This is a genomic window from Actinomycetes bacterium (assembly GCA_022599915.1).
Classification (GTDB): Bacteria; Actinomycetota; Actinomycetes; order S36-B12.
The window spans coordinates 1-57,671 of the sequence record JAHZLH010000033.1 but is presented as its reverse complement, the minus strand read 5'-3'; the positions used below and the strand labels follow the sequence as shown (position 1 = coordinate 57,671).

General features: G+C 61.3%; 52 protein-coding genes and 4 tRNA genes (1 of these 56 running past the window's edge). 46 read left to right on the top strand and 10 right to left on the bottom strand.

Annotated features, from left to right (window positions below; all coding sequences use genetic code 11):
- Together K0U62_06535 and ccsB are read left to right on the top strand one after the other, a co-directional pair.
- A protein-coding gene (locus K0U62_06535) for a cytochrome c biogenesis protein ResB (protein ID MCH9801176.1) crosses the window boundary here: on the top strand, positions 1-682 show its end. It extends 896 nt beyond the left edge of the window; the window shows 682 of its 1,578 coding nt (coding positions 897-1,578); the start codon falls outside the window, past its left edge; the stop codon is at positions 680-682.
- Between the two features lie 50 nt (positions 683-732).
- Positions 733-1,662, top strand: coding sequence for a c-type cytochrome biogenesis protein CcsB (gene ccsB, locus K0U62_06530; GenBank protein ID MCH9801175.1), 930 nt, complete (start codon positions 733-735; stop codon positions 1,660-1,662).
- 40 nt (positions 1,663-1,702) lie between these two features.
- Here ccsB and K0U62_06525 read toward each other — a convergent pair whose 3' ends face one another.
- Positions 1,703-2,050, bottom strand: coding sequence for a DUF4229 domain-containing protein (locus K0U62_06525; protein MCH9801174.1), 348 nt, complete (start codon positions 2,048-2,050; stop codon positions 1,703-1,705).
- A gap of 153 nt (positions 2,051-2,203) precedes the next feature.
- On the opposite strand from K0U62_06525, the gene K0U62_06520 reads away from it, so the two are divergent.
- Complete coding sequence (locus K0U62_06520; GenBank protein MCH9801173.1) at positions 2,204-2,671, top strand: PLDc N-terminal domain-containing protein; 468 nt, start codon at positions 2,204-2,206, stop codon at positions 2,669-2,671.
- Between the two features lie 73 nt (positions 2,672-2,744).
- Here the strand turns inward: K0U62_06520 and K0U62_06515 are convergent, their stop codons facing one another.
- Together K0U62_06515 and K0U62_06510 are read right to left on the bottom strand one after the other, a co-directional pair.
- A complete protein-coding gene (locus K0U62_06515) occupies positions 2,745-3,620 on the bottom strand; it encodes a 1,4-dihydroxy-2-naphthoate polyprenyltransferase (protein ID MCH9801172.1) in 876 nt (291 codons plus the stop codon).
- Positions 3,620-4,867, bottom strand: a complete 1,248-nt coding sequence (locus K0U62_06510) for an AMP-binding protein (protein MCH9801171.1) — start codon at positions 4,865-4,867, stop codon at positions 3,620-3,622. The genes K0U62_06515 and K0U62_06510 overlap by 1 nt, the downstream gene beginning before the upstream one ends.
- Before the next feature lie 138 nt (positions 4,868-5,005).
- On the opposite strand from K0U62_06510, the gene menB reads away from it, so the two are divergent.
- From menB to K0U62_06490, 4 genes are all read left to right on the top strand, one after another.
- Positions 5,006-5,845, top strand: a complete 840-nt coding sequence (gene menB, locus K0U62_06505; GenBank protein MCH9801170.1) for a 1,4-dihydroxy-2-naphthoyl-CoA synthase — start codon at positions 5,006-5,008, stop codon at positions 5,843-5,845.
- 15 nt (positions 5,846-5,860) lie between these two features.
- Positions 5,861-6,886, top strand: coding sequence for an O-succinylbenzoate synthase (locus K0U62_06500; GenBank protein ID MCH9801169.1), 1,026 nt, complete (start codon positions 5,861-5,863; stop codon positions 6,884-6,886).
- Positions 6,883-8,475, top strand: coding sequence for a 2-succinyl-5-enolpyruvyl-6-hydroxy-3-cyclohexene-1-carboxylic-acid synthase (gene menD, locus K0U62_06495; GenBank protein MCH9801168.1), 1,593 nt, complete (start codon positions 6,883-6,885; stop codon positions 8,473-8,475). Before K0U62_06500 ends, menD begins: the two co-directional genes overlap by 4 nt.
- A gap of 103 nt (positions 8,476-8,578) precedes the next feature.
- Entirely contained in the window at positions 8,579-9,073 is a 495-nt protein-coding gene (locus K0U62_06490) for a glutathione peroxidase (protein MCH9801167.1), read from the top strand.
- Here the strand turns inward: K0U62_06490 and K0U62_06485 are convergent.
- Positions 9,070-10,329, bottom strand: coding sequence for an isochorismate synthase (locus K0U62_06485; GenBank protein ID MCH9801166.1), 1,260 nt, complete (start codon positions 10,327-10,329; stop codon positions 9,070-9,072). The genes K0U62_06490 and K0U62_06485 overlap by 4 nt on opposite strands.
- A gap of 56 nt (positions 10,330-10,385) precedes the next feature.
- Here K0U62_06485 and K0U62_06480 point away from each other — a divergent pair, with 56 nt between their 5' ends.
- The 16 genes from K0U62_06480 (at position 10,386) to K0U62_06405 (ending at position 28,058) form a co-directional block, all read left to right on the top strand.
- A complete protein-coding gene (locus K0U62_06480; protein MCH9801165.1) occupies positions 10,386-11,084 on the top strand; it encodes a demethylmenaquinone methyltransferase in 699 nt (232 codons plus the stop codon).
- Positions 11,085-11,321: 237 nt separating this feature from the next.
- A complete protein-coding gene (locus K0U62_06475; GenBank protein ID MCH9801164.1) occupies positions 11,322-11,681 on the top strand; it encodes an NADH-quinone oxidoreductase subunit A in 360 nt (119 codons plus the stop codon).
- Between the two features lies 1 nt (position 11,682).
- On the top strand, positions 11,683-12,237 hold the full coding sequence (locus K0U62_06470; GenBank protein ID MCH9801163.1) for an NADH-quinone oxidoreductase subunit B: 555 nt from the start codon (positions 11,683-11,685) through the stop codon (positions 12,235-12,237).
- Positions 12,234-12,974 (top strand): NADH-quinone oxidoreductase subunit C, encoded by a 741-nt coding sequence (locus tag K0U62_06465; protein ID MCH9801162.1) that lies wholly within the window; start codon positions 12,234-12,236, stop codon positions 12,972-12,974. Before K0U62_06470 ends, K0U62_06465 begins: the two co-directional genes overlap by 4 nt.
- Positions 12,974-14,290, top strand: a complete 1,317-nt coding sequence (locus K0U62_06460; GenBank protein MCH9801161.1) for an NADH-quinone oxidoreductase subunit D — start codon at positions 12,974-12,976, stop codon at positions 14,288-14,290. The genes K0U62_06465 and K0U62_06460 overlap by 1 nt, the downstream gene beginning before the upstream one ends.
- A complete protein-coding gene (locus K0U62_06455) occupies positions 14,287-14,934 on the top strand; it encodes an NAD(P)H-dependent oxidoreductase subunit E (protein ID MCH9801160.1) in 648 nt (215 codons plus the stop codon). The genes K0U62_06460 and K0U62_06455 overlap by 4 nt, the downstream gene beginning before the upstream one ends.
- Positions 14,934-16,253, top strand: coding sequence for an NADH-quinone oxidoreductase subunit NuoF (gene nuoF / locus K0U62_06450; GenBank protein ID MCH9801159.1), 1,320 nt, complete (start codon positions 14,934-14,936; stop codon positions 16,251-16,253). Before K0U62_06455 ends, nuoF begins: the two co-directional genes overlap by 1 nt.
- Positions 16,250-18,724 (top strand): NADH-quinone oxidoreductase subunit G, encoded by a 2,475-nt coding sequence (locus tag K0U62_06445; GenBank protein MCH9801158.1) that lies wholly within the window; start codon positions 16,250-16,252, stop codon positions 18,722-18,724. Before nuoF ends, K0U62_06445 begins: the two co-directional genes overlap by 4 nt.
- The gene (nuoH, locus tag K0U62_06440; protein ID MCH9801157.1) at positions 18,724-20,052 is read left to right on the top strand and encodes an NADH-quinone oxidoreductase subunit NuoH; all 1,329 of its coding nucleotides are present in this window, start codon (positions 18,724-18,726) and stop codon (positions 20,050-20,052) included. Before K0U62_06445 ends, nuoH begins: the two co-directional genes overlap by 1 nt.
- The gene (gene nuoI / locus K0U62_06435; GenBank protein MCH9801156.1) at positions 20,045-20,641 is read left to right on the top strand and encodes an NADH-quinone oxidoreductase subunit NuoI; all 597 of its coding nucleotides are present in this window, start codon (positions 20,045-20,047) and stop codon (positions 20,639-20,641) included. The genes nuoH and nuoI overlap by 8 nt, the downstream gene beginning before the upstream one ends.
- Entirely contained in the window at positions 20,638-21,597 is a 960-nt protein-coding gene (locus K0U62_06430) for an NADH-quinone oxidoreductase subunit J (protein ID MCH9801155.1), read from the top strand. The genes nuoI and K0U62_06430 overlap by 4 nt, the downstream gene beginning before the upstream one ends.
- A complete protein-coding gene (nuoK, locus tag K0U62_06425; protein MCH9801154.1) occupies positions 21,597-21,896 on the top strand; it encodes an NADH-quinone oxidoreductase subunit NuoK in 300 nt (99 codons plus the stop codon). The genes K0U62_06430 and nuoK overlap by 1 nt, the downstream gene beginning before the upstream one ends.
- A 111-nt stretch (positions 21,897-22,007) precedes the next feature.
- The gene (gene nuoL, locus K0U62_06420; GenBank protein MCH9801153.1) at positions 22,008-23,867 is read left to right on the top strand and encodes an NADH-quinone oxidoreductase subunit L; all 1,860 of its coding nucleotides are present in this window, start codon (positions 22,008-22,010) and stop codon (positions 23,865-23,867) included.
- Positions 23,867-25,429, top strand: coding sequence for an NADH-quinone oxidoreductase subunit M (locus K0U62_06415; protein MCH9801152.1), 1,563 nt, complete (start codon positions 23,867-23,869; stop codon positions 25,427-25,429). The genes nuoL and K0U62_06415 overlap by 1 nt, the downstream gene beginning before the upstream one ends.
- On the top strand, positions 25,426-26,985 hold the full coding sequence (gene nuoN, locus K0U62_06410; protein MCH9801151.1) for an NADH-quinone oxidoreductase subunit NuoN: 1,560 nt from the start codon (positions 25,426-25,428) through the stop codon (positions 26,983-26,985). Before K0U62_06415 ends, nuoN begins: the two co-directional genes overlap by 4 nt.
- Before the next feature lie 71 nt (positions 26,986-27,056).
- On the top strand, positions 27,057-28,058 hold the full coding sequence (locus K0U62_06405; GenBank protein ID MCH9801150.1) for a polyprenyl synthetase family protein: 1,002 nt from the start codon (positions 27,057-27,059) through the stop codon (positions 28,056-28,058).
- A 7-nt stretch (positions 28,059-28,065) separates the two neighbouring features.
- On the opposite strand, the gene K0U62_06400 is transcribed toward K0U62_06405, so the two are convergent.
- On the bottom strand, positions 28,066-29,238 hold the full coding sequence (locus tag K0U62_06400) for an acyl-CoA dehydrogenase family protein (protein MCH9801149.1): 1,173 nt from the start codon (positions 29,236-29,238) through the stop codon (positions 28,066-28,068).
- Between the two features lie 96 nt (positions 29,239-29,334).
- On the opposite strand from K0U62_06400, the gene K0U62_06395 reads away from it, so the two are divergent.
- The gene (locus tag K0U62_06395) at positions 29,335-30,459 is read left to right on the top strand and encodes a hypothetical protein (protein MCH9801148.1); all 1,125 of its coding nucleotides are present in this window, start codon (positions 29,335-29,337) and stop codon (positions 30,457-30,459) included.
- Here the strand turns inward: K0U62_06395 and K0U62_06390 are convergent, their stop codons facing one another.
- The 3 genes from K0U62_06390 to K0U62_06380 form a co-directional block, all read right to left on the bottom strand.
- Entirely contained in the window at positions 30,460-31,509 is a 1,050-nt protein-coding gene (locus K0U62_06390) for a 2-oxoacid:ferredoxin oxidoreductase subunit beta (GenBank protein ID MCH9801147.1), read from the bottom strand.
- The gene (locus K0U62_06385) at positions 31,506-33,407 is read right to left on the bottom strand and encodes a 2-oxoacid:acceptor oxidoreductase subunit alpha (protein MCH9801146.1); all 1,902 of its coding nucleotides are present in this window, start codon (positions 33,405-33,407) and stop codon (positions 31,506-31,508) included. The genes K0U62_06390 and K0U62_06385 overlap by 4 nt, the downstream gene beginning before the upstream one ends.
- Positions 33,408-33,576: 169 nt before the next feature.
- Positions 33,577-34,068, bottom strand: a complete 492-nt coding sequence (locus tag K0U62_06380; protein MCH9801145.1) for a YajQ family cyclic di-GMP-binding protein — start codon at positions 34,066-34,068, stop codon at positions 33,577-33,579.
- 189 nt (positions 34,069-34,257) lie between these two features.
- Between K0U62_06380 and K0U62_06375 the strand changes: the two genes are divergently transcribed.
- The 8 genes from K0U62_06375 to K0U62_06340 all read left to right on the top strand — a co-directional run bounded on the left by K0U62_06375 (position 34,258) and on the right by K0U62_06340 (position 37,732).
- Positions 34,258-34,342 (top strand) — tRNA-Tyr (locus K0U62_06375).
- A gap of 71 nt (positions 34,343-34,413) precedes the next feature.
- Positions 34,414-34,489: transfer RNA gene (locus tag K0U62_06370), tRNA-Thr, on the top strand.
- A gap of 90 nt (positions 34,490-34,579) precedes the next feature.
- Positions 34,580-34,653: transfer RNA gene (locus K0U62_06365), tRNA-Met, on the top strand.
- Positions 34,654-34,684: 31 nt separating this feature from the next.
- Complete coding sequence (gene rpmG, locus K0U62_06360; GenBank protein ID MCH9801144.1) at positions 34,685-34,852, top strand: 50S ribosomal protein L33; 168 nt, start codon at positions 34,685-34,687, stop codon at positions 34,850-34,852.
- A 73-nt stretch (positions 34,853-34,925) separates the two neighbouring features.
- Positions 34,926-35,735: a glucose 1-dehydrogenase gene (locus tag K0U62_06355; GenBank protein MCH9801143.1), complete on the top strand. Its 810-nt coding sequence runs from the start codon at positions 34,926-34,928 to the stop codon at positions 35,733-35,735.
- Complete coding sequence (locus tag K0U62_06350) at positions 35,735-36,184, top strand: MaoC family dehydratase N-terminal domain-containing protein (GenBank protein ID MCH9801142.1); 450 nt, start codon at positions 35,735-35,737, stop codon at positions 36,182-36,184. Before K0U62_06355 ends, K0U62_06350 begins: the two co-directional genes overlap by 1 nt.
- Entirely contained in the window at positions 36,181-36,615 is a 435-nt protein-coding gene (locus K0U62_06345) for a dehydratase (protein MCH9801141.1), read from the top strand. The genes K0U62_06350 and K0U62_06345 overlap by 4 nt, the downstream gene beginning before the upstream one ends.
- 67 nt (positions 36,616-36,682) lie before the next feature.
- Positions 36,683-37,732 (top strand): UDP-N-acetylmuramate dehydrogenase, encoded by a 1,050-nt coding sequence (locus K0U62_06340; GenBank protein MCH9801140.1) that lies wholly within the window; start codon positions 36,683-36,685, stop codon positions 37,730-37,732.
- Between the two features lie 28 nt (positions 37,733-37,760).
- Here the strand turns inward: K0U62_06340 and K0U62_06335 are convergent, their stop codons facing one another.
- Positions 37,761-38,981 carry a pyridoxal phosphate-dependent aminotransferase gene (locus tag K0U62_06335; GenBank protein MCH9801139.1) on the bottom strand — a complete coding sequence of 407 codons (1,221 nt, stop codon included), beginning with the start codon at positions 38,979-38,981 and terminating at the stop codon, positions 37,761-37,763.
- Between the two features lie 204 nt (positions 38,982-39,185).
- On the opposite strand from K0U62_06335, the gene K0U62_06330 reads away from it, so the two are divergent.
- The 9 genes from K0U62_06330 to K0U62_06290 all read left to right on the top strand — a co-directional run bounded on the left by K0U62_06330 (position 39,186) and on the right by K0U62_06290 (position 50,981).
- Positions 39,186-39,258: transfer RNA gene (locus tag K0U62_06330), tRNA-Trp, on the top strand.
- Positions 39,259-39,302: 44 nt separating this feature from the next.
- Complete coding sequence (gene secE / locus K0U62_06325; GenBank protein ID MCH9801138.1) at positions 39,303-39,539, top strand: preprotein translocase subunit SecE; 237 nt, start codon at positions 39,303-39,305, stop codon at positions 39,537-39,539.
- Between the two features lie 154 nt (positions 39,540-39,693).
- A complete protein-coding gene (gene nusG / locus K0U62_06320; GenBank protein ID MCH9801137.1) occupies positions 39,694-40,572 on the top strand; it encodes a transcription termination/antitermination protein NusG in 879 nt (292 codons plus the stop codon).
- A gap of 28 nt (positions 40,573-40,600) precedes the next feature.
- Positions 40,601-41,035 carry a 50S ribosomal protein L11 gene (gene rplK / locus K0U62_06315; protein ID MCH9801136.1) on the top strand — a complete coding sequence of 145 codons (435 nt, stop codon included), beginning with the start codon at positions 40,601-40,603 and terminating at the stop codon, positions 41,033-41,035.
- Between the two features lie 64 nt (positions 41,036-41,099).
- On the top strand, positions 41,100-41,810 hold the full coding sequence (rplA, locus tag K0U62_06310) for a 50S ribosomal protein L1 (protein MCH9801135.1): 711 nt from the start codon (positions 41,100-41,102) through the stop codon (positions 41,808-41,810).
- Between the two features lie 212 nt (positions 41,811-42,022).
- Positions 42,023-42,685 (top strand): 50S ribosomal protein L10, encoded by a 663-nt coding sequence (gene rplJ, locus K0U62_06305; GenBank protein ID MCH9801134.1) that lies wholly within the window; start codon positions 42,023-42,025, stop codon positions 42,683-42,685.
- 83 nt (positions 42,686-42,768) lie between these two features.
- Positions 42,769-43,161: a 50S ribosomal protein L7/L12 gene (rplL, locus tag K0U62_06300; protein ID MCH9801133.1), complete on the top strand. Its 393-nt coding sequence runs from the start codon at positions 42,769-42,771 to the stop codon at positions 43,159-43,161.
- 395 nt (positions 43,162-43,556) lie between these two features.
- Complete coding sequence (gene rpoB, locus K0U62_06295; protein ID MCH9801132.1) at positions 43,557-47,018, top strand: DNA-directed RNA polymerase subunit beta; 3,462 nt, start codon at positions 43,557-43,559, stop codon at positions 47,016-47,018.
- Between the two features lie 72 nt (positions 47,019-47,090).
- Complete coding sequence (locus tag K0U62_06290; GenBank protein ID MCH9801131.1) at positions 47,091-50,981, top strand: DNA-directed RNA polymerase subunit beta'; 3,891 nt, start codon at positions 47,091-47,093, stop codon at positions 50,979-50,981.
- A gap of 159 nt (positions 50,982-51,140) precedes the next feature.
- On the opposite strand, the gene K0U62_06285 is transcribed toward K0U62_06290, so the two are convergent.
- Positions 51,141-51,728 (bottom strand): hypothetical protein, encoded by a 588-nt coding sequence (locus K0U62_06285; GenBank protein ID MCH9801130.1) that lies wholly within the window; start codon positions 51,726-51,728, stop codon positions 51,141-51,143.
- 102 nt (positions 51,729-51,830) lie between these two features.
- On the opposite strand from K0U62_06285, the gene K0U62_06280 reads away from it, so the two are divergent.
- The 5 genes from K0U62_06280 to tuf form a co-directional block, all read left to right on the top strand.
- Positions 51,831-52,865, top strand: a complete 1,035-nt coding sequence (locus tag K0U62_06280) for an NAD(P)H-quinone oxidoreductase (protein MCH9801129.1) — start codon at positions 51,831-51,833, stop codon at positions 52,863-52,865.
- 335 nt (positions 52,866-53,200) lie between these two features.
- Positions 53,201-53,575 (top strand): 30S ribosomal protein S12, encoded by a 375-nt coding sequence (rpsL, locus tag K0U62_06275; GenBank protein ID MCH9801128.1) that lies wholly within the window; start codon positions 53,201-53,203, stop codon positions 53,573-53,575.
- A complete protein-coding gene (rpsG, locus tag K0U62_06270) occupies positions 53,575-54,045 on the top strand; it encodes a 30S ribosomal protein S7 (protein MCH9801127.1) in 471 nt (156 codons plus the stop codon). Before rpsL ends, rpsG begins: the two co-directional genes overlap by 1 nt.
- Positions 54,046-54,108: 63 nt before the next feature.
- The gene (gene fusA, locus K0U62_06265) at positions 54,109-56,160 is read left to right on the top strand and encodes an elongation factor G (protein ID MCH9801126.1); all 2,052 of its coding nucleotides are present in this window, start codon (positions 54,109-54,111) and stop codon (positions 56,158-56,160) included.
- A gap of 205 nt (positions 56,161-56,365) precedes the next feature.
- The coding region (tuf, locus tag K0U62_06260) for an elongation factor Tu (protein ID MCH9801125.1) at positions 56,366-57,671 on the top strand (1,306 nt) is incomplete at its 3' end.

Genomic DNA, 57,671 nt, shown 5'->3' with positions numbered 1-57,671 from the left:
GAAGATCTTCCTCATCGGTCACGGCTACGCGCCCAGCATTGTGGTGCGCGACGGCGATGGCGAAGTCGTGTTCGACGATTCGGTGGTCTTCATTCCGCAAGATGGCAACTTCACCTCCGCCGGAGTGATCAAGGTCCCCGACAGTGAGCCGCAACTGGGCTTCCGCGGGCTGTTCCTCCCCACTGCAGTCATCGATCAAGAGGCGGGGCCGATCTCGGTGTTCCCTGCGCCCGATTCCCCCGGGTTGTTCCTCTCCGCCTTCACCGGTGACCTCGGTTTGGACTCTGGCGAACCGCAAAACGTGTACGAACTAGACGACACTGATTTGGAGCAGATCGGGCTGCAAGGAATGCTGCCCGGCGAAACCTGGCAGCTACCGGATGGTGCCGGTTCGGTGGAGTTCGCGGGCTACGAACGTTGGATTTCGGTGAAGGTAGCGCGAGACCCCGGCGGAGTGTGGGCGCTGCTGTTCGTCGTGACGGCGATCGTGGGGATGTCGTTGTCGCTGTTCGTCCGCCGACGTCGGGTCTGGCTGGTGCGCAGCGAGGATGCCGTTACCGTTGGAGGTGTAGCCCGCGGAGAGGGTTCAGAGGTTGCAGGCGATCTCGCGGCCATTGCTGCCGAGATAGGCACAGACACCCCGGCTGATGATCCGGCCGGACAGGAAGGGGTGAACCGGTAGTGGAATCGGAGAGCTTAGCTGAGTTGTCCAATGCACTGGTCTACTCGTCGATGTTCGTCATGGTGCTGGCAATGTTCGCTTTCGCGGCATCATTTGCCGCTCGTCGTTCCCCTGCCACCGCCGTAACCCAAGAGGTTGCCGAGCAAGTGCCGCAGCAGGTACCTGCTGCTGTCGGTGGCAGCGCGGACGTGACGCAGCCGGAGGCAGCGCCCCCGCCCGAACCGGTAGAAGAGCCAGGCCGCAAGAGCGGCAACATCGGCATGGCGCTTTCTTGGCTTTCTTTCGTGCTCTTGTTCGGTGGCGTACTGGTTCGTGGCTTGTGGGCAGAACGGGTGCCCTGGGGCAACATGTACGAGTTCTCGATCACCTCTGCACTGGCGGTACTCGGAGTGTTCCTGCTGGTTTCGCTGAAGCGGGATGTGCGATGGCTGGGCGTATTCCTGATTCCATTGGTGCTGCTCACTTTGGGTCTAGCGGTCACGGTGCTTTACACCGAGGCAGCGCAACTCGTCCCGGCGCTGCAGTCCACCTGGCTCATCATTCATGTCTCCACCGCCATCGTGTGTGGTGGTGCCTTCACGTATGCCGGAGTCGTCGCGGGGTTGTACCTCGTGGTGAACGGAGCAGGGGAGTCTGGTTGGCGGGCAAGCTGGGCCGCCCGGTTGCCGGACGCGCAGCGACTTGACCGGATGGTCTACCGGACGCTGGCCTTCACCTTCCCGCTGTGGACTTTCGCGGTCGTGGCGGGTGCCATTTGGGCGGAAAGCGCCTGGGGTCGGTACTGGGGTTGGGATCCCAAGGAAACCTGGGCGTTCATTACCTGGGTGGTGTACGCCGCCTATCTACACGCTCGATCCACCGCTGGTTGGAAGGGTAGTCGTGCCGCCTGGTTGGCCATCATCGGCATGGCGGTGTTTTGGTTCAACTACTTCGGTGTCAACCTGCTGTTTTCCGGTCTACATTCCTACGCGGGCGTGTAAGCCCAAGCTGAGCACAAAGCGCGCGATAGCGGCTGGTGCACTATTTACTGCTTGGGTCCCGGTTGGCAGCAGGTGTGTCGTCCGGGGGGTCAGCCGTGGGAGCGGTTGAGTCTGCAGGTGGCGCCGACGCCGTTGGTGTGGCGGCATCCTCGTCGTCGTCCTCGGCCCGGGTCGCGGTGTCGATGCGGTCGTTAATCCGATGGAAGAAGCCACCCAACTGTCGGCCAGCGTTGTTCCGGATTCGATCCAACACGAAGTAACTAATGATGCCGCTGCCTAAGAAGGCAACGATCAGCAGCAGGATTCCGCGCATACCGAGGGCGTAAGCTAACCCACCAACACTGACCAACATCAGAATCCGCAACAGGGTGTAAAACAACAGCGACACACTTTCACCATACGACTTGTCCCTTATGAGCGAAATCGGGGCTGCTCTGGGCTGCGGTTCGGGTTACGCTGACAGAGTTAGTTCAGCGGCGTGCAAACTTAAGTGGCATGCTGGCAGGGCTGGCAACTAGTCGGTGCAAGAGCAGGAGTCGAGATGCCCAGGGCCATTCCTATCCTGGTGATCGTCGGTTTGGCGGTCTACTCGTTCTTTGATGTGCTGCAAACCAAGCCGCAGGACTTTCGGCGGTTCTCTCGCACGACCTGGCTGATGTTGGTGCTGATCCCAATCCTCGGGGCAGCGATGTGGTTCATCAGTGGTCGACCGCGGCGCAGCCGCAATGGCTACGGTCCCCCGCGGATCGTCAACATCAAGGGAAAACAGCGACCGGTCTCTCCTGACGACGACCCGGCGTTCCTGCGGAAATTGGACGAGGAAGCCTGGCGTCGCAAGCGCGAGGAGGTCCGCAAGGCTGAAGAAGCGGAGTCATCGCCGTCAGCGGAACAGACTGAGGCTACTGACCAGGCGGTAGAACGAACCGAGGAACCACGCGCTGAAGGTGAGCAAAAGAAGCCGCCGCGCGAAGGCCCCGCGCCAGGCGATCCTGGGGTTTCTCCGGCCTAGCCGCAACCCTCCCTACCCGGGGACCAAGGTCTCGACCGCTAAGGCGCCAGCAGACGCTGTGGGCGAGGGCAGCTCACCACGGTGATGCGAGCCCCACCGCGAGCAACAACCCGCCAACGAGCAAGATCATGCTGGTCGCGCCCAGGACACCGACAAGTTCCGGGCCGACTGCGCCAGCGTGCACCGCACGAATCGGTGGGATGGCAAGTGGGAGCGCCAATAGCGCCAACGCCGCCCACGGCGTGAACATCATCATCAGCCCAGCAATAGCGAATCCGCCCAACAGCATGACGCTGTACAGCAGGCGGGCTCGACGATCTCCCAGCCGCACCGCCAACGTTCGCTTGCCAGATGCAGTATCGCCGGGGATATCCCGAATGTTGTTGGCCAACAGAATGGCGCTAGACCACAATCCGGGTGGAATCCCGGCGATGATCGCTGCCCAGGTCAGTTCGCCGATTTGAGCCCAGGCGGTACCAGTGGTGGCCACCATCCCAAAGAACACAAAGACCGAGACCTCTCCCAAACCTCGATAACCGTAGGGGCTGCTACCACCGGTGTAGAACCAGGCGGCAGCGACGCTGGCGAGCCCGATCGGCAGCAGCCACCACACTTGCGACCACACCACCAAAGCCAGTCCAGCGACTCCGGCAACAGCGAAAGCCAACAAGGCGGCCCGTTTAACTGCAGCTGGCTCCGCCAGGCCACCTCCTACTAACCGCTGCGGTCCTACCCGATCATCATCGGTGCCGCGGATACCGTCGCTGTAGTCGTTGGCGTAGTTCACCGCGACTTGCAGCGCCAATGCCACCAGTAGGGCAAGCAATGCCAGGCCGACGTGGAATGCCCCCTCGTAGGCAGCCGCACCGCAACCGATCGCAACCGGCGCGATCGCCGCAGACAGGGTCCGCGGCCGAGCGCCAGCGACCCACTGCGCAGTCGAAGCCATCAATCCTGCCAATCCCGGAGCACAGCGGCCCGATCCACTTTTCCACCAGCCAACAATGGTGGATCCGTCATTACCGTGACGCGTCGGTGCGCAGTCGGCAATCTGAACTGGCTCGCCAACAACTCGGTCAGCTCTGCTGCCAACTGATCATCCGACAAGTCACCACCCGGTACGGGAACTGCGATCACCACCGGCAGGGTGCCCCACTCCGGATCCTCGCGGGGGAGCGCAATGACCTCGAGTACCTGCGGATGCTCACCTAACTCGGCAGAAATTTGCAGTAACGAAAGTTTGCGGCCACCAGTTTTGATGATGTCGTCGCTGCGTCCGGACAAGTGCAGTCGGCCATCCTGCCAATACCCCAGATCATCGGTCAGGTACTTACCGTCGTGAAAGGAAGCGGCGGTAGCGCTGGGATTTCCTCGGTAGCCACTGGCCAGCGTGGGCCCACTAATCCTGACCCGGCCAGTTGCAACTGACGGCTGCCCATCGGCGGGGTGGCCACCGTCGACGTTGTGCAGTTCGGTGACGATGTCCACCGTGACGCCAGGAATGGGTAGACCGTCGTACACCACACCGGCGCCCGTCTCGGTACAGCCGTAGGTGTTAACCACGCGAACCTGAGCAGCCAACAGTTGCTCCCGCAGACCTGTTGCCAACACCGCCCCACCAACGAGCACGGTGTCGAAGGTCGCCAGCAGGTCCGCTGCTCCCGCCTGCACCAGTCGCATCACCTGGGTTGGCACCAGTGAGGTGTAGCACGGCAGACCCAGTTGATCGGCGCGGTGGCGAGCAGCATGTACTGCGGTTCGGAATGAGTCATCCGGAAATCGCCGCGCGCCAGCGATGCCGGGCCAAATCTCCGGGTCGGTACCGGCCAGGTGAGAGCGCAGCGCCGTCACAGCCCCGGCAATGCTGGTGACTGGAACGGCAGTCAACCACAGTCCCGGTCCCATCAGCGCGGCCTGACTTGCCTCGGCCGCGGCAGTGAGTGCTTGGCGGGATAGTTCCACCTGGCGCGGGGTGCCTGTCGATCCGGAAGTGGCGATCACCAGCGCGGTATCGGGTGAGTCGGTGACCGTCGATTCTGTGGGTTTCGGCTCATGTGTTGCAGCGGCAGCGTTGCGCTCGTCGAGCAGCAGTACAGCGGAATCGCCGCTCATGGCGGCAGCTAACCGCGCGATCGCGTCACGCGCCGCTGCCGCACCGGGCGGGACAACGAGGCGGGTGAGTTGCTGAGATTCCATCGCGGTCTAGCCTAGAGGGACCGGGTCTCCCGCCCGCCGTCGCCGTTGGAGGACACTGTGGACTCTCGTACTAGGTACCCGCTGACCGAGGTGGTCGCGCCGGATAGTCCTGCCATGAAGGATCCGGGCTTTTCGAGCATCACGCCCGGTGCTGACTGGAAGAAGGTCGGCGACTACAGCGATATCCGCTACGAACTCAGTGACGGCATCGCCAAGATCACCATTAATCGCCCGCACAAGCGCAATGCCTTTCGGCCGCAGACGCTGTTCGAGCTCGAAGATGCCTTCCGTTGTGCGCGCGATGACGACTCCGTCGGCGTCATCATCTTGACCGGACAAGGGGATTGGGCATTCTGCTCCGGTGGTGACCAGCAGATTCGCGGCGACGACGGCTATATCGGCAACGACGAAGTGGCCCGTAAGGGTATCGGCCGGTTGAACGTCCTTGATTTGCAGATTCAGATTCGGCGCACACCCAAGCCGGTCGTGGCGATGGTGGCTGGCTACGCCATCGGTGGCGGCCACGTTCTTCACATTGTCTGCGATCTGACTATCGCTGCCGACAACGCCCGGTTCGGTCAGACCGGTCCCAAGGTGGGCTCCTTCGACGGCGGCTACGGCTCCGGGCTGTTGGCGCGACAGATCGGCCAAAAGCGGGCTCGCGAAGTGTGGTTCCGCTGCCAGCAGTACAGCGCCGAGCAAGCCTACGACTGGGGATTGGTCAACGCGGTGGTACCGCTGGCTGACCTAGAAGAGGAAACCGTCACCTGGTGCCGGGAAATGCTGGAGCACTCACCACTGGCGTTGCGCATGCTGAAGGCATCTCACAACGCTGCCGACGATGGTTTGGCCGGCATACAGCAGTTGGCGGGCGACTCAACGCTGCTGTTCTACATGACCGAGGAAGCCCAAGAAGGCCGCAACGCCTACCAGGAACGTCGTCACCCCGACTTCAGCCAGTTCCCTAAGCGTCCGTAGCGAAATCCCCGACTGATGACGCGGTTCCCGGCGGCGGAGGCACTCCGCTATCGGATTCCCTTCACCGTGTCGTTCCGCGGCACCACAGTGCGAGAGGGGCTGCTGTTGCGTGGCCCGGCGGGTTGGGGTGAGTTTGCGCCGTTCCCCGACTATGGGCGAGAACCTGCTGCACGCTGGCTGGCGGCAGCAGTGGAAATGATGGCTGGTGCGGTGCCGCAGCCCGATTCCCCCGACCTGCTAGTCCCGGTGTCGCAGATCGTCCCAGATCTACCGGAAGCCCAAGCCGTGGCGTGGATAAGGCGCCAACTCCCAGCGACGGGATGTCACACCGTGAAGGTGAAGGTAGGAGAGTTACCCGTCGATCAGGAAGTGGCCCGGGTGGCTGCCATTCGCACCGCGCTCGATGAAATCCTGCCGGACGGTTCGGCGCGTATTCGGCTGGACGTTAATGGTGGCTGGAGCCCGGCTCGGGCGGCCGCGGTGTTGTCGCAGGTGCGGGACTTCGGCATCGAGTATGTGGAGCAGCCCTGCGATACCGCTGCGGAACTGGCGATTTTGCGTAACCACGACGTTGGCGTTCCGATCGCTGTCGATGAACTGCTGCGGCGTGATCGAGATTTCCAGGCAGCTCAGCAGTTGGCCGATGTCGCCATCCTGAAGGTGGCGCCGTTGGGCGGCGGGGCCGAAGTGCTGCGATTGGTGGAGCAGTTGCAGTTGCCAGTAGTGATCTCGTCGGCGGCGGAATCGTCGCTAGCGCTGGCCCGGGACGCCTGCGTGGCAGCTGCCTTGCCGTCACCGGTATTGCCCGCCGGGCTGGCCACCGGAACACTACATGAAGCCGACGTGACGAACCCCAGCGTCGTTCCTGTCGATGGGTTGATCCCGGCGCAACTACGGCAGCCGGATGGCGACGCGCTGGCGCGCGTAACCGATTCCCCGCCGCAAGAGTGGCTGGATCGGCTGGATGCTGCCTGGTCTATGACGCAAGAACTGCAATTGATCCCCGCTGACCAGTTGGATGCGCTAGAGGTAGCCACATGAGCGAGCAATCGGCGCCAGCGGTCGGCGAAGAGATCATCAGTGCGCTAGTAGCTGCCGGCATCGCCGGATTAGTTCTGTCGCCTGGATTTCGGTCGGCCCCGTTGTCAGTGAGCGCCGCGCGACATGCGGCTGCGGGCGACCTAGAGCTGCTGGTGCGGGTGGATGAGCGCAGTGCCGCCTTTACCGCCCTCGGATGGGCCAAAGCGACCGGTCTTCCGACTGCGGTGATGTGTACTTCGGGAACGGCGACCGCGAACTTCTTGCCCGCTATCGTCGAGGCTCGCTACTCCGGCGCGCCGCTGGTGGTGGTCACTGCCGACCGGCCACCCCAGGTCCGGGGCAGTGGGGCTAGCCAAACCATCGACCAGGTGGGAATGTTCGACCAGTTCGTCCTCGGCTCAACAGATCTAGTCGCCACCTCACCTGCAGGAGCGGCGGCTGCGGCAGTTCATGCGAGTGTGGCGTTGGCTGATCGTGCCCGTGGGCCGGTGCATCTGAATGTGCCGTTCACGCCACCGTTGGTGACTGACGCACCGGTTGCAGCACCGGCGCCGGAGTTGGTTGCGGCGCCCGACCCGACACCGGCTATCGAGGCTGCGGTGGCGGATCTGGGCGAACTACCCGCACGCGGGGTGATGGTCGTTGGCGACCTTGATCTGCCCGACTCCCAGACCCGGGAACGCATTGCGGCGACTGCGGCTGAGTGGGGTTGGCCGATCCTGGCGGAACCGACTGCGGGTTTGACGGATGCCAGCACCGCGATCCCCGGTACTGCTGACTTCTTGACTGATCCGGCGGTGCGTGCCGAACTGCGCGCGGACCTGGTCGTCACCGTGGGTCCATTCGGGTTGAGTCGGGCGGTGCTGGAACTCGTGCGGGAGGCCGACCGGCATGTAGCGGTACGACTGCGTCCCCGCACCGATCCACCGGACCCATTGCGCACCGCCGATCAGGTACTCGCGAAGCTGCCCACCGGAACCGGGTCGCCGGACCGCTCCTGGCTAGCGCAGTGGCGAACGGCTGCCCAGCAGCGCCGGCAGCGGGGCGAGCCATTGGCGAACATGATGGCGGTAGCCGAGGAAATCTGGGCGGTTCTGTTGCCAGCGGATCTGCTGGTCGTGGCCCCATCACTGCCGATCCGCGCACTCGACCAATGCAGCGGTCCGGGACCGGCAGTGATGTCGAACCGGGGTGCTAACGGGATTGATGGGGTAGTGAGTACTGCCTGGGGCGCCGCGCACGCCTGGCAGTCCGGCCGCACCGTGGCGCTGCTCGGTGATCTCGCCCTGCTGCACGACCAGAACGGGTTGTTGGTGCCGGGCACTGAGCCGGAACCGAACCTGACGCTAGTTGTGGCAGACAACAACGGTGGTGGCATTTTTAGTCAGGTCGAGGCAAATTCGCCGGCCAATCAGGACGTCTTCGAACGGGTCTTCGGAACTCCACACGACCGCGACCTAGTCGATGTCCTGGCTGCTGCTGGTGTGTCAACTCAGCGGGTGGGCGCTCCCACAGATCTCGGTGCAGCCCTCAGCGCCAGCCAGCGGGACATTGGAATCCGAGCCTTCGTAGTCTCAGTCGATCGCTGACGAATCGGCCGAGCCGGGAACCTTACGACATCTTCTCCAGATGCGGACCCAAGCTATACCGGCCATCATGTTACTCCGGCGCTTTTTTGGGAAAGCAGAGATTATGAACGTATTCGATTTCACCGTAACCGCAGCCGATGGCAGTGCCGTTGACTTGGCGCAGTACCGCGGCAAAGCTCTCCTGATTGTCAACACTGCAAGTAAATGCGGCTTCACCCCACAGTTCGCCGGACTGGAAGAACTCTGGCAGCGTTTTGGTAAGGACGGCCTGGTCGTGCTCGGGTTCCCTTGCAACCAGTTCGCCGCGCAAGATCCGGGGAACAACACCGAGATCGTCGAGTTTTGCCAACTCAACTACGGGGTCTCCTTCCCCATGATGGCCAAGACCGACGTCAACGGTGCCCACGCTGACCCGCTATTCACGTGGCTGGCGGAACAACAGCCAGGATTCCTGGGTTCGAAGCGGATTAAATGGAACTTCACGAAATTCTTGGTGAACCGGGACGGCCGAGTCACAGGTCGTTACGGCCCTAAGGATGAGCCAGCCGCGCTGGCTGGTGACATTCAAGCCGCGCTAGCCCAGCCAATCCCGGTCTAGGGATCCAGGACGCGTCGCATCGCGTCGAGTTTGATTTCTGATTCGGCGTATTCAGCGTTGGCATCAGAATCGGCAACCAAGCCACAGCCCGCCAGTAACCGCGCCTCAGTCCCGCTGTCGCTGATCTGCGCGCAGCGCAATGCGATAGCGAACTCGCCGTCACCGTTGGTGTCGAACCAGCCGACCGGGCCGCTGTAGCGGCCTCGATCAGTTTGTTCCATCTCTTCAATCACACCGCGAGCGCGCTCGGTGGGGGTGCCGCACACCGCGGCAGTGGGGTGCAGGCTCGCTGCCAGCGCCAGGGCACTCGCACCGTCGGCCAAGTATCCGCGGATATCGGTGGCAAGGTGTTGCACGTTGGGAAGCTGCAGCACCCGCGGTGAAGCGGGCACGTGCATGTCGGTGCAGTGAATGGCGAGCGCATGCGCGACGGACCGAACGGCGTAGGTGTGTTCGGCCAAGTCTTTAGCGCTCGCCAGCAAATCATTGGCAGCCTGATCGTTGTCGGTCCGGTTGGCATTTGCCGCAGCGCTACCGGCAAGCACGCGAGAGGCCACGCGATCCCGGCAGCGCTGCACCAGGAGTTCGGGAGTGGCACCGATCAAGCCATCAATGTGAAAGGTCCAACATTCGGGAAACTGTTCGGATAGCCGGGCCAGGACCGGCACCAGCGGCAGCTCAGTGTCAAAAGACACCTCAACATGTCGAGCCAGGACAACTTTGTCGAGCTCGCCAGCGGTGATGCGCTTGACGCTTTCGAAGACTGCGGAGCGCCACTGAGCAGCATCCGCCTCTTGATCGTGCCAACGCGCCACGGGCATCTCGGGAACAGACTCAGTGAGCAGATCCTCATATCCGCTCTCGCCCCCATGCCACTCGTCCTCCTGGTCCCCCGGCAAGATCAGATCAGTACGCCAGGACATGCCGTTGCGCAGACCCAGAACCGTGCGGGGAATGACGACGACCGATCCTTCGGAGTCGTCGTCAAAGGTGAAGGAGGCAAACGCCATCGGTGCGGTGCGGTGCGGGCCCATGCTGTCGTGAATGCGAGCGTCGCCGAGTTGCTCTTGCGCCCAGCGTTGGGCGCGGCTGAACCGCTCTTCGCCGCTGAAGTGCTCCCGAGCCGCGATTCCCCAACCGAGGAATCCTTCACCGCCGCGCAACCACGCGACGGAAGGATTGTTCCGCCAGGAGTGCTCAAGGGTGTGCAGGGCGGGAAGAGCGCGAGTCCGCAGCACAGGATTAACGACAGCCACATCTCAAGGGTAAGGCCGAGTTCGACAGTCGGCATCGTCGATGATTGGATCAGGCTGTGAGCCGAGCCAGTTTGAACAAGGATCCCCGCGAAGTAGCGGCAATGTTTGACGGGGTAGCCCGCCGCTATGACGTAACTAACGATGTTTTATCGCTGGGACAAACGTGGGCGTGGCGACGAGCGGTGGCAGCCGCGATAGCTCCGGAACCCGGCGAGCGAATACTCGACTTGGCGGCGGGAACCGGAACAAGCAGTTCGCCACTAGCCGCTGCTGGTGCTGACGTTATTTGCTGTGACTTCTCCGTCGGCATGTTGCGCGAAGGCCAGCGACGGCAACCTAATCGCGCCTTCGTCGCCGGCGACGCACTTGAGTTGCCCTTCGCCAGCAACACCTTTGATGCCGCCACTATCTCGTTCGGGCTGCGCAACATCGTGGACTCAGCGGCTGGGTTGCGGGAACTCGCCCGGGTAACGCGACCCGGTGGCCGATTGGTGGTGTGCGAGTTTTCTGCCCCCACGGATCCGCGGTTTCGGCGGGTGTACTTGGAGTATCTGATGGCAGCACTGCCGCAGATCGCTCGACAGGTGGCTTCCAATCCGGAGGCGTATGTCTATCTCGCGGAAAGCATCCAGGCATGGCCAGACCAAGCAGCCCTAGCGGAGTTGATCGCGAGCAACGGTTGGCGCGACGTCCAGTTCCGCAATCTCACAGGTGGCATCGTGGCGCTACATCGTGCCTGGCAACCGGGGAACTAGCGAAAACGGCTACCGCAGCTGCCGAAATCACCGCGTAGTGGCCATACCGCAAGCTATTCCGCAGGCAGTTTGCGGGTCGTCGCCCGAAGCCACGCTGCCACTACTAGACTCGGGCCTCGTGAATCGATTCACAAGGGTAGGTGTGCCAAAGACGGCGGCCCAGCGTGCGCTAACACGCCAACCGAGACATGATCGCTCTAGGATGAGCGCGATCGTCCGGAAGAGGAGTTGCGCCGCATGAACGTCTGGATTCCGGTTCTGACGCTCGCAGCGCTCGGACTGCTGTTCGCACTGTTCTCAGTGACAGTGACCTCCTTCACCGGGCCGAAGCGCTACAACCGGGCAAAAGTTGACGCCTATGAGTGCGGCATCGAGCCGACACCACAGCCCATGGGCGGCGGCAAGTTCCCGGTGAAGTACTACCTGACGGCCATGATGTTCATCATCTTCGACTTGGAGATCGTGTTCCTCTACCCGTGGGCGGTCGCTTCGGACCAACTCGGAATGTTCGGGTTGGCGGCGATCCTGCTCTTCCTGTTCAACCTGACGATCCCGTACGTCTACGAATGGCGACGGGGCGGACTAGATTGGGATTGATATGGGACTAGAAGAGAAACTCCCCTCCGGATTCCTGCTCAGCACCGTTGAAGGTGTTGCGGGATACGCCCGCAAGAACTCGATGTGGACGGTCACCTTCGGGTTGGCCTGCTGCGCGATCGAGATGATGGCAACTGGCGCTGGTCGCTACGACTTGGCTCGGTTCGGCATGGAAGTGTTCCGGCCCTCGCCGCGCCAGGCGGACCTGATGATCGTTGCCGGGCGCGTAAGTCAAAAAATGGCGCCGGTAGTGCGACAGGTATACGACCAAATGCCCAACCCCAAGTGGGTTATCTCAATGGGCGCCTGCTCGTCGAGCGGTGGCATGTTCAACAACTACGCCATCGTGCAGGGCGTTGATCACGTGATTCCGGTGGATATCTACTTGCCGGGCTGCCCGCCGCGCCCCGAACAGCTGCTCGACGCCATCTTGAAACTGCACGCTGAGGTGCAGGCCAGCAAACTCGGCACCGATCGAACTCAGGAAGTTCGGGAACTCGAGAAGGAAGCGTTGGTAGCGGTGCCCACCATCGATCAGAAGGGTCTGCTGCGATGAGCGCAGACGACACCCCGACACCCGACGCAACGGAATCCCCGGCCGGCCAGCAGGTCACCGGGTCGCAGCAGGGCGCCCCAGAGGTCGTGGAAGTCCGCCACGGCTCCTTCGGCGTCGCTGGCACGGGTGACACATCTGGTTTCGGCGGTCTGGTGGAAGTTCTCGAGACTGCGCCCGCAGCAACACGTCCGTTTGGCGGCTGGTTCGATGAGGTCACCGACGAACTGGAACTCGCGCTGACAGACGCTGGCGTGCCCGCCACTGAGGCGATTGAACGGATAGTGATCGAACACGGTGAGATCACTTATCACGTGCGTCGCGAACATCTGCTGGCTGTGGCCGCATCGCTACGCAACGAGCCGGCACTGCGCTTTGAGTGGTGTTCGGGGGTCTCCGGAGTGAACTACCCGGACTTCACCGGCAAGGAGCTACACGCCGTCTATCACTTGACCTCGATCACTCACAATCGCTCGCTGCGAGTGGAGGTGTCGTGCCCAGACGATGATCCGCACATCCCGTCGATCGTTCCGCTCTACCCCACGAATGACTGGCATGAGCGAGAAACTTTCGACATGTTCGGCATCATTTTCGACGGCCATCCAGCGCTGACCCGAATCTTGATGCCTGATGATTGGGCGGGTCACCCGCAACGCAAGGATTATCCGCTGAACGGAGTCGGGGTGGAGTACAAAGGAGCCACCGTGCCTCCCCCAGACGAAAGAAGGGGGTACAACTGATGTCCGACAGCACCTTGAACTTCGACGATCCAGTCGATGCTGCCTACACCGTCACCGGCAATGATTGGCAGACGGTATTGCCTGCACCCGAGGGTGAGAAGCAGCGAATCGTGGTCAATATGGGTCCGCAGCATCCCTCCACCCACGGGGTGTTGCGGCTCATTCTGGAGATCGAAGGGGAATCGGTTATCGAGGCCCGTGCAGGTATCGGCTACTTGCATACCGGGATCGAAAAAAACTTGGAGTACCGCAGCTGGGTGCAGGGCTGTACCTTCGTGACGCGAATGGACTACTTGAGTCCCTTCTTCAACGAAACTGCCTACTGCCTCGGCGTGGAGAAGTTACTGGGAATCACCGACGAAATCCCGGAACGAGCCACGGTGCTTCGGGTAATGATGATGGAGTTGAACCGGGTGTCGTCGCACTTGGTTGCGCTGGGCACTGGTGGGCTGGAACTAGGTGCACTCACCGCCATGATCTTCGGCTTCCGTGAGCGCGAAATTGTGTTGGACCTCTTTGAAATCATCACCGGTCTGCGCATGAATCACGCCTACATTCGCCCAGGAGGCCTGGCACAAGATCTCCCCGACGGCACCGAGAAGAAGATCGCGGAAACTCTGGTGGAATTGCGTAAGCGGTTCAAAGACACTTCTGACCTGCTCGTCGACAACGCGATCTGGATGGCACGCACTCAGGGCATCGGTTATCTGGACCTCGAGGGTTGCATGGCTCTCGGGATTTCCGGTCCGACGCTGCGAGCCACCGGCTTGCCGCATGACGTTCGCAAGACTGATCCGTACTGCGGTTATGAGACCTATGATTTCGAGGTGCCGACTCAGACCACATGCGACAGTTACGGTCGATTCCTGATCCGGCTCGCCGAAATGGAGCAATCGCTCAATATTGTCGAGCAGTGCCTCGATCGGCTCCGGCCTGGACCGGTGATGGTGGCCGACAAGAAGATCGCCTGGCCTAGCCAGCTCGCGATTGGTTCCGACGGCATGGGTAATTCTTTGGAGCACATTCGCAAGATCATGGGCGAATCGATGGAAGCGTTGATTCACCACTTCAAGTTGGTGACCGAAGGCTTCCGGGTTCCCGCTGGTCAGGTCTACGCGCGACTGGAGTCCCCCCGGGGTGAACTGGGCGTTCATGTCGTGAGTACCGGCGGTACTCGGCCGCATCGGGTCCACTTCCGCGATCCGTCGTTCGCCAATCTGCAGGCAGTTCCCGCGATGAGCGAAGGTGGCATGGTTTCGGATGTCATCGCGTCCGTTGCCGGGATTGACCCGGTGATGGGAGGGGTGGATCGATGAGCCTCAGTGACCAAATCATGGCGGAAAGTCGAGAGTTGGCCGGTCGCTATCCGCAGGCGAGATCGGCGCTGGTACCGATGCTGCACCTGATGCAGTCGGAGACCGGCATGGTGAACTCTGAAGTAATCGAAGCCTCTGCGGAAATTCTGGAACTTTCCACTGCCGAGGTCACCGCGGTAGCCAGCTTTTACACGATGTACCGACTTCGTAGCCCGGGTGGGGAACACCACATCGGTGTCTGTGTGAACACTGCTTGCGGACTGCTGGGTGGGGACGCCATCTACGACGCGCTCTCAGAGAAGTTGGGCGTCCGGCACAACGAGACCACCGAGGACGGCAAGTTCACGTTGGAGCGGATCGAGTGTCAGGCAGCCTGTACCCACTCGCCGGTGATGACGGTGGATTGGGAGTTCTTCGATCGCACGACGATCGCTGAGGCGATCGATGTCATTGACCGGCTCACTGCCGGCGAAGAGGTGCTTCCCAGTCGCGGACCAGCAGTGCGCGGTTGGCGGGCGGCGGAACGCACGGTGTCGGGCCTAGATGACGGCCTAGCAGATGAAGGCGGCGGAGTCGACGAGTTGATGTTGGCCGGGCTGAAAGCGGCCCGCGCCCAAGACGGCGCGGACGGGATGGTGAAGTGATGGCTAAGACGAAACTCACCCCGGTGATCACTGCTCACTGGGACGATGACAAGCCGTGGGACATCGACAGTTACCGCAGCCACGGCGGCTACTCGGCCCTCGATCAAGTCTTGAAGACCGATCCAGACGAGGTCATCGAGACCGTCAAAGAATCCGGCCTGCGAGGCCGCGGTGGTGCTGGTTTCCCCACCGGGTTGAAGTGGAGTTTTGTTCCACAAAACGACGGTAAACCGCACTACCTGGTGATTAACGCCGACGAATCGGAACCGGGTGCCTGCAAAGACATCCCGATCATGCTGGCGAACCCGCATGCACTCATTGAGGGCATCATCATGACCTGCCATGCGATTCGGGCCAATCACGCCTTTATCTACATCCGTGGCGAGGTACCGCATCCGATCCGGCATGTCCGCAACGCTGTGGAACAGGCACGTGCTGCTGGCTTCGTGGGCAAGAAGATTCTCGGGTCGGATCTAGATCTCGACATCGTGGTTCACAGCGGTGCGGGAGCCTACATTTGCGGCGAGGAAACGGCACTGTTGGATTCGCTGGAGGGCCGTCGTGGCCAACCGCGGTTGAAGCCGCCGTTTCCCGCGGTAGCAGGGCTGTACGCCTCACCCACAGTGGTCAACAACGTGGAGACGATTTCCTCGATTCCCTACATCCTGAAAAACGGGGTGGACTGGTATCGCGGCTTCGGTACCGAGAAGTCACCGGGTTTCAAAGTTTGGGCTGTCTCTGGCCACGTCAATCGGCCGGGAATCTACGAAGCGCCACTGGGTATCACCATGCGAGAGTTGCTCGACTACGCCGGTGGTGTGCGAGACGGCCACAGCCTGAAGTTCTGGGTACCGGGCGGGTCGAGCGTTCCGCTGCTGACCGAAGACCAGCTGGACATTCCGATGACCTACGAGGACATGGTGGAAGCCGGCTCGATGTTGGGCACCGGTACTCCCATGGTCTTTGATGAGACCACCAGCGTGGTGAAGGCAATCACCCGCTGGCTGGAGTTCTACAAGCACGAATCCTGCGGTAAATGCACTCCCTGTCGCGAAGGCACCTACTGGATCACCGGCACGCTGAAGAAGTTCGCGGACGGTCGCGGCAGCGAACCGGAAGTGAAAGAGCTCGTGGAACTTTGTGACCAAATCATGGGTCGATCGTTTTGCGCCCTCGGTGATGCCGCCGCGACACCGTACCCGGCAGCGCTGAAATTCTTCCGTGACGAGTTCACCGCAGCCACCAGTCAAAATCCGGATGAAGTCTTCGACCCAAGCGCGACCATGGTGATTCCCAGTCTGACGGGAGCGAAGGTATGAGCACCACGTCACACGAAGCGACCGGACAAGATGCACCGCCGGTGGAGATGATCACCGCAACCATTGACGGCACTCAGGTCACGGTGCCCAAAGGCACCATGATCATCCGGGCGGCTGAACTCATGGGTGTAGAGGTACCGCGATTTTGTGACCATCCCCTGCTGGATCCCGTTGCCGCTTGCCGGGCCTGCTTGGTGGACGTTGAAGGCATGCCCAAGCCGCAGCCTTCCTGCGCGGTACCGCTTAACGACGGCATGGTGGTCAAGACCCAAGTCACCAGTGAGATTGCTGCTACCGCGCAAAAAGGTGTGATGGAGTTCTTACTCATCAACCATCCACTGGACTGCCCGGTCTGTGACAAGGGCGGCGAATGTCCGCTACAAAATCAGGCGATGAGCGTGGGTCGGTCGGAGTCGCGCTTCACCGGTGCTAAGCGGGAGTTCCCCAAACCAATCAATGTCAGTTCCGAGATTTTGTTGGACCGGGAACGCTGCGTGTCCTGCGCCCGCTGCACCCGGTTTGCCGAACAGATCGCTGGTGACCCATTCATCGCTCTGCTTGAGCGTGGTGCGCAGCAACAGGTGGGTGTCGGCGAAGAGCCGTTTGATTCCTACTTCTCCGGCAACACAATCCAAATCTGTCCCGTGGGTGCGCTGACCTCGGAGGAATACCGCTTCCGTTCACGGCCATTCGATCTGGTGAGTGTTCCTACCACCTGCGAACATTGCGCGTCCGGCTGTGCGATGCGTACCGACTACCGGCACGACAATGTCATGCGGCGGCAGTCCGGTGACGATCCCGAAGTTAATGAGGAGTGGAACTGCGATAAGGGGCGGTTCGCCTTCCCGTACCTGTCCCAAGACCGGATCACGCAACCGCTGATCCGGGAGAACGGCCAGTGGCGCAATGCCTCGTGGCCGGAAGCTCTCCGGGTTGCCGCCGACGGACTTGCGGCTGCGGCAGGCCGAACTGCGGTACTGACCGGTGGTCGGCTAACTATGGAGGACGCCTACGCCTATGCGCGGTTCGCGCGGGTTGCGCTGGGCACCGACGACATCGACATGCGGGCCCGCCCCGCCAGCGACGAGGAAGCAGCCTTCCTAGCCCATCAGGTGGCGGGTAGTTGCGGACCGGTCTACCGCGAGCTGGAAGACGCCCCCGCAGTGCTGCTGGCTGCGCTAGAGCCGGAGGAGGAGTCGCCGATCATCTACTTGCGGCTCCGCAAGGCAGTTCGGACTGGCACCAAAGTATTCGCCGCCGCCCCGTTCCGCACCGAGGGACTGGACAAGATGTCCGGCTCACTCATCGAGAGCGTTCCGGGTGGGCTCGCAGCCACCCTGGACGGTCTGATCGACGACACCGTTTCCCAACTGTCGCAGCCGGGAGCCGTCATCTTGGTCGGTGAGCGTGCAGCCACCGAAGTTGGCGCCTTCGCTGCGCTGCAGCGGTTGGCGGAGCGCACCGGTGCCGAACTGGCTTGGGTGCCTCGCCGGGCGGGGGAGCGCGGTGCACTCGATGCCGGCTGCCTGCCAGGGTTATTGCCCGGTGGCCGCCCACTGACCGATGCCACTGCCCGAGCGGAAGTCGCTGAGTTGTGGGGTATCGATGCCGACGACCTGCCGCAGCAGCCTGGTCGCAGTCTGGCTGGTGTGGTGGCGCAAATCCATGACGACGTGGCCGCGGCCGCAGCCCACGCTGCCGGTACCGATAGCGACGATGCTGCCGATAACGACACCTCGTTCACACCTGGCATTGGGGCGCTACTCGTGGCGGGGGTTGAACCTGCTGATATCGCGGACGCTGACGAACTCTTGACCGCGCTGGAGGCTACACCGTTCCTTGTCTCGCTGGAGACCAGGCACAGCGAAGTCACCTCACGTGCCGACGTCGTTTTGCCGGTTGCGGTGGTTACCGAGAAGGCTGGCGCTTTCGTCAACTGGGAAGGCCGCCGTCGACCGTTCGGCGCGGTTATGCCGCAACCGACGAGTTTCAGCGACGCAGTGGTGTTGTCCATGCTGAGCGATTACCTCGATCTCGAGCCGTCCCCCCGAGAGGTGGATGCGCTACGCACCGAGTTGGGCAACTTGGGTGCCTGGCAGGGCGATCGGGTCCCAGCCGCAGATGTGCCCGCGGGCGCCGCAGCGACTCCCGGTGCCGGTGAAGCGGTTCTGGCGTCCTGGCGGCAGTTGTTGGACTTGGGCGTCATGCAGGAAGGCGAGCCGCATTTGGCGGGTACCCGCAAACCGGTGGTCGCCCGAATCAGCGCTGGTACCGCAGCCACCGCAGGAGTGGGTGAAGGCGACGCGCTACGTATTGCGACCGACAACGGAGCGATCTCGCTGCCCGTCGAATTGACCGAAATGCCCGATGGAGTGGTCTGGGTTCCGACAAATTCGTTGAACTCGCAGGTGATGGTGAGTCTTGCGGCCCTGCCGGGCGCTACGGTGCGGCTTGAAAGGGGTGAAAAGTAATGCCCGAGTTGTCTGCTTTCGGCAACGACCCTTTCTGGTTGGTCTGCATCAAGACTGTCGGTGTCTTCGCCATTTTGGTGCTGCTGGTGCTGTTCACCATTTGGGCAGAACGTCGGGTCGTGGCTCGGATGCAGATGCGGATCGGCCCGAACCGGACTGGACCGTTCGGGCTGCTGCAGTCGCTGATGGACGGCGTGAAACTAGCGCTCAAAGAAGAGATCATTCCCACAACCGTGCATAAGGCGGTCTATTGGATCGCGCCAGCGCTGTCGGCGACCACAGCATTTGCCGCGTTTGCAGTGATTCCGTTTGGCCCAGAAGTCTCCATGTTCGGCGTCATAACCCCACTGCAGTTGACGGACTTCCCCCAGTCGGTGCTGTATGTCTTGGCAGTAGCTTCCATCGGGATTTACGGCATTGTGCTGGCAGGTTGGTCCAGCGGTTCCACCTACCCGCTACTAGGTGGCCTTCGTTCTAGCGCCCAGATGATCTCGTATGAGATTTCGATGAGTTTGTCCTTCGTCGCGGTATTCCTCTACGCCGGGACCATGTCCACCTCGCAGATCACTGCCTCGCAGGCCAACTTGTGGTTTGCGGTACTGCTGGCGCCGTCCTTCGTGATCTATGTGACTTCCATGGTCGGCGAGACCAACCGGGCCCCCTTCGATTTGCCGGAAGCGGAGTCGGAGTTGGTGGGTGGCTTCCACACGGAGTACTCCTCGTTGAAGTTCGCCATGTTCTTCCTCGCGGAGTACATCAACATGGTGACGGTTTCTGCCGTGGCCACGACGCTGTTCCTTGGTGGCTGGCTGGCACCGTGGCCGATCTCGCTGATCCCGGGCGCCAACGAAGGTTGGTGGCCAATGCTGTGGTGGCTCGGCAAGGTGATGCTATTCATCTTCATGTACATCTGGCTGCGGGGAACGTTGCCACGGTTCCGCTACGACCAATTCATGGCGTTCGGCTGGAAGGTACTGATCCCGGTCTCACTGATTTGGATCGTATTGGTGTCTGTCGTTCGGGTGGTGCGCGAAGAGTACAACCTGGATCTGGACGGGGTGGTTGTCGGTGGCGCCATCGCAGTAGTGGTGATGCTGGTGCTGATCGCCTCGATTTGGGTGAAGGGCTCCAAAGTCATCGACGAAAAGGAGCCCATGCCCGAGTCGTTGGCCGACGCGGATGACGGCGCCTTCCCGGTACCGCCACTTCCAGGGCAGACCTTTGACTACACTCCCCGAGTGCGTAAGCCAGTTCCGGCAACCGCAGGAGCTGTGACAGATGGGTCGGCTGAGGACGACGACGACAAACCGGAGGTCTCCGATGCCTGATCTACCCCCCGCCCTGAGTGGGTTCTGGGTGACCTTCTCGACGATGTTCAAGAAGGTCAACACTGAGCAGTACCCCGAGGAGAAGGACAAGTACCCGCCGAAGCCGCGCTTCCACGGTCGGCATCAACTGAATCGGCACGCTGACGGGCTGGAGAAGTGCATCGGCTGTGAACTGTGCGCTTGGGCCTGCCCGGCAGACGCCATCTACGTGCAAGGTGCGGACAACAGCACCGACCAGCGGTTCTCGCCCGGCGAGCGCTACGGCCGGGTGTACCAAATCAATTACCTGCGCTGCATCTTCTGTGGACTATGTATTGAGGCCTGCCCCACTCGTGCGTTGACCATGACCCACGACTACGAGCTGGCTGACAACTCGCGAGAGAAACTGATCTTCGAGAAGCAGGATTTGTTGGCGCCACTGCAAGACGGAATGGCGCAGCCACCGCACGAGATGGTCCCGGGCACCGACGAAAAGGACTACTACGAAGGCACAGTCACGGGTGCTACTGAGCAGCAGTTCGCGGAAGCGGCCGCCAATGAGGCAGCTGATCAAGAAGAAGCAGCAGCGGAAGCGGAGGCCTCGCGGTGAGGCAGTTGCTGCTGGTAGTGGCCGAAACTGGCGAAGCGGAATCCTCGATGGGGGAAGAAGTCACGTTTTGGATTTGCGCCACGCTATGCGTCCTTGGGGCGTTCGGGCTGGTGTTTTCTCGCAAAACGGTTCACAGTGCACTTTCTGTTGCCGTCACGATGATCAGCTTGGCAGTCCTCTTCATACTCAATGATGCCCCCTTCCTGGGACTTGTGCAGATCATCGTTTACACGGGAGCGGTGATGATGCTGTTCCTGTTCGTCTTGATGCTGGTGGGTGTCGACTCCTCGGACTCCCTGGTCGAAACCCTCAAGGGACAACGTTGGGCAGCGGTACTGCTGATCGTGGGCTTTGGCATCTTGCTGATTGGCGCTATCGGTGCGGCCATGGTCGGCTTCACCTCCGTCGGGTTGGCAGAAGCTAACGCGGAATACGGCGGCAACGTCGAGGGACTGGCCCGACAGATGTTCACCACCTACCTGCTTGCCCTGGAGGTAGTCGCCACCCTGATCATCACCGCTGGGGTCGGTGCGGTGGTGCTTGCCCATCGAGAGCGCTGGTCACCCAAGTTGGGCCAGCCGGAACAATCCGTGTTGCGTATGAAGCGATACAAGGACACTGGGGAACATCCGGGTGTCCTACCCAATCCGGGAGTCTTGGCCTCCAGCAACGCCATCGGTACGCCAGCTCTGCTGCCAGATGGCAGTCCCAGCGACCTGTCTATTCCCACCCCACTGCGCGGCACTGTCCACTCTCGGATCGCCGATCAACCGGAAGAAATCGAAGCCGATGTGGACGAGGTACGCTCGATCGCTGCGGGTGAAGAGACGGAGCGTCCTGAAGTTCTCGATCCGATCAGTGGACATGAGGATCCGCAGACGGAGCGAGCGGATGAAGCGGGTCGCAGCGAGAACGATGACAACGGGCAAGATGGCCGCGACGGGGGTGATCGCTGATGGATCCGACAAACTACATCATCTTGTCGGCGATCCTTTTCTGCCTGGGCGGACTAGGGGTGCTGTTGCGACGCAACGCCATCGTGGTGTTCATGTCCGTGGAAATGATGCTGAATGCTGCCAATCTGGCTTTTGTGAGTTTCGCTCGGATGCACGGGAACCTGGAGGGTCAAGCCATCGCATTCTTCGTGATGATCGTTGCTGCGGCTGAAGTGGTCGTCGGGCTGGCGATCATCATGACCATTTTCCGGACCCGCAGGTCGGTGTCAGTCGACGAGCCCCACTTGCTGAGGAACTGACCCATGACAACCTCCTCTGTGGCATTGCCCCTGTCCGAACTTCCTACCGAACCGGTAGAACCTATCCAAGAGACCATCACTGCGGCGGCTGCTGGTGGTTACTTCCCCTACATGTGGCTGCTGATTGCTCTGCCGGTCTTCGGCGCGGCAGTGCTGCTGATTGGTGGGCGCCGCACGAACTCCTGGGGACATATCCTGGCGTGTCTGCTGCCGATCGGCTCCTTCATTTTGGCCTGTCTGCTGCTGAGCCAAATGATGGGTGCCCCCGTCGATGAGCGGCTAGTCACGATCGACCTGTGGGACTGGACCTTCGCGGGCGCCTTCGATGTGCCGTTCGCGCTGCGGCTCGACCCATTGTCGATGGTGTTCGTCATGCTGATCACCGGGGTCGGTTCGCTGATTCATATCTACTCGATCGGCTATATGGCGGAAGATCCAGATCGGCGAAAGTTCTTCGCCTACCTGAATCTGTTCGTCTCAGCGATGCTGCTGCTGGTACTGGCCAACAACTACTTGCTGCTGTACGTCGGCTGGGAAGGTGTCGGTCTCGCGTCGTACCTGCTGATCGGCTTCTGGCAGTACAAGTCCAGTGCGGCGGTTGCGGCTAAGAAGGCTTTCGTCATGAACCGCGTCGGTGATGTCGGTTTGAGCATCGCGGTGATGCTGATGTTCGTCACCTTCGGCAGCGTCACCTTCGAAACCGTCTTCGAGTCAGCGCCGGAAGCCAGTGATACCGCGCTGAACCTGATTGGGCTGACGCTGCTGCTAGCAGCAGTTGGTAAGAGTGCGCAGTTCCCGCTGCAGGCATGGTTGCTGGACGCGATGGAGGGGCCCACTCCGGTCTCGGCGTTGATTCACGCGGCCACCATGGTGACAGCCGGTGTTTACCTGATTGTGCGCAGCAACGCGATCTTTGATCTGGCGACGGTCGCAGTCACGGTCGTCCTTGCCGTCGGCATTATCACGATGGTCGCCGGTGCGGTCATCGCCTGCGCTAAGGACGAAATCAAAAAGGCGCTGGCCGGTTCGACGATGAGCCAGATTGGCTACATGTTCGTCGCTGCAGGTCTCGGCCCCGCCGGATATGTGTTTGCCATCTTCCACCTGCTGATGCACGGCATGTTCAAGGCGGACCTCTTCCTCAGTGCTGGCTCGGTCATGCACGGTATGAAGGATGAGAAGGACATGCGCTTCTATGGCGCACTGCGAAAAGTCATGTTGGTCACCACTATCGCCTTCTTCTGCGGTTTCTTGGGCATCAGCGGGTTGCCGCCATTTGACTCCTTCTTCTCCAAGGACGACATCATCAAGGCCGCCCTGGGAACGAACTGGTTCGCGGGTGTGGCTGCGATGGCGGCCGCAGGTCTCACGGCCTTCTACATGACGCGGATGCTGGCGATGACCTTCTTCGGCGACAAGCGGTGGAAAGAAGACGCGGATCCACACGAGTCGCCCAGCGTGATGACTATCCCGATGCTGTTGCTCTCGGTGGGTGCGCTGTTCGGTGGGTTGTTCTTCGTCTACGTCGGCGACATCGTCGGGTGGCTCGAACCAGTCACCGGTTTCCAACCCTTCGAAATACCGATCCCCGATTGGGCACTTGAGCTTTCCACATTGGCCATTGTCGCGACCGGTATCTTCCTCGCTTGGCGGCAATACGCGACCCGACCGGTGCCACAGCAGCCGCCACAGCAGGTTTCTGCGCTCACCGTGGCAGCTCGGAACTCGCTGTACGACGACGCCTTCAACGAGGCAGTATTCATGCGGCCTGGCCAGTACCTGACGCGGTGGCTGGTGTGGTTCGACAACTCAGTCATTGACGGTGCGGTACGCGGCTTTGCGGGCTGGTTCAGCAGCGCTGGCGAATTCCTACGGCGAGTCCAAACCGGGTTCGCCAGATCCTACGCGCTATCTATGGTGGCTGGTGCGGTCATCATTGGCGTTGTTTTCGTGATTGCGCGGTGGTTCTGATGGGTACCTTGACGATTCTGGCTCTTGTCCCACTTATCGGCTCACTGGTCGTTGCATTTGGTTCTGGACAAAGTGCTGCTCGGGCTAAGCAGATTGCGCTGTTCTTCGCCGTTGCCACCTTCGGTGTTGGGGTGTACGCCATCACCCAATATGACGTCTCCTCTTCGGCCACCTACCAGTTAGTCGAGAGCCACGAGTGGATCCCGTCGCTGGGATTGACCTACTCGGTCGGTGTTGACGGCTTGGCCCTAGTCTTGGTCTTCCTTGCCACGCTGCTGGTACCACTGGTGATCATCGCCGGTTGGAATGACGTGGAAGATACCGCTGGGCTTCCCACTACCGACAAGCAAAAGCCCGGATCGGTTCGCGGCTACTTCGCGTTGGTGCTGCTGCTGGAAACGATGATGATCGGCGTCTTCGTGGCGCTGGATGTCTTCCTGTTCTACTTCTTATTTGAGGCCATCCTGATTCCGGTCTACTTCATGATCGGTCGCTATGGCACTGGTCGGCGCACGTATGCGTCGGTGAAGTTCCTGATCTACAGCCTCGCTGGTGGCCTGGTCATGCTGGCCGCATTGGTGATGCTGTGGTTCGTCGCCTCCGAAACGCTGGGCTCCCCGACGTTGTACCTGCCGGAACTGATCGGTATGGACATGGACCCGGTGCTGGAGAACCTGATGTTCTGGGGCTTCTTCCTCGCGTTCGCGATTAAAGCCCCACTGTGGCCGGTACATACCTGGTTGCCGGATGCTGCCGGTTCGTCAACCCCGGGCACGGCCGTGCTGTTGATCGGGGTGCTCGACAAGATCGGCACCTATGGCATGCTGCGGCTTTGTCTGCCGCTGTTCCCGGAAGCTTCGCAAACCTATGCCCCGATCATCATTGCGGTGTCGGTCATCGGTATCTTCTACGGCGCGTTGGCCGCGATCGGCCAGACCGACATGAAGCGACTCTTCGGTTATGTGTCGATCTCGCACTTCGGCTTCATCACCCTGGGCATCTTTGTCTTCACGTCGCAGGGTCAGGTCGGGGCTGGGCTCTACATGCTGGGTCACGGCCTCAGCACCGCGTTGTTATTCATGGTGGCTGGGTTCATGATTGTGCGGCGGAAGTCTGCCAACGTGGCTGACTACGGTGGTGTGGTGAAACCGGCACCGGTGTTGGCCGGCATGTTCCTGATCGCCGGACTAACGGCGCTGGCGCTGCCTGGTTTGAGCACCTTCGTCTCCGAGTTCCTGGTGCTGCTGGGTGCCTTTACCGTCAGCCCCTGGTTGGGGGCGGGCGCCACGCTGGGCATCGTTTTCGCTGCGCTATACGTCTTGCTGCTGTACCAGCGCACCATGACTGGCCCGGAAACGGAGCAAGTGCGGGGAATGCCAGATCTGAACCTGCGGGAACGCTGGGTACTCGCCCCGATTATCGCTTTGGTGGTATTCCTTGGCTTCTACCCGGCTCCGGTGTTGGATGTCTTGGAACCAGCCGTCGCTAACACCCTGGAATGGACCGGGTCGACTGATCCGGAAACTGTAATGAGTCCCGTCGCCGAGGGGAGCCAGCCATGATCGGCTTGCCGTTGGAGGAGTTCCCTCCCATCGAGATGCCGGAACTGGACTGGGTGCTGCTCGGTCCCATGGCGGTTGTAATGGGCGCAGCCGCGATTGGGGTGCTGATTGAGGCGTTCATGCCACGGGACGCTCGTCGTCCAGTGCAGCTGACGCTGACATTTGCGTCGCTGATCGTGGCGTTTGTGCTGGTCGTACTCGCCGCCGGCTCAGGTGGCCCAGTTGTCGCGGGAGCCGCAGTCGTGGACGGCCCGGCGCTGTTCTTGCAGGGCGGCATTTTGCTGGTGTCGTTGCTAGCGGCGCTAACTATGGCGGAACGTAAGATCGACCCGAGCGGTGACGCGTTTGCTGCCCGTGCCTCGGCTATGCCGGGCTCTGAGGACGAACGTCAGTTCACTGCGCGCGGCTATTTGCAGACGGAAGTGTGGCCCCTGTTCCTCTTCGCCGTGGGCGGCATGATGCTCTTCCCGGCGAGCAATGACTTGCTGACGATGTTCGTGGCATTAGAAATCATGAGTTTGCCACTGTATCTGCTGGCTGGGATGGCGCGGCGGCGTCGACTGCTGAGCCAAGAGTCCGCGCTGAAGTACTTCCTGCTGGGAGCGTTCTCCTCGGCCTTCTTCCTCTACGGTGCGGCACTGGTCTACGGGTTTGCCGGGACGGTGAACCTCGGCGGCATCGCCGAACAGATCACCGCTCAGCCGCAGACCAGCGGACTACTGCTGGGCGGGATCGCGATGATCGCGGTTGGCATGCTCTTCAAGGTGGCGGCAGTGCCGTTCCACTCGTGGGCGCCGGACGTCTATCAGGGTGCGCCGACGCCAATCACCGGCTTCATGGCCGCTGGCGTCAAGGTGGCGGCGTTTGGTGCGCTGCTGCGATTGATGTATGTGGCATTTGCTGGATCAAGTTGGGATTGGCGACCAGCGTTTTGGGTCATCGCGGCCCTCACCTTCTTTGCGGGCTCGATCGTCGCTTTGGTGCAAAACGACATCAAGCGCATGCTGGCCTATTCCTCGATTGCGCACGCCGGCTTCCTGCTGTTGGGAGTCATCGCGGTGACACCAGAAGGTCTCGCTGCCACCATGTTCTACCTCGTTACCTACGGGTTGGCGACGGTTGGTGCTTTCGGTGTGGTGATGTTGGTCCGCGACGACACCGGGGAGAATACTGCGCTGGAGAATTGGCGTGGTCTGGGCCGGACTAATCCCTGGCTGGCAGGCGCGTTTGCGCTGTTCTTGCTGTCGTTTGCAGGTATACCGCTGACCGCTGGGTTCATCGGCAAGTTCTCAGTGTTCGCTGCTGCCGCTGCTGCCGGCGAAGGCTGGCTAGTACTCCTGGCTGTGCTTGCTTCTGCGATCGCTGCGTTCTTCTACATCCGCGTCGTTGTGGTGATGTTCCTGTCCGATCCGGTGGGTGATGGGCCGTCCGTCGCGGTGCCGTCCGGTTTCAGCCGGACTGCGATCGCCTTGGGTGTTGCAGTCACCCTGGTTCTCGGAGTTTTCCCGCAACCGGTGTTGGATTGGGCGGCGCAGGCGGACATTTTCTTGCGGTGACGTGCGTGGTGACTGAGGACAGTAGTGGAGGTCCGAAAGCGGACTTCGGCAGTTGGTATTAGGCTTTAGTCATGGCGGGTTTTGCGACGACAGTGACGTTGGGCTTCAACGTGGCTGACGATCAGCTGGAATCGCGGCTGCTCGAAGGGTTGGCGTCGGTAGAAGCCCGCTTGGACGATGCGGTCAAAAGCAGCGATGACTTCGTAACTGGTGCCTCCCAGCACTTGGTGCGTGCTGGCGGCAAGCGTTTTCGCCCGTTGCTGGTCCTGCTGGCCGCCGAATATGGTGATCCGGCAGCGCCGGGAGTTATCCCGGCTGCTGCGGTAGTAGAACTGACGCACTTAGCCACGCTGTACCACGACGATGTCATGGACGAGGCCACCCGACGCCGAGGCGCGGAGTCGGCAAATCAGCGGTGGGGAAACGCGATTGCCATTCTCACCGGAGACTTCCTCTTCGCCCGCGCCTCCGACATTTTGGCCGATTTAGGGCCCGAGGCAGTCCGACTGCAAGCACGGACTTTCGAGCGGCTGTGTGTGGGGCAGATTCGTGAGACGGTGGGGCCAGCCGATGACGCGTCGGCAGTCGACCATCACATCGGGGTACTGGCCGATAAGACCGGAAGTCTGATCGCCACTTCCGCTCGATTCGGATCGATGCTGTCTGGAGCCGCCGAGGCCGAAGTGGACGCGCTGACCCGGTTTGGGGAACGAATCGGTGTGGCTTTCCAACTGGCGGACGACTTGGTGGATCTCACCAGCGAAACTAGTTCGTCCGGCAAAACACCGGGTACGGATCTGCGTGAGGGAGTGCCCACGCTGACTGCGTTGTTGGCGCTTGCTGGTGAACCTTCGGATCGGTTGCAGGATTTGCTGACACGCCCGTTGCCTGATGATGATGAACACACGGAGGCACTCGCCCTGCTGCGTAGTCACCCGGCCATTGACCAAGCACGCAGTGAGGCCACGCGTTGGGCGCGAGAGGCAGCCGGCTGTTTGGATTCCTTGCCGCAAATCCCGGCAACAGCAGCGTTGCGGCAAATGTGTGACTACGTGGTCGAACGCACCGGCTAGCGCGGTGCTACAGATCGAGTAGCCGGGTCGCGAGGTCAATCATTACCTCGGTGGACCCGCCGCCGATCCCCAAAATTCGAACATCGCGATAGTGCATCTCCACTTCGGTGCCGGTCATGTATCCCGCACCGCCGAAGAGTTGCACGGCTCGGTCGGCAGCGTATTCGCCCGCCGCCACCCCAGTTTGTTTTGCCATGACGGCGGCCAAGGTGCCATCGCGGCCAGCTGCATGGTCCGCTGCCACCGCTCGGGTGTAGACCCGAGCGGTATCTACTTGTCGATGCATTTCGGCGAGGGTGTGGCGAACCACCTGTCGGGATACCAGCGGCCGGCCAAAAGTTTCTCGTTGGCCAGTCCACTCTCGAGCCAGATCCAAGCAACGCTGACCGGTGGCGTACCCAGTGGCTGCCAGTGTGAGTCGTTCCGCGACGAAATGGTGCGCGAGGGAGGCGAAGCCTCGTTCGGCACCGAGCAGGTGGGTCGCTGGCACTCGGACGTTGTCAAGGGATAGCTCAGCGGTGTCGCTGCAGCGCCACCCCATCTTGTCCAGCCGACGGACCACGGTGAACCCGGGAGAGTCAGTGGGAACCACGAGCAGTGAAATACCGCCGGCCCCCTGATCGCCAGTGCGGGCGGCCACCACAACATGATCAGCGCGTGCGGCCGAGGTGATGTAGGTCTTGGCTCCAGTGATCAGGTAGTCATCACCGTCTCGGACGGCCCGAGTGCGTAGTTGCGCAACATCAGAGCCGCCGTCTGGCTCAGTCACTCCCAGCGCTGCGATCCGTTCCCCAGCCAGGACCGGAGCAATAAATTCCCGCTCCAGCAGTTCCGCTTCTGCTGTGTCTCCAACATCGCGTCGTCGTTGCGCCTCATCCACAATGTGAGGGGTGGCAATGCCATGGGTGAGTAGTCCTGCCACGATTCCGCCCGAACCGCCAGCGGCCAGGATCGACTCCACCACGATCAGACTGTCCACAGTGTCGCCGCCGGAGCCGCCAAGTGATTCAGGGAAGCCAATACCGAGGATGCCGAGGTCAGCGGCGCGCTTGTGCAGTTCGGTGGGTATGTCACCCGTAGATTCCCAGTCGGCTAGCTGCGGTGCGATCTGCTCAGCGGTGAACTTACGTACTGTTTCCGCGAGCGCAACGCGCTCCGCAGTGCTGAACTCCGGGTTCATGCTTCGACTCTAGGTCCCGTTGCCGCCGGAAAACAGCAGCATTGCTGAAGTGGTCGGCAATGCCAGCCGAACTAGCTGGCTGGCTAGGATGGGGTTGTGCCCGATGAGACCGCGAGCTCCGAACCCTGGTGGGATGACGGCGGTGTGCTGATGCACATCGGCCCGCACAAGACCGGCACCACGGCGCTGCAACATAGCTTGGCCGCCGCGCGACCAAAGTTGGCTGCGCAGTCGATTCTGTACCCGGGTACTGCCGCCAACCACTACCAAGCTACTCGGCAACGAGTGGATGGTTCCCCCGAACTCTGGCAGCAGCTAATCGCCGAAATAGTTGAGAGCGACCAACCAGCGATTATCAGCAGTGAGTATCTTGATCGGGCGGATCGACAGCTGGCTCCAGAACTTGTCGCCGAGTTGGGTGGTCCGGTACGGATACTGATTACGCTGCGACCGCTCGCCACTATCATTCCCAGCCTCTGGCAACAGCATGTGAAGTGTGGGACCGCGGCGGAACTCGCGCCATGGACTGACGATCTATTTCGGAGCGGCCGAGACCATGTGTCTTGGCAATCCGTTGATCATTTGGCACTTATTCAACTCTGGCAAGAGGTTGTCGGCGAAGATCGCGTCGTAATCCTAGTTCCAGATCCTAGGGATCCAGACATCCTGCTACGCGGCTTCGAACGTGCGGCCGGCATCAGCAGTGGCACATTGGTCACACCTGATCGGGCAAACCGATCCATGACTGGTCCCGAATCGGACCTGGCCCTCGCGCTGAATCGACGAGCGGCAGATCTCGGGATCACGGCGAAACAGCAAATCCAGTGGGTTCGCCGCGGGGTGTATGCCCGGATTATCGAAGAACGCCAGCCGCTTCCGGACGAAGCCAAATTGGCACTACCTGAATCCGTGCGCGGCGAAGTGGAGAGGCGACAACGTGATGTCGTGGAGTTGCTGCGCAGTTCCCGCAGTCAGGTGATCGGGGATCCAGAATTACTGTGGCGGGGAACGGGACCAGATTCCCCCGCGGCACCGGAATCGGAGCTGATCCCGGTAGATCTGGCTGCTGGCATGCTAGCGGCACTACTGGGGCGATCACTCGACCGTGAGGAAGAGCAGCAACGCAAGATCGACCGGCTGCGTGGCAAGGTGCAAAAGTTGAAAGAAAGGCAGCCCGCCACGAGCAAGCGTGCCCGTCGCTTCTTGCGACTGGAACGCTGACTAGGCGACGGTCCAGGTGTCCGGGCCGGCCAGCAGTTTTTCCAAGTCAGCGGAGTCTGCCGGGTCGCCGGCTGCGGCCATCTGCTGGCGAGCCAGCCGATCGTAGGACGGCCGTTGGACGTCCCGGAACACCCCGATGGCGGTCCGGTCCAGCGTCTCGTAGTCGGCCAGCCGGGACAGCGCGAATGCCACCCCGGGATCCTCAGCATGGGCATCGTGGATCAGTACGTCGGCGTCGGGGGCTCCGGACATCGCCCGAATCTGACCATCGGTGTCGCGTACCACGGCTCGTTCGTCGTTCTCGCCGAACCGGATCGGCTCACCGTGTTGAAGTCGGATGAGATGGCTGTCGCGAGTTTGTGGACTCTTGACCGCTTCGAAAGCGCCATCGTTGAAGATGTTGCAGTTCTGGTAGATCTCCACCAGCGCAGAGCCCTCGTGAGCGGCTGCGGCGGCGAGTACCTCAGTTAAGTGCTTGCGGTCGGAATCGATAGTGCGAGCGACGAAGGTGGCCTCTGCCCCCAGCGCCAGCGACACCGGATTGAACGGGTGATCCAGCGAACCATGCGGCGTCGACTTAGTGATCTTTCCGGACTCCGACGTGGGGGAGTACTGGCCCTTGGTCAGACCATAAATGCGGTTATTGAACAGCAGAATCTTCAGATTCACGTTACGCCGCAGGGCGTGCATCAGGTGGTTGCCACCAATCGATAATGCATCACCGTCACCGGTGATCACCCAGACCGACAGATCCGGTCGCGAGACAGAAAGTCCGGTGGCGATGGCTGGTGCGCGGCCATGGATCGAGTGCATCCCGTAGGTGTTCATGTAGTACGGGAACCGGCTGGAGCAACCGATTCCGGACACGAACACGATATTCTCCCGACGCAGCCCCAGGCTGGGTAGGAAGCCCTGGACGGCTGCCAGGATGGCGTAGTCGCCACAGCCGGGGCACCAGCGGACCTCTTGGTCGCTCTTGAAGTCTTTAGCCTTCTGCGGCTCATCAGTCTTGGGGATCAGCGACAGGGCGGGCAGTTCCGAAGTGGTCATGCCAAGCTCTCCTCGGTCAGGGTGGAGATCCCGGTCCCGGGATCGGACATTTCAGCGCGAATCACGTCCGCGAGTTCCTCGGAACGGAACGGCAGTCCGCGCACTTGGTTGTATGGCTGTGCATCTACCAGGTACTTGGCTCTGATCAGCATCGCCAACTGGCCGAGGTTCATCTCGGGGATGATGACTCGCCGGTACCGGCGCAGCACTTCACCGGTATTAGCCGGGAACGGATTCAGGTGGCGGAGATGCGCCTGAGCCACGTGGTGGCCTTCCTCGCGAATCTTTCGGCAAGCCGCCGAAATCGGTCCGTAGGTAGAGCCCCAGCCCAACACCAAGACGTCGGCTTCGCCCGTCGGGTCGTCGACCGCTAGCGGGTCAATACTGGCGGCGATCCCGTCCACCTTGGCCTGCCGGGTACGCACCATGTGGTCGTGGTTGTCAGGGTCGTAGGAGATCGCGCCGGTGACGTCAGCCTTTTCGATGCCGCCGATACGGTGCTCCAAGCCCGGTGTACCTGGCACCGCCCATGGCCGGGCCAACGTATCCGGGTCACGCAAGAACGGCTGGAAGACCGGCTCGCCGTTGTCGTCGGTGTCGTTCGGCTCGCTGGCGAAAGTGACGCTCAGATCGGGTAGTGCCGTCAGGTCGGGCAGTCGCCACGGCTCGGCTCCGTTGGCCAAGTAACCGTCAGACAGCAACAGCACCGGGGTGCGGTAAGTAGTGGCGATGCGAACCGCCTCGATGGCGGCGTAGAAGCAATCGCCAGGGGAGCGGGGGGCAACGATCGGCACCGGGGCCTCGCCGTTGCGGCCGAACATTGCCTGCAGCAGGTCTGACTGTTCGGTCTTGGTCGGCAGACCGGTGGAGGGTCCGCCCCGTTGCACGTCGATCACCAGCAGCGGTAACTCCAGCGCGACTGCCAAGCCCAGCGTTTCGGACTTCAAGGCGAGGCCGGGGCCGCTGGTGGTGGTGACGCCGATAGCGCCGCCATAGGATGCGCCCAGCGCGGCACCGATACCGGCAATCTCGTCTTCCGCCTGGAAGGTGGTGATACCGAACCGCTTGTGACGACTGAGCTCGTGCAGAATGTCCGACGCAGGCGTGATGGGGTAGCTGCCGAGGAACATCCCCAGACCGCTGCGCTGCGCGGCGGCTACTAGGCCGTAGGAGAGAGCCAAGTTGCCAGTGATGTTGCGGTAGACACCTGCGGGCAGTGCGGCCTTGCCGACTTCGTACTGGACGGCAAATGCCTCGGTAGTTTCCCCGAACGACCAGCCAGCTTCCAGCGCGGCTAGGTTGGCTGCCAAAATTTCCGGCTTGCGGCCGAACTTCTCAGTCAGGAAGGCCCGGGTCTGATCGACCGGGCGGCTGTAGAGCCAGGACAACAGCCCAAGCGCGAACATGTTTTTGGCTCGCTCCGCCTCCTTCTTGGTGACGTCGAAGTCAGCCAGCGCTCCGACCGTCAGCGATGTGAGCGGAATCGGGTGCACTGTGAAGGCGTCCAAGGAGCCGTCGGTCAGCGGGTCGGACTCGTACCCGACTTTCTGGATGGCGCGCTTGCTGAACTCATCGGTGTTGACGATGACGGTCCCGCCACGAACGAGGTCATGGAGGTTGGCTTTGAGCGCAGCGGGGTTCATAGCCACCAGGACGTCCGGTGCGTCGCCTGGGGTCATGATGTCGTGATCGGCAAAGTGGATCTGGAAGGCCGAGACGCCGGGCAGGGTGCCGGCTGGTGCGCGAATCTCAGCCGGAAAGTCCGGCAGGGTGGATAGGTCGTTGCCGAATGACGCGGTCGCTGAGGTGAACCGGTCACCAGTCAGCTGCATGCCATCGCCGGAATCCCCAGCGAATCTGATGACTACGTCGCTCCTGCGCTCGGTCTTTTTCACCACGCGTTCCTCGTTTGGTCAGGGCCCGGGACGGGATGACGTAATTGTGCCCTATGAATAGCCATGCTCCGAGCCGGGAATCACCCGAATTCGGTGATATTAGTCCTAGCGAGGTAACAGTCGGACAGGAAACTAGGTCCGGGGCCGGATCACCGGACGGCAGTCGCAGTGGTTAGCGGTAGTTGGTGAACTGCACTGCGAAGTCGAGATCTTCGCCCTTCACCAGCGAGATCACCTCCTGCAAATGGTCCCTTTTCTTGCCCGAAACCCGCAACTCATCGCCTTGAATCTGCGTCTTGACGCCTTTAGGCCCCTCATCGCGGATCAGTTTGGCGAGCTTCTTTGCTTGTTCAGAAGTGAGACCGGACTGCAGGGTCGCAGCGAGGTGATACTCCTTGCCCGACAATCGCGGCTCGCCAGCTTCCAAGGCCTTCAAACTGATTCCGCGCTTGATCAGTTTGTCTTTGAACACCTCAAGAGCAGCGAGAACTCGATCTTCGGTACTCGCCTGCAGCGCGACGGCGGTGCCTTCACCCGCCTCGATCTGGGCGCCGGTGTTCTTGAAATCCCAACGCTGCCGCAGTTCCTTCGCTGTTTGATTGACGGCGTTGTCCAGTTCTTGGGTGTCTACTTTGGACACAATGTCGAAGCTACTGTCGGCCATAGTCCCTCCTCGTCCTTCCCCGGGTCGGTTCCCAGCGGGGTTCGCCAGCGAGTCCGAGCGCGCCCTGCCGCCTATTCTGGCAGTCGCGAGGCCTTCAGTGCAGCCACCACCCCCGTGGAAAGCGAGGCGCCCAGTTGCGGCCACTGTTCCTCCGAAACCGGTGGGACGCTACAGTGAGGAGTCGCCCACGGCGGGTTGCCCGAGCGGCCAAAGGGAGCAGACTGTAAATCTGCCGGCTCTGCCTTCAGTGGTTCGAATCCACTACCCGCCACCAACCGTCCAGTCGATGCTGGACTGCTGCAGTTGTGGATTGCTACCCCAGTCGTAGTACTCTGGCTGTCGCCCGCCCCGATAGCTCAGTCGGCAGAGCGTCTCCATGGTAAGGAGAAGGTCTAGGGTTCGATTCCCTATCGGGGCTCCATGTTGCCCAGTGCAACAGGTGCGTGTCGCAACCGCGGCACATAACAGCAGAACGGGTGGCTGCGACCCCGCTGGGGAGTCGTTGCTATCAGGCGGAGTAGCTCAGTCAGGTAGAGCAAGCGGCTCATAATCGCTGTGTCGTGGGTTCAAGTCCCGCCTCCGCTACCGCAACTGACCGAAGCAGAAAGGCAGTCAGATGGCCAAATCGAGCGATGTGCGTCCCAAGATCACCATGGCGTGTGTGGATTGCAAGGAACGCAACTACATCACCAAGAAGAACCGCCGCAACGATCCTGATCGACTAGAGGTCAAGAAGTTCTGCCGGCGCTGTAACTCCAGCACCCTGCACCGCGAGACTCGCTGACGCTAAGTTGTCATCCACCCCTGCCTCGACGCCGTCCTCCCGCTAGGTTCGGAAGGGGACCGAGGAGGCAACTGTGGGGCGACTCGACAATCGGGTAGCAATAGTTACCGGTGCTGGCCGGGGTATTGGCCGCGCGACAGCATTACGACTCGCCCGCGATGGTGCGGCTGTCGTGGTCAATGACATCGACGCTGAGCCTGCCAACGAAACCGCTGACTTGGTGACTGCCGAGGGCGGCCGAGCGATGTCACACACCGCAAACACCGTCGAGCTAGCGGCTGCCGAGCAACTCGTTGCGGATGCCGTCGCCGAGTTTGGCCAACTCGACATTGTGGTGAATAACGCGGGCACCACCCGCGACAAAATGTTTCACGGCATGGACGATGATTTGTTCGACTTCGTGCTGGATACCAACTTGCGCACCGCGTACCACACCACGCTGGCGGCCATGCCTCAGTTACGCGAGGTGGCCAAGCGCGAGATTGCCGAGCAAGGTCGGCCTGCCTACCACCGAAAGGTGGTCTTTACTTCCAGCGTTGCGGCCTTGATGGGTAACCCCGGTCAGTTCAACTACACCGCGGCTAAGGGTGCGCTGATTGCAGTGACCAAGACCTTGGCGCGAGAACTGGGGCCGTTCGGTATCAACGTAAATGCAGTGGCGCCCGGTTTCGTAGAAACTAGGCTCACTGCTGCCAAGAAAGAAGGCGAAACCTACGGTATCCCCGACCAAATGCGAGATATGGCGCGAGCAATTATTTCGCTAGGGCGGCTGGGTGAACCAGAAGACATCGCCAATGTGACCGCATTTCTCGCCTCACCTGATTCCGACTTTGTTTCGGGAGTCACGATTCCGGTTTCCGGGGGGCAGTTGGGCGGTATGTGATGCCGCTGGACCACAGTTATCTGGGCAAGGAATACCCGACCACACCGGCGTATCAGGTGGGTAGGGAGCATATTCGTGACTACGCCGCCGCCATTGGCGACCTCAATCCGGCCTACCACAACGTTGATGCCGCACGGGAACTAGGACATCGTGATCTGATCGCACCACCCACCTATCCCTTCACGTTGACAATGCGCGCGATGACTACTGCAGTGCTCGATCCCGATTTGGGATTGCACTACGGTCAAGTGGTTCACGGCGAGCAGTCCTTTGACTACGTTCGGCCGGTCACCGCTGGCGATGAACTGGTGGTGCAGGCGCGAATCGCAGCTATTGAAGTAAAAGGGATTAACGAGTTGCTCACTACCGAGTGCCGAGTGGAGACGGTGACTGGGGAGCTGGTGGTGACCACCCGAGAGGTGATCGTGTCGCGGGGGACTGCGGTATGAGTGCGCTGATTGACTACGACGACGTCGCGGAAGGCGATCCGCTGCCAGGACTACGGCTGCCGCTGCGTCGGCTGGACTTGATCATGTACGCGGGCGCAAGCGGTGACTTCAACCCCATCCATTGGAGTGAGCGCATCGCCACGTCGGTGGAGCTGCCGAACGTGATTGCTCACGGAATGCTCACGATGGCGGTTGCGGCCCGGGTAGTTACCGAGTGGGTGGGGGACCCCGGAGCGATCACTTCGCTGTCCGGCCGGTTTGTTCGACCGGTGCCTATCCCGGATGACGATGTGGGGACCGAAATCCGAGTTACGGCAGCGGTTGCGGCGAAGTTGCCGGACCGGCAAGTTCGAATCGAGTTGGTAGCTGTCATTGACGACGCCGATGAGGCGATTGTTCTTGATCGCGCCGAGGCCATCGCGCAGTTGTGACGGGCGGTTACCGGTCGCTCCCCGACAGTTGGATGCCGTCGTGGGCCGGCGGCTCTACGATGTACGGATGACGCAGTCGGCCAACGCGACCTTCGCCAGTGACTCGCTGGCAGCGCACACGACGTTGCGAGTGGGGGGCCGAGCCGGCAACCTCGTCGTTGCCGATACTGACGAGCAAGTAGTCGCGGCAGTTGCGGCTGCCGACGCGGCGGGTGAACCCCTGCTGGTCTTGGGTGGCGGTAGCAACGTTGTGATTAGTGACGACGGTTGGCCGGGAACCGTCCTACTCATTCGTACTCAGGGCATTGCGAAGACCGACTCCTGCGGCGCCGGAACTGTGGGAGTGGCTGCCGGAGAAGACTGGGACTCGGTGGTGTTTTGGGCAGTCGGTCACGAACTGGCCGGTGTTGAATGCCTAGCTGGCATCCCCGGAAGCGCCGGAGCCACGCCGATCCAAAATGTGGGGGCCTACGGTCAAGAAGTTGCCGATTCGCTGCAGCGGGTGCGGGTCTATGACCGGGTAGCGCGGGAACAGCGGGTGCTCAGCAGCCGAGAATGTGAGTTCGGCTACCGCGACAGTTGGTTCAAGCGGCATCCCGATCGCTATGTGGTGCTCGAAGTGGAGTTTCGCTGGGAGGCTTCGCCGACGTCGAAGCCGATTCAGTACAGCGAATTGGCGCTGCAACTGGGGGTGGGAATCGGCGATCGTGCCCCGCTACCGCAAGTCAGAGAAGCAGTGTTGGCATTGCGACGGCGCAAAGGCATGGTGCTGGATGATGCTGACCCAGATACCTGGAGCGTCGGTTCGTTTTTCACCAACCCGATTGTGGATCGGGATGTAGTGGATAGGTTGCCGGAAGCGGCGCCCAAGTTCCCGCTGGGAGATGGTCGCTACAAGACGTCTGCCGCGTGGCTGATCCAAGAGTCCGGCTACGAGCCGGGATATCGGTTGGGAGCGGCGGGGCTGTCCGGCAAACACACGCTGGCCATTACCAACCGTGGTGAGTCGTCGGCGGCTGATGTGATCGCGCTTGCCCGCCAGGTACGTGATGGTGTGGTGGGGCAGTTCGACATCGAACTTGTCCCCGAACCGGTGCTGGTGGGCTGCTCGCTCTAGCCGAGCCGCCTCGCAGCGGCGCGCCGGACTAGGTGAGTAGTTCGGCCATCCGACCCACTCCGGTGGCGATGTCCTCATCACCGAGAGCGTAGGACAGCCGCAGATATCCGGGAGTGCCGAAGGCCTCGCCCGGGACTACCGCTACTTGCGCCTCATCCAAAATGATTTCGGCCAGTTCGGTCGTCGTTGTCGGGGTCCGGCCCGCGATCTGTTGTCCGAGTAGACCCTTGACCGACGGGTAAGCGTAGAAGGCGCCTTCCGGCATCGGACATTCCACTCCTGGGATGTCGTTCAGCAGACCCACGATCAACTGGCGACGCCGATCGAAGGCTTCGCGCATCTGCGTCACCACGGTCAGATCACCACTCACTGCGGCGAGCGCAGCTGCCTGGGCGACATTGCAGACGTTGGAGGTGGCGTGTGATTGCAAGTTGGTGGCTGCCTTGACTACGTCAGCTGGTCCGATCAGCCAGCCCACTCGCCAACCAGTCATCGCGTAGGTCTTGGCCACGCCGTTCACCACGACACAACGATCTTGCAGATCCGGGGTGAGCACCGGCATGGAACTAAATTCGGCATCGCCGTAGACCAAATGCTCGTAGATCTCGTCGGTGACCACCCAGAGTCCCCGATCGGCTGCCCAACGGCCGATCGCTTCCACCTCAGCGGGAGAGTAGACCGCTCCGGTGGGGTTGGACGGTGAAACAAAAACCAGCAGCTTGGTTTTGTCGGTGACGAACTGCTCCAGTTGCGCGACGCTGGTGCGGTAACCGGTGGTCTCATCGGTGGGGACCTCGACGGTGACGCCGCCGGCCAGCGCAATCGACTCGGGGTAGGTGGTCCAGTAGGGGGCCGGCAGGAGCACCTCATCGCCGGGATCTAGCAGCGTCGCGAAGGTGTTGTAGAGCGCCTGCTTGCCGCCATTGCTCACCAAGACCTGATTGGGGGCAACCTCGAGGCCGGAATCCCGTAGCGTTTTGGCCGCAATCGCCTCTTTCAGGGCAGGTTGACCGCCCGCTGGCGAGTATCGGTGGCTTTTCGGATCACTCGCGGCAGCAACTGCGGCTGCCACGATGTAGTCGGGGGTGGGAAAGTCTGGTTCACCGGCCCCGAATCCGATCACGGGGGCGCCCGCCGCCCGCATAGCCTTGGCTTTAGCGTCCACCGCGAGGGTGGCTGATTCGGCGATATCGCCGATCCTGCGTGAGACCCGAGAGTGCATGCGTCTATCCTGACAGACGACAATCATTGGTCGGGGCCGCGCCCGGATGACGCGAATAGTCGAACGGGATTGGACCCGGCACCCGTTGGCATCTACACTCAATGCCGGTGTGTCATCATCCTGCTCGCTTGCTAGCGGCCGACTTGCAGTCGGACAACGGTCAGGCGGACGACGGTTAGACAGTCAGCATCCTGTTGACTAGCGTCCGACGGGTGGGCTGTGACTCAGCACAGGGTCGTAGCTCAACTGGTAGAGCACCGGTCTCCAAAACCGGCGGTTGGGGGTTCAAGTCCCTCCGGCCCTGCTCAGTCCGATGGCACTAGACCGTCAGCGAAGTGAGGGTATGAAGTGAGCGATACCGGAGCGCCGAGCGCCGACCGGGAGAAACTCGGCTTTTTTGGCCGAATCTCTCTTTTCGTGCGCGAGGTAATCGCTGAACTGCGGAAGGTCATCTGGCCGACCCGCAAGGAGTTGATCACCTACACCGGTGTGGTGATCGTCTTCGTGCTGATCATGGCGGGGATCATTGCCCTGCTGGACTTTGTGTTCGGCCAGGGCGTTCTCGCCCTGTTCGGCAGTGAATAGCGAGCGACAAGGAATAGAGCAACAAGTGTCAGAACAGTCCACGCAGCCGACCGACGGTGTTCGGGAGGAGAGCGTCGAACCTGGATCCTCCGAGGAGGCCAGCGTGCCAGCAGCTGAAGAGAGTGCGGTGGCAGCGGCGGAAGCAGCCATAGTGATGGAGGCCGCCGTTGAGTCGGCTGTCGTAGAAGAGGCCGCCGCTGAGGTGGTAGCAGAGGCCGCCGCCACGGGAGCAGCTATCGAGGAAGCCGCGGCGGAAGCATTAGCGTCTGCCGACACCCCCGCGGCCGCCGCTGAGGTCGTCGCGGAGGCGGTGATCGCTGAAGCTGCCGTTGCGGAAACCGTTACGGAAGCCGTAGCTGAGGTCGTCGTCGCGGAAGCCGCGATCGAAGAGGCCGCCGAAGAGGCGTTGGAAGAAATCGACCTGGCTGAGTCGTTGAGCATGCTGCCGGGCGACTGGTACGTCATTCACTCTTACGCTGGCTACGAGAAGCGCGTCAAAGCGAATCTAGAGAAGCGCAGCGAAACCCTGAACCTGGAAGACCGCATCTTCCAGGTGGAAGTTCCGGAAGAAGAGGTCACCGAGTTCCGCAAAGGTGAGCGCAAGAAGGTCCGTCGGATCAAACTGCCCGGCTACGTGCTAGTACGGATGGACCTCGACGATGACACCTGGGGCGCGGTCCGCCACACCCCCGGCGTGACTGGCTTCGTCGGCAGCGCCAACGACCCGATCCCGTTGAGCTTGAGCGAGGTCGTCAACATGCTCGCGGAGCCGGAGCCGAGCAAGCCTGCAGAGGAGCAAGTGGCTGAGGCTGGCGTCGAGATTGAGCAAGGCGGGACGGCCGCGCCACAGCCGGTTGTGACCTCCGATTACTCTGTAGGGGACGTAGTGACGGTCGTGGATGGTCCGTTCGCAACGCTCCAGGCCACGATTTCGGACATCAGCACCGAATCAGCCAAACTCACCGCAATGGTCGAACTGTTCGGTCGGGACACCCCGGTCGAGTTGCGGTTTGACCAGGTGGAACGCACCTGACCCCCCGTCCGACAACAAGGTAGGAAAGATGGCTCCGAAGAATAAAAAGGTTGCCGGCCTTATCAAACTGCACATTCAAGCCGGGCAGGCAAACCCGGCCCCGCCGGTTGGCCCCGCGCTGGGTCAGCACGGCGTGAACATTATGGAGTTCTGCAAGGCTTACAACGCAGCGACCGAAAATCAGCGCGGTGAAGTGATTCCCGTGGAGATCACGGTCTACGAGGACCGCTCGTTCGACTTCATCACCAAGACGCCACCGGCGGCGAAGTTGGTACTGAAGGCTGCCGGGCTCAAGAAGGGCTCGGGTGAACCGCACCGCGACAAGGTCGGCTCCATCACCCGCGATCAGGTTCGACAGATCGCGGAGACCAAGATGCCGGACCTAAACGCCAATGACATTGACGCCGCCATGAAGATCATCGAAGGGACCGCCCGCCAGATGGGCGTGACCGTCGAGGGCTGAACCGCCCACCAACCCAGTGGCAGGGCCGCCGTGGCCCGCTGACCACGACTGTGAGGAGACACAGATGAAGCACGGAAAGAAACACAACGCCGGTGTCGAGCGAATCGATGCGGGTCGGCTGTATGAGCCGGCCGATGCCGTAGGGCTCGTCAAGGACATTGCCCCCGAGAAGTTCGACGCCACCATCGAGGTGTCGGCTCGACTCGGCGTGGATCCCCGCAAAGCGGATCAAATGGTTCGCGGCACCGTCAACCTGCCGCACGGCACCGGTAAGACTGCGCGGGTTCTGGTCTTCGCAGCTGGTGAAAAGGCCGAAGAGGCTCGCGCTGCCGGAGCCGACTTTGTCGGTAGCGACGACATGATCGAGAAGGTATCGGAGGGCTGGACCGGATTCGATGCCGCAGTCGCCACCCCGGACATGATGGGCAAGGTCGGCCGGCTGGGTCGGGTGCTCGGCCCGCGCGGCTTGATGCCGAACCCCAAAACCGGCACGGTCACCATGGACGTCGCCAAGGCGGTTGAGGAGATTAAGGGTGGCAAGATCGAGTTCCGGATCGACAAGCACTCGAACTTGCAGTTCATAATCGGCCGTAAATCCTTCTCTGCCGAGCAACTTGCTGACAACTTTAACGCTGCGCTGGAGGAAGTGCTGCGGTTGAAGCCGTCGAGTGCCAAGGGCCGCTACCTGAAGAAGGTTGTGGTCTCGAGCACGATGGGACCCGGTGTACCGGTTGATCCCGCCAGCATCCGCAGCAGCGCGGAACCTGCCAACTGAATCAACCCCCAGCGTTGGCTGGCGGCCGGTTTTGACCTAGCCGCCACCACCGCGTAACCTGAATGCAGCCGAAGACCGCTGGCCGTCATACGACCGAAAGCCCCTTAGGGCGACCCGCGCAGGTGGAACAGTGTTCCCGGGAGACCGGGTCGCTTCCGGCAGTGCCGGACAGTCGAGCTGTGCCGACCAGTGGTCCGAACGAAAGGACCCCTATGTCGCGGGCCGACAAGACTAAGGCAGTTGCCGATCTCACTGAGCGTTTCCGCTCCGCTTCTGGTGCCGTGCTCACCGAATACCGTGGTCTATCCGTCGCCGAACTGCGCGAACTGCGCAGTGCGCTGCGCGGCCACGCCGAGTACATCGTCGTCAAGAACACTCTTACCCAGATTGCGGTCAAGGAGGCCGAAGTCGAAGGTATGGCCGACATGCTGGTTGGCCCGTCGGCGATCGCTTTCATCACTGGCGACCCGGTCGAGGCGTCCAAGGGGCTGAAGGAGTTCGGCAAAGAACATCCGGCGCTATTGGTCAAGGGTGGCTATCTTGATGGCAGCCCGCTAACCCCCGACGAAATCAACAAGTTGGCCGACCTGGAGTCGCGCGAGGTACTGCTGGCCAAGTTGGCTGGCGCCATGAAGGGCTCTATGTCCCAGGCCGTGTCGCTGTTTGCTGCGCCACTGGCCCAAACTGCCCGCTCGCTAGAGGCGCTTCGCGCCAAGGCGGAGGCAGATCCCACAGTCCTCGGTGGTGCTGGCGAGCCAGCAGCTGCCGCGGCGGCCGAGCCGGAAGTGGCGGCCGAAGAAGAAACCAAGACCACGGCTGGTGACGAGCCAGCCGCTGCCGACGAGGCTCCGGCCGCGGAGGCACAGGAGGGCTGACGCCCTGACCCATCCGCCGTCGGCGACGACGGTCCGTCACGGAGTCCGGCCCCCCGCCGGAGCAACTAGAAAGGAACGCCAACATGGCGAAGCTCAGCACTGATGAATTGCTGGATGCATTCAAAGAGATGACGCTGGTCGAACTCAGCGAGTTCGTCAAGCAGTTCGAGGAAACGTTTGAGGTGACCGCCGCCGCACCGGTCGCGGTTGCAGCTGCCGGTGTTCCGGCAGCCGGAGGCGACGCCGATGGCGCCGCTGCCGAGCAGGACGAGTTTGACGTTGTCCTGGAATCGGCCGGCGACAAGAAAATTCAGGTCATCAAGGAGGTCCGCGGACTGACTGACCTGGGTCTGAAGGAAGCCAAGGATCTGGTTGAGGGTGCGCCCAAGGCGGTCCTCGAGGGTGTCGACAAGGAAGCAGCCGACAAGGCCAAGGAAGCGCTGGAAGGCGCTGGTGCCACCGTTTCGGTGAAGTGACCTAGCCGGCCGCTACTGGCCGGTTCGCGATGGGGTAGTCCGGTTATCCGGGCTGCCCCATCGGCTTTTCTGGGCGGTGTTTCGGGCGGTACCGCAAGAAACTGCGGCCGATTGGGGTGTATCGCTTGACTCCGATTTCCTGTCCGACCATCATCGAGTCACCTCCACCGTGCGGCGGTGGACCAGGGATCGAAAATTTTCGGTCCTCTCTAGACATGCGCCAAAAATGCCCGTAGTGTTAGTGGTTGCGTCCCATATCAGATGAACCCCCGGCCACCGGTGTGCCCACAGCCGCGCAGGCACTCCCGGTTCCGGAGCATCTCGGTAGCGTCGTCCGAGATGAATGGTGCGGGTAGGGACGGGTCGGTGTCGCGCGAACTTGGGAAGGACCCTTCTTGACCGCCACGCTTCCTTCTGAAAGCAATACTGGTTCCACCCGCGTCTCTTTCGCTCGTATTCGCGAGCCGTTAGAGGTCCCCGATCTGCTGAGTTTGCAGATCGACTCCTTTGACTGGCTGGTGGGCAACGAACATTGGCAGGCTCGACTCGAAGCTGCCCGCGCCGAAGGGCGCGACGACGTACCGGAAAAGTCCGGTATGGAGGAAGTGTTCGAAGAGATCGGCCAGATCAGCGATTCGCAGGGCAACATGTCGCTCAGCTTCGATGATTTCTATCTCGAAGAGCCGAAAAAGTCGGTTGATGAGTGCCGGGAAAAGGACCTCACCTACGCGGCGCCACTGTTCGTGACGGCGACCTTTGAGAACACTGAGACTGGCGTCAGCATGAGCCAGACGGTCTTCATGGGTGACTACCCGCTGATGACGGACAAAGGTACGTTCATCATCAACGGCACCGAGCGGGTCGTCGTGTCCCAGCTCGTGCGGTCGCCAGGCGTGTACTTCGAGTCTTCGGTCGATAAGACCACTGACAAAGATGTGTTCGTGGGTCGAGTGATTCCAGGTCGTGGCGCTTGGCTTGAGTTCGAGATCGATAAAAAAGACATCGTCAGCGTCCGGTTGGACCGCAAGCGCAAGCAGAACGTGACCGTGCTGTTGAAGGCGCTGGGTATGACTCCGGAGGAAATCCAGGAGCGATTTGGCCAGTACGAGTCGATCATGCGGACCCTTGAGAAGGACACCGTCACCACCCAGGATGAAGCGTTCTTGGACATTTACCGCAAGATGCGACCCGGCGAACCGCCCACTGTGGACAACGGTCGGAACCTGTTGGACAACTACTACTTCAACGACAAGCGCTACGACCTAGCCAAGGTCGGCCGCTACAAGGTCAACAAGAAGTTGGGCCTCGACCTGCCGTTGACCGAGGTTGTGCTGACGGTCGAGGACATGGTTGCCACTATCGACTACCTGGCTGCGCTTCACGCCGGTCAGCAGACGCTGGAGAGCCCGCGCGGCGAAATTCCGGTAGAGACCGATGACATCGATCACTTCGGGAACCGTCGACTGCGCACTGTTGGTGAGTTGATCCAAAACCAGATCCGCACCGGCTTGACTCGGATGGCGCGACTGGTGGGCGAGAAGATGGGTACCAGCGATGTGGAGGCCATCACGCCGCAGTCGCTGATCAAGATCACTCCGCTGAACGCCGCTATCAAGGAATTCTTCGGTACTTCGCAGCTGTCGCAGTTCATGGACCAGACCAACCCACTGGCCGGGCTGACCCACAAGCGTCGACTGTCGGCGTTAGGTCCGGGCGGTCTGTCCCGTGAGCGGGCTGGCTTCGAAGTTCGTGACGTACACCCCTCGCACTACGGCCGGATGTGCCCGATCGAGACTCCGGAAGGTCCGAACATCGGCCTGATCGGTTCGTTGGCTACCTACGGTCGCGTGAATCCGTATGGATTCGTCGAAACCCCGTACCGCCGCGTGGTGGAGGGAGTGGTCTCCGACTCGGTCGACTATCTGTCTGCGGACGAAGAGGATCGTCACGTGATCGCGCAGGCCAACTCTGCGCTGAATGCTGACGGCACCTTCGTGGACGAGCGCGTACTGGTTCGTCGTCGTGGCGGGGAAGTGGACTACGTGCACGGCACTGACGTGGATTACGTGGATGTTTCCCCGCGCCAAATGGTGTCGGTTGCGACCGCCATGATCCCGTTCTTGGAGCATGACGATGCCAACCGCGCGCTGATGGGCTCCAACATGCAGCGGCAGGCAGTGCCGTTGCTGCAATCCGAGGCGCCGCTGGTCGGTACTGGCATGGAGCGTCGGGCAGCAAAGGATGCCGGCGACGTTGTTGTGGCTTACGAGGACGGCACCGTGATTGAGGTGTCGGCAGACCTGATCTCAATCGAGACTGAAGACGGTTCGATTCGCGACTACGGCTTGCACAAGTTTCGTCGTTCTAATCAGGGCACCAGCTATAACCAGAAGCCAATCGTCTCGGTGGGACAGCAGGTTCTCGGCGGCGATGTCATCGCTGACGGTCCCTCCACCGATGAAGGTGAGTTGGCGCTTGGCAAGAACCTGCTCGTGGCATTCATGCCGTGGGAAGGTCACAACTACGAGGACGCCATCATCTTGTCGGAGCGGCTTGTCCGTGACGACGTGTTGTCCAGCATCCACATCGAGGAACACGAAGTGGACGCGCGGGATACCAAGTTGGGACCGGAAGAAATCACCCGGGACATCCCCAACCTGTCTGATGAAGCGCTTGCGGAACTCGACGAGCGCGGCATTGTGCGAGTTGGCGCTGATGTGCAGTCCGGCGACATCCTGGTGGGTAAAACCACGCCGAAGGGCGAGACAGAGCTCACGCCAGAGGAGCGGTTACTGCGGGCAATCTTCGGTGAGAAAGCTAAGGAAGTTCGCGACACTTCGCTGCGCGTTCCCCACGGTGAGAGCGGCAAGGTAATCGCCACGCAAATGTTCGACCGGGATGACGGCGACTCCGAGCTATCGCCGGGCGTCAATCAGATGGTTCGGGTTCACGTGGCCCAAAAGCGCAAGATCACCGAAGGTGACAAGCTCGCTGGCCGCCACGGAAACAAGGGTGTTATCGCCAAGATCCTGCCGGTGGAAGATATGCCGTTCCTTGAGGACGGCACTCCGGTCGACGTGGTCCTTAACCCGCTGGGTGTGCCACGCCGGATGAATCTGGGTCAGATTCTGGAGACTCACCTCGGCTGGGTGGCCCAGTCCGGGTGGGACGTCCCCGCTGGGATTGCGGACGACAGCGGTATTCCCGAAGCAGTACGTGCGGCAGCCCCAGGAACCAATGTCGCCACTCCGGTGTTCGACGGTGTTCAGGGTGAGGCATTGGGTGCGTTGATGGATCACGCCCGTCCCGATGAGGACGGTCAGGTCTTGGTCGGCCGGGACGGTAAGGCGCGGTTGTTCGACGGCCGCTCCGGTGAACCGTTCCCGGATCCGGTGTCGGTGGGTTACATCTACATCCTGAAACTGCTGCACCTCGTGGATGACAAGATCCACGCGCGCAGCACCGGCCCCTACTCGATGATCACGCAGCAGCCGCTGGGCGGTAAGGCCCAGTTCGGTGGCCAGCGGTTCGGCGAGATGGAGGTCTGGGCGCTGGAGGCCTATGGCGCCGCCTACGCGTTGCAGGAACTGCTCACGATCAAGTCCGATGACACCCACGGCCGCGTGAAGGTGTACGAGGCCATCGTGAAGGGCGAGAACATTCCGGAGCCAGGCATTCCGGAATCGTTCAAGGTGCTGGTGAAGGAAATGCAGTCGCTGTGCCTCAATGTTGAGGTGTTGTCAGCGGACGGTATGGCCATTGAGATGAGGGACTCCGAGGAGGACCTATATCGCACCGCCGAGGAACTCGGCATTGACCTGTCTCGCAAAGAGTCGGCTTCCGTCGACGACATCTAACTAGGCGGCGGGGCTATGAGCCCCGCCGCACCCACAGCTATATAACGACCGCCGGACGAGAGGGAGTACAAAGTGCTCGACGTCAACTACTTCGATCAACTACAGATTGGCTTGGCCACCGGAGACGATGTTCGCGCGTGGTCTCACGGTGAGGTGAAAAAGCCAGAGACCATCAACTACCGGACGCTGAAGCCAGAGCGGGACGGGCTGTTCTGCGAAAAAATCTTCGGCCCGACCCGGGACTGGGAATGCTACTGCGGCAAGTACAAGCGGGTGCGCTTCAAGGGCATCATCTGTGAACGCTGTGGTGTTGAGGTCACCCGAGCCAAGGTGCGCCGCGAGCGGATGGGTCACATTGAGCTGGCTGCGCCGGTCACTCATATTTGGTACTTCAAGGGTGTACCTAGCCGGTTGGGCTACTTGCTCGACCTGGCTCCGAAGGATCTTGAGAAGGTCATCTATTTCGCCGCTCACATGATCACTCGCGTGGATGAAGAGGGTCGTCACGAGGCGCTGCCTTCGTTGGAATCGCGACTGGGCGAAGAGACTGGTCGCATCGAACAGCGCCGTGATGACGAGATCAACAAACGACTCGCCAAGTTGGAAGAGGACCTGGCACAGCTGGAAGAAGAGGGCGCCAAGTCCGACGCGAAGCGCAAGGTCAAGGACGGCGCTGAGCGCGAGATGCGGCAGATTCGTAAGAAGGCCGATGACCGGGTGGACTTCCTGAAGTCAGTCTTTGAGCGGTTCCGTACTCTCGAGGTGCAAAGCCTCGAAGGGGACGAGCGGCTCTACCGGGAGATGGAAGACCGCTACGGTAAGTGGTTCGAAGGGCACATGGGTGCCGCGGCCATCCGGCACCGGCTAGCCACCTTCGACTTGGCCGGTGAAGCAGAGAAACTGCGGGAGATCGTCCGCACTGGTACCGGTGCGAAGAAGACCAGGGCGCTGAAGCGACTCAAGGTGATCTCCGCGTTCCTGAGCACCACGAACTCCCCGCTCGGCATGGTGCTGGACGCGGTACCGGTGATCCCACCGGACCTTCGCCCCATGGTGCAGTTGGACGGTGGCCGATTCGCTACCTCTGACCTCAATGACCTATACCGCCGAGTGATCAACCGCAACAACCGGTTGAAGCGATTGATCGATTTGGGTGCACCCGAGATCATCGTCAACAACGAGAAGCGCATGCTGCAGGAGGCCGTGGACGCGTTGTTCGACAACGGTCGTCGCGGCCGGCCGGTGACGGGGCCGGGTAACCGGGCACTGAAGTCGCTGTCGGACATGCTCAAGGGCAAGCAGGGTCGCTTCCGGCAGAACCTGCTCGGTAAGCGGGTGGATTATTCCGGTCGTTCCGTGATTGTGGTCGGTCCGCAACTCGAACTGCATCAGTGTGGTCTGCCCAAGCAGATGGCACTGGAGCTATTCAAGCCGTTCGTCATGAAGCGTCTCGTGGAACTCGGGCACTCGCAGAACATCAAGGCAGCCAAGCGGCGCGTCGAGCGTGCCCCAGGTGGCGGCCACGCCTACGCCGATGTCTGGGCGGTGTTGGAAGAAGCCATCGCCGAGCATCCGGTTCTACTGAACCGGGCGCCCACGCTGCACCGACTCGGCATTCAGGCCTTCGAGCCGCAGTTGATTGAGGGCAAGGCCATCCAGATTCACCCGCTGGTCTGCACCGCGTTCAACGCTGACTTTGACGGTGACCAGATGGCGGTGCACTTGCCGCTGTCGCCGGAAGCGCAAGCTGAGGCTCGGATTTTGATGCTGTCCAGCAACAACATCCTGTCCCCGGCAAACGGCAAGCCGATCACCACACCGACTCAGGACATGGTGCTCGGCATCTATCACCTGACCGACAGGATCGAGGGCGCCACCGGTGAAGGCCGGGCGTTCACGAGCCCGGACGAGGCGTTGATGGCCTACGACAACGGTGAAATCGATCTGAATGCGCCGATCAAGGTCCGCCTCGTGGCTGAGGAGCCGCCGGCTGGCGCGGAGTTACCTGAAGGTTTCTCCTTCGGCGATGAGTTCGTGTTGGAGAGCACCATCGGCCGCGTACTGTTCAATGAGGCCCTGCCCAGCGACTATCCCTGGGTCAACGAGCAGGTGGACAAGAAAGCCCTGGGCGACCTGGTGAACTGGTTGTCCGAGCGGTACATGAAGATCGAAATCGCCGAGACGTTGGACCGGCTCAAGGAGTTGGGCTTCTACTGGGCGACTCGGTCAGGTGTGACCATCTCTATCGAGGATGTCGTACCGCCGCCGGCGAAGAAAGAAATCCTGGCTGACGCAGAGGCACAGGCTGCAAAGATCGATGCCAAGGTTGAGCTCGGTGCGATGACCGATCAGGAGCGCCGTGAGGAGCTCATCAAGATCTGGACTCGCGCTACTGACGAGGTCGACAAGGCGATGCGCGCCAACCTGCCGACCGACAACAGCATCGCGGAGATGGTGTCCTCGGGTGCTGGTGGTAACTACAGCCAGATTCGACAGATCGCGGGTATGCGTGGGCTGGTAGCCAATCCCAAGGGTGAAACGATTCCGCGTCCGATCAAGGCCAACTTCCGTGAGGGGTTGACGGTGTTGGAATACTTCATCTCCACCCACGGCGCCCGTAAGGGTTTGGCCGATACCGCGCTGCGAACCGCCGACTCCGGCTACCTCACCCGCCGGCTGGTAGACGTGTCTCAGGACCTGATCGTTCGCGATCTGGACTGCCACACCCGGATGAGCCTGGACAAGCCGATTGCAGACGCCGAAGGCAACCTGGTCGACAACGTTGACACCGCAGTCGCTTCGCGGTTGGTTGCAGCGGATGTTGTCGTAGACGGTGATGTTGTCATCCCTGCTGGTGCCCAAATCACCATGCCGTTGATTCGCCAGCTGGTCGCGTCCGGGGTGCAGTCAGTGCGCGTCCGTTCGGTGATGCACTGCAAGAGCCTGTCGGGCATCTGTGCTTCCTGCTATGGCCAGAGCCTGGCCACCGGGCAGTTGGTCGACGTTGGCGAAGCGGTGGGCATTGTGGCCGCGCAGTCCATTGGTGAGCCAGGTACTCAGCTGACGATGCGTACCTTCCACACCGGTGGCGTTGCTGGTGACGACATCACCCAGGGTCTGCCCAGGGTTGTGGAGCTGTTTGAGGCCCGCACCCCCAAGGGTTATGCGCCCATCGCGGAGAAGGCTGGCGTGGTCGAAATCCGGGATACGGACAAGACCCGCAAGGTCGTTGTGCGCGAGGTAGGCGACGAGAACGATCCCGATGCCAAGGAACACAAGGTGTCGAAGCGCTCGGAACTCTTGGTCGAGGACGGTCAAGAAATCGCCGCTGGCACTCAGCTAGTGAAGGGTGTCATTGACCCTAAGGACGTGCTCAAGGTGCAAGGCCAGCGAGCAGTGCAGCGGTTCCTTGTTGACGAGGTGCAGAAGGTGTACCGCAGTCAGGGTGTGTCGATTCACGATAAGCACATCGAGGTCATCCTGCGGCAGATGTTGCGTCGGATCACCATCTTGGACTCCGGGGACTCGGATTTCCTGACGGCTGAGTTGGTGGACCGTGGCCAGTTCGAGAGTGGCAACAAGCTCGTGGTGAGCGAAGGTGGCGAACCCGCCTCTGGCCGCCCGGAGCTGATGGGTATTACCAAGGCCTCGCTGGCGACCGAGTCGTGGCTGTCCGCGGCTTCGTTCCAGGAGACCACCAAGGTGCTCACCGACGCCGCCATTCAGGCGAAGCGGGACAACCTGCAGGGTCTGAAGGAGAATGTGATTCTGGGCAAGCTGATCCCCGCGGGGACGGGCATGCCACAGTACCGCCACATTCGGGTCGATCCGACCGAGGAGGCCAAGGAGGCGATGTACCCGTCGTTTACTACCTACGACGACATCGCTTACCAAGAGGACGGCTTCGGCGAGAGTACCGGCGAGGCAGTTGCTCTCGAGGAGTTCGACACTCGCGGCTACTGATCTGCACCAGCAGCTTCATGTTGACCCCGATCACCCTTGCTGGGTATCGGGGTCAACGCTTTTCGGCCCAATGCGCCAATGCCGGGTTGTGGCGAAGCGCGACCCATACGAAGCAGTAGTGAGGGAGCCAGTGCTGACCGGCTAGGACTGCGGAGCTAGCTAGTTGGAATCGCTTGCATGGGCCAACTCTTGGGCTCGATTCCTGCTGGCTTGGGACAGTAACTTCACGCCAAGGCCCAGCAAGGTCAGATCAAGGATCATTTGTGACATCACCACGAGGCGGGCGGTGTCATTTCCGGGTGAAATCTCACCAAAGCCGACAGTGCTCAACGTCGTGACCGAAAAGTACACCGCGGAAATCTTGCTAGCGATGGAGGTGGTGAATGCCTCAGCGTCGTAGAAGGACAACGAGTAGTAGAGGTAGGCGTAGCCCAGCAGGAGGAGGGCGAAGAGCAGCATGAGCAAGATCACGCCGTCGACCACCGGATGTGATGACCGTGACAGTCGAACGAGTGCCACTGTGAATATCGCCCAGTACGAGGTGAACAGGAAGAAGCACATTATCGACAGCAGGAGTGGGCTACCCGACACATTGATGGGTTGTGCCAGCGCAAACAGGCCGAACAAGATCGCGATTCCCGTAGCGCCAGCGAGCCAGCGCTTTGTCAAGGTGCTGAGCCAGCTGTTGGTTGAGCTGGAGGCCGTTGCTGGTGTCGTCTCGACAAGGTTTTCGGGGCTCTCTGGCATGTGGTTCAGTCTGCCCGGTCTGGCCGTTGATCCTGGGTAAATCGGGAGCATCGGGCGTCGTGGCGAAGTAGTGCGCAGAGCTGGGGCGGCTAGAGTTGAGGTATGCATGCGGTAGTAGTAGCGGAACCTGGCGGACCGGAAACCATGAAACTGGCGGAGGTTCCCGAACCAGTGCCGGGGCCGGGTGAGGTAGTGATCAATGTGACTGCCGCTGGGGTTAATCGCGCTGATTTACTGCAGCGACAAGGGTTCTATCCACCGCCGCCGGGTGCGAGTGAGATCTTGGGATTGGAGTGCAGCGGGACTATCGCATCAACGGGCGCTGCGGCCGATCTCGGTCTGCCCGCCGGGGTGCAGGTTTGTGCACTGCTGGCTGGCGGCGGGTATGCCCAGCAAGTCGCCGTGCCGGCGGGTCAGGTAATGCCGCTGCCAGAGGGGGTAGGGCTTGTCGACGCCGGTGCGTTGCCGGAAGTCGCCTGCACCGTCTACTCCAATCTCGCCATGAAAGCCGGACTCCAGGCAGGTGAGTGGCTCCTGATTCACGGTGGCGGCAGCGGCATCGGCACTTTCGCCATCCAATGGGCCAAGGCCATTGGCGCCAAGGTCATCGCCACGGCTGGGTCACCGGGCAAGGTCGCTGGTTGTCTCACGCTGGGAGCGGATGCAGCTATTGACTATCGGGAGGAGGACTTTGTCTCCCGAGTCAAGGAGATCACGGATGGACATGGCGCCGACGTGATCCTAGATGTCGTGGGCGCGAAGTACCTCGATCGGAATCTGCATTCGCTCGCGATCAGCGGTCGATTGGTGGTTATTGGGTTGCAGGGCGGTACTAATGCCGAACTAGATTTGGGTCGACTGCTGAGCAGACGGGCCACTGTCATGGGCACATCTTTACGCGCTCGGCCCACTGCGGAGAAAGCCGATATTTGCCAGCAGGTGGTTGCGGAGGTCTGGCCGCTGATGGCCGCCGGAAAGATCGAGCCGGTGGTGGAGCGTGCGCTACCGCTTGCGGATGCGGCTGTTGCTCATGAGGAGCTGGCGGCAAGTACTCACTTTGGCAAGTTCCTGCTGCTACCTGAGCGAAATGTCGCCGCCGGGGTGCCGGATCTAGTGCCCAGCGGCCCAGCCAGTTGATACATCACAGGCTGGCTGCGCCCGCTTGCATGGCCCCGGTAAAAGTGGAGTAGGTCACTTGGGGGATTTTCGGCGGTACTGCCTTTGACCGCTGGCCTGCCGTATGAGTATTCTGGTGAACCGTGCCCGGTAACCGCTGGGTACTGCATGGGCCCCGGTCATGGATCGCCTCCCTCGCTTGGGAGGGGAATCAACCATCCGGGCCCAGACCAACCCGTGACTCGGACTGAGTTTCGCTGCTAACTGGCTGCGCGACACACCCGACCGCGTGGAAGGGACAAATCGGACACCCGTCCGATTTGGATGACACCAGCGAGCAACGGACTGGAGAGCACGTGCCCACCATCCAGCAACTGGTCCGCAAGGGCCGGCAGGACAAGATCGCGAAGAACAAGACCCCTGCGCTTAAGGGAAGTCCCCAGCGCCGTGGCGTCTGCACTCGCGTCTACACCACTGCCCCCAAGAAGCCGAACTCGGCGCTGCGGAAGGTCGCCCGCGTGCGGCTGTCCAGCGGCATCGAGGTGACTGCCTACATTCCCGGCGTCGGCCACAACCTGCAGGAGCACTCAATCGTGCTGGTGCGCGGTGGCCGTGTGAAGGATCTGCCGGGTGTGCGTTACAAGATCGTGCGCGGTTCGCTCGACACCCAGGGTGTGAAGGATCGCAAGCAGGCACGTAGCCGCTACGGAGCGAAGAAGGAGAAGGGCTGATGCCGCGCAAAGGTCCCGCCGATAAGCGACCCGTTATCGCTGATCCGGTCTACGAATCTGAGTTGGTGACCCAGTTGGTCAACAAGATCCTGCAGGATGGCAAGCGCTCGACTGCGCAGAGCATCGTCTACGGCGCCTTAGAAGGTGCCGCCGTCAAGACCGAAGCTGATCCGGTGGTGACGCTTCGTCGTGCCATCGACAACGTCAGCCCCACCCTTGAGGTACGTTCCCGCCGGGTCGGCGGCGCCACCTACCAGGTGCCGATTGAAGTTCGCCGAGGGCGTTCCACCACGCTGGCCCTGCGCTGGCTGGTGACCTACGCCCGGGAGCGCCGCGAGCGCACCATGACCGAGCGACTGATGAATGAAATCTTGGACGCGTCCAACGGCCTCGGTGCCGCTGTGAAGAAGCGCGAAGACATTCACAAGATGGCGGAGGCTAACAAGGCCTTTGCCCACTACCGCTGGTAACCCACGAGAACGACGGAGACTGAAGTGGCGACAGAACTGGGCGATGTCCGCAATATCGGCATCATGGCGCATATCGACGCGGGCAAAACCACGACGACCGAGCGCATCCTGTTCTACACCGGCATCAACTACAAGATCGGTGAAGTTCATGAGGGTGCCGCCACCATGGACTGGATGGAGCAGGAGCAGGAGCGTGGCATCACGATCACCTCTGCTGCGACCACCTGTCACTGGCGCGATCACCAGATCAACATCATCGATACGCCGGGCCACGTCGACTTCACTGTTGAGGTTGAGCGTTCCCTGCGGGTGCTCGACGGTGCGGTAGCAGTTTTCGACGGCGTTGCCGGTGTCGAGCCACAGTCGGAAACTGTGTGGCGACAGGCTGATCGCTACCGGGTCCCGCGGATTTGCTTCATCAACAAACTTGACCGTACTGGTGCGGAGTTCCACCGCTGTGTGGACATGATCATCTCTCGGCTCAACGCCACGCCGCTGGTGCTGCAGTTGCCGATCGGCGCTGAGGCTTCGTTCCAGGGCGTCGTCGATTTGGTGTCGATGAAAGCATTGGTATGGCCGGAAGACACCAAGCTGGGCGAGAGCTACGAGGAGCAGGAGATTCCTGATACCCACACCGAAGCTGCCCGGGAATGGCGTGATCGGTTGCTGGAGACTATCGCCGAGAACGACGACGAGATGATGGAGAAGTACCTCGAGGGCGAAGAGCCCAATGTCGAGGAACTAAAAGCCGCCATCCGTCGCGCTACCTTGGCGGACTCGTTGACCCCGGTCTTGTGTGGTACCGCCTTCAAGAACAAGGGTGTGCAGCCGCTACTGGACGCTGTTGTCGACTACCTGCCCTCCCCGCTCGATGTTGAGGCGGTTGAGGGACACAAGGTCGGCGATGAGGAGACTGTCATTCTCCGGGAGCCCAACAGTGACGCCCCGATGTCAGCGCTGGCCTTCAAGATCATGAGTGATCCGCACCTGGGCAAGTTGACCTACTTGCGGGTCTACTCCGGAACTTTGACCGCTGGTGGCAACGTGCTCAACTCTGTGCGTGAGAAGAAGGAGCGCATCGGCAAGATTTACCGGATGCACGCCAACAAGCGTGAGGAAATCGACTCGGTCGGTGCCGGTGAGATCGTTGCAGTAATGGGGCTGAAGCAGTCCACCACGGGCGAGACGCTGTGTGATCAAGGTGACCCGGTAGTGCTGGAGTCCATGACCTTCCCAGCGCCAGTGATTTCGGTGGCGATTGAGCCGAAGACCAAGAGTGACCAGGACAAGTTGGCCACCGCCATCCAGCGGCTGGCAGAGGAGGACCCCACCTTCCAGGTCCGTTCGGATGAGGAAACCGGTCAGACGATCATCTCCGGTATGGGCGAGCTGCACCTTGAGGTGTTGGTAGACCGTATGCGCCGGGAGTTCAAGGTCGAGGCCAACGTAGGTAAGCCACAGGTGGCCTACCGCGAAACCATCACCAAGCCGGTGAAGAAGGTGGAGTACACCCACAAGAAGCAAACCGGTGGTTCCGGACAGTTCGGTCGCGTCATCATCGACGTTGAGCCCACTGGCGGTGAAGGCGACGGTGGCTACGAGTTCGAGAACAAGGTCACCGGTGGTCGTATCCCGCGGGAGTACATCCCCAGCGTGGATGCCGGTTGCCAGGACGCAATGGAGTTCGGCGTGCTAGCCGGTTACCCGATGGTGGACGTCAAGGTAGTACTGCAAGACGGTGCCTACCATGACGTTGACTCCAGCGAGTTGGCCTTCAAGATCGCCGGATCGATGGCCTTCAAGGAAGCCGCCCGTCGAGCGGGGCCAGCATTACTGGAGCCAATGATGGCGGTTGAGGTCATCACCCCGGAAGACTTCATGGGTGATGTGATTGGCGACATCAACTCCCGTCGCGGTCAGGTCCAGGCCATGGATGAGCGTTCGGGAGCCCGCGTGGTCACGGCCACGGTGCCGCTCTCGGAAATGTTCGGCTATGTGGGAGATCTGCGCAGCCGGACTCAGGGCCGAGCGTCGTACTCGATGCAGTTCGACTCCTACGCCCAGGTCCCGAACAGCGTGGCGGAAGAAATTATTGCGAAAGCTCGGGGGGAATAACCCAAACTCTCCAGTGGCTGCGGCTACCGGAGTAACTACAACCAAACATCACAACTGAATCGACAACAAAATAGCTGGAAGCGGATTGATCCCGCTATCAGTGGGAATAGAAACAACAGGGAATGCTCACCCCCAACGAGCACGGCAGCGATCGGATCAGTAACGATCGCCGCCAGCACACGTAACGAGGTCAAGGAGGACCCCAGTGGCGAAGGCGAAGTTTGAACGGACAAAGCCCCACGTCAACATCGGCACCATCGGTCACATCGACCACGGGAAGACGACGCTGACGGCGGCAATCACCAAGGTGCTGCACGACAAGTACCCGGAAATGAACCCTTTCACTCCGTTCGAGGACATCGACAAGGCTCCCGAAGAGCGGCAGCGCGGTATCACCATCTCGATTGCTCACGTTGAGTACGAGACCGAGACCCGCCACTACGCTCACGTGGACTGCCCCGGTCACGCGGACTACATCAAGAACATGATCACCGGTGCCGCTCAGATGGACGGCGCGATCCTGGTTGTGGCGGCCACTGACGGCCCGATGCCGCAGACCAAGGAGCACGTCCTGCTTGCTCGCCAGGTGGGTGTGCCCTCGATCGTAGTGGCGCTGAACAAGTGCGACATGGTCGACGACGAGGAAATCCTCGAGCTGGTCGAGCTAGAGGTGCGTGAGCTGCTGAGCAGCTACGAGTTCCCCGGCGACGATATCCCGGTCGTGAAGGTTGCTGCTTTCCCCGCTCTGCAGGGTGACGAGAAGTGGGGCGAGTCGATTCTCGAGTTGATGGGTCAGGTTGACGAGTACATCCCGACGCCGGAGCGCGACATCGACAAGCCGTTCCTGATGCCGGTGGAGGACGTCTTCACCATTACCGGTCGCGGCACTGTCGTCACCGGCCGCATCGAGCGCGGTGTGGTCAAGGTGAACGAAGAGGTCGAGATCGTGGGCATCCGTCCCGACAAGCAGACCACTACTGTCACCGGTGTGGAGATGTTCCGCAAGCTGCTCGACGAGGGCCAGGCTGGCGAGAACGTCGGACTCTTGCTGCGCGGCACCAAGCGTGAGGACGTCGAGCGTGGCCAGGTTGTGGTCAAGCCCGGCACCACCACCCCGCATACTGACTTTGAGGCCCAGGTCTACATCCTGGCCAAGGACGAGGGCGGTCGTCATACACCGTTCTTCGACTCCTACCGGCCGCAGTTCTACTTCCGCACCACGGACGTGACCGGCGTCGTGACCCTGCCTGACGGCAAGGACATGGTTATGCCCGGTGACGACACCGCGATGAGCGTAGAGCTGATCCAGCCGGTCGCCATGGACGAGGGTCTGCGGTTTGCCATCCGTGAGGGTGGCCGTCACACGCCGTTCTTCAACAACTACCGCCCGCAGTTCTACTTCCGCACCACGGACGTGACGGGCTCCTGCGTGCTGCCGGACGGCGTGGAGATGGTCATGCCGGGCGACAACACCCAGATGACGGTCGAGCTGATCCAGCCGATCGCCATGG

What these genes read in the sequence shown, in the direction of transcription:
- ccsB (MCH9801175.1), top strand. Translation starts at nt 733, where the DNA reads ATGTTCGTCATGGTGCTGGCAATGTTCGCTTTCGCGGCATCATTTGCC.
- K0U62_06520 (MCH9801173.1), top strand. Translation starts at nt 2,204, where the DNA reads ATGCCCAGGGCCATTCCTATCCTGGTGATCGTCGGTTTGGCGGTCTAC.
- K0U62_06515 (MCH9801172.1), bottom strand. Translation starts at nt 3,620, where the DNA reads ATGGCTTCGACTGCGCAGTGGGTCGCTGGCGCTCGGCCGCGGACCCTG.
- K0U62_06510 (MCH9801171.1), bottom strand. Translation starts at nt 4,867, where the DNA reads ATGGAATCTCAGCAACTCACCCGCCTCGTTGTCCCGCCCGGTGCGGCA.
- K0U62_06500 (MCH9801169.1), top strand. Translation starts at nt 5,861, where the DNA reads ATGACGCGGTTCCCGGCGGCGGAGGCACTCCGCTATCGGATTCCCTTC.
- menD (MCH9801168.1), top strand. Translation starts at nt 6,883, where the DNA reads ATGAGCGAGCAATCGGCGCCAGCGGTCGGCGAAGAGATCATCAGTGCG.
- K0U62_06490 (MCH9801167.1), top strand. Translation starts at nt 8,579, where the DNA reads ATGAACGTATTCGATTTCACCGTAACCGCAGCCGATGGCAGTGCCGTT.
- K0U62_06475 (MCH9801164.1), top strand. Translation starts at nt 11,322, where the DNA reads ATGAACGTCTGGATTCCGGTTCTGACGCTCGCAGCGCTCGGACTGCTG.
- K0U62_06470 (MCH9801163.1), top strand. Translation starts at nt 11,683, where the DNA reads ATGGGACTAGAAGAGAAACTCCCCTCCGGATTCCTGCTCAGCACCGTT.
- K0U62_06465 (MCH9801162.1), top strand. Translation starts at nt 12,234, where the DNA reads ATGAGCGCAGACGACACCCCGACACCCGACGCAACGGAATCCCCGGCC.
- K0U62_06460 (MCH9801161.1), top strand. Translation starts at nt 12,974, where the DNA reads ATGTCCGACAGCACCTTGAACTTCGACGATCCAGTCGATGCTGCCTAC.
- K0U62_06455 (MCH9801160.1), top strand. Translation starts at nt 14,287, where the DNA reads ATGAGCCTCAGTGACCAAATCATGGCGGAAAGTCGAGAGTTGGCCGGT.
- nuoF (MCH9801159.1), top strand. Translation starts at nt 14,934, where the DNA reads ATGGCTAAGACGAAACTCACCCCGGTGATCACTGCTCACTGGGACGAT.
- K0U62_06445 (MCH9801158.1), top strand. Translation starts at nt 16,250, where the DNA reads ATGAGCACCACGTCACACGAAGCGACCGGACAAGATGCACCGCCGGTG.
- nuoH (MCH9801157.1), top strand. Translation starts at nt 18,724, where the DNA reads ATGCCCGAGTTGTCTGCTTTCGGCAACGACCCTTTCTGGTTGGTCTGC.
- nuoI (MCH9801156.1), top strand. Translation starts at nt 20,045, where the DNA reads ATGCCTGATCTACCCCCCGCCCTGAGTGGGTTCTGGGTGACCTTCTCG.
- nuoK (MCH9801154.1), top strand. Translation starts at nt 21,597, where the DNA reads ATGGATCCGACAAACTACATCATCTTGTCGGCGATCCTTTTCTGCCTG.
- nuoL (MCH9801153.1), top strand. Translation starts at nt 22,008, where the DNA reads ATGTGGCTGCTGATTGCTCTGCCGGTCTTCGGCGCGGCAGTGCTGCTG.
- K0U62_06415 (MCH9801152.1), top strand. Translation starts at nt 23,867, where the DNA reads ATGGGTACCTTGACGATTCTGGCTCTTGTCCCACTTATCGGCTCACTG.
- nuoN (MCH9801151.1), top strand. Translation starts at nt 25,426, where the DNA reads ATGATCGGCTTGCCGTTGGAGGAGTTCCCTCCCATCGAGATGCCGGAA.
- K0U62_06405 (MCH9801150.1), top strand. Translation starts at nt 27,057, where the DNA reads ATGGCGGGTTTTGCGACGACAGTGACGTTGGGCTTCAACGTGGCTGAC.
- K0U62_06400 (MCH9801149.1), bottom strand. Translation starts at nt 29,238, where the DNA reads ATGAACCCGGAGTTCAGCACTGCGGAGCGCGTTGCGCTCGCGGAAACA.
- K0U62_06390 (MCH9801147.1), bottom strand. Translation starts at nt 31,509, where the DNA reads ATGACCACTTCGGAACTGCCCGCCCTGTCGCTGATCCCCAAGACTGAT.
- K0U62_06380 (MCH9801145.1), bottom strand. Translation starts at nt 34,068, where the DNA reads ATGGCCGACAGTAGCTTCGACATTGTGTCCAAAGTAGACACCCAAGAA.
- rpmG (MCH9801144.1), top strand. Translation starts at nt 34,685, where the DNA reads ATGGCCAAATCGAGCGATGTGCGTCCCAAGATCACCATGGCGTGTGTG.
- K0U62_06350 (MCH9801142.1), top strand. Translation starts at nt 35,735, where the DNA reads ATGCCGCTGGACCACAGTTATCTGGGCAAGGAATACCCGACCACACCG.
- K0U62_06345 (MCH9801141.1), top strand. Translation starts at nt 36,181, where the DNA reads ATGAGTGCGCTGATTGACTACGACGACGTCGCGGAAGGCGATCCGCTG.
- K0U62_06340 (MCH9801140.1), top strand. Translation starts at nt 36,683, where the DNA reads ATGACGCAGTCGGCCAACGCGACCTTCGCCAGTGACTCGCTGGCAGCG.
- K0U62_06335 (MCH9801139.1), bottom strand. Translation starts at nt 38,981, where the DNA reads ATGATTGTCGTCTGTCAGGATAGACGCATGCACTCTCGGGTCTCACGC.
- nusG (MCH9801137.1), top strand. Translation starts at nt 39,694, where the DNA reads ATGGAGGCCGCCGTTGAGTCGGCTGTCGTAGAAGAGGCCGCCGCTGAG.
- rplK (MCH9801136.1), top strand. Translation starts at nt 40,601, where the DNA reads ATGGCTCCGAAGAATAAAAAGGTTGCCGGCCTTATCAAACTGCACATT.
- rplA (MCH9801135.1), top strand. Translation starts at nt 41,100, where the DNA reads ATGAAGCACGGAAAGAAACACAACGCCGGTGTCGAGCGAATCGATGCG.
- rplJ (MCH9801134.1), top strand. Translation starts at nt 42,023, where the DNA reads ATGTCGCGGGCCGACAAGACTAAGGCAGTTGCCGATCTCACTGAGCGT.
- rplL (MCH9801133.1), top strand. Translation starts at nt 42,769, where the DNA reads ATGGCGAAGCTCAGCACTGATGAATTGCTGGATGCATTCAAAGAGATG.
- K0U62_06285 (MCH9801130.1), bottom strand. Translation starts at nt 51,728, where the DNA reads ATGCCAGAGAGCCCCGAAAACCTTGTCGAGACGACACCAGCAACGGCC.
- K0U62_06280 (MCH9801129.1), top strand. Translation starts at nt 51,831, where the DNA reads ATGCATGCGGTAGTAGTAGCGGAACCTGGCGGACCGGAAACCATGAAA.
- rpsG (MCH9801127.1), top strand. Translation starts at nt 53,575, where the DNA reads ATGCCGCGCAAAGGTCCCGCCGATAAGCGACCCGTTATCGCTGATCCG.
- fusA (MCH9801126.1), top strand. Translation starts at nt 54,109, where the DNA reads ATGGCGCATATCGACGCGGGCAAAACCACGACGACCGAGCGCATCCTG.